The sequence below is a fragment of the Hymenobacter arcticus genome, assembly GCF_054779975.1.
Genome location: NZ_BAAGXF010000005.1, coordinates 115,343 through 173,013, shown reverse-complemented (window position 1 = coordinate 173,013; position 57,671 = coordinate 115,343). Strand labels below are relative to the sequence as shown.

The 57,671-nt window shown below is 61.1% G+C and carries 43 protein-coding genes (2 of these 43 running past the window's edge); 22 read left to right on the top strand and 21 right to left on the bottom strand.

Annotated elements, in window-relative coordinates; all coding sequences use genetic code 11:
• On the top strand, positions 1-1,354 hold the 3' portion of the coding sequence (locus ACYVGC_RS11070) for a hypothetical protein (protein ID WP_460583892.1). Its footprint begins 152 nt before the window's first position; the window shows 1,354 of its 1,506 coding nt (coding positions 153-1,506); the start codon falls outside the window, past its left edge; its stop codon occupies positions 1,352-1,354.
• Positions 1,355-1,429: 75 nt separating this feature from the next.
• On the opposite strand, the gene ACYVGC_RS11065 is transcribed toward ACYVGC_RS11070, so the two are convergent.
• Positions 1,430-2,425, bottom strand: coding sequence for a hypothetical protein (locus ACYVGC_RS11065; RefSeq protein ID WP_460583891.1), 996 nt, complete (start codon positions 2,423-2,425; stop codon positions 1,430-1,432).
• Between the two features lie 99 nt (positions 2,426-2,524).
• On the opposite strand from ACYVGC_RS11065, the gene ACYVGC_RS11060 reads away from it, so the two are divergent.
• The gene (locus tag ACYVGC_RS11060) at positions 2,525-3,109 is read left to right on the top strand and encodes a DinB family protein (RefSeq protein ID WP_460583890.1); all 585 of its coding nucleotides are present in this window, start codon (positions 2,525-2,527) and stop codon (positions 3,107-3,109) included.
• 157 nt (positions 3,110-3,266) lie between these two features.
• Here ACYVGC_RS11060 and ACYVGC_RS11055 read toward each other — a convergent pair whose 3' ends face one another.
• The 3 genes from ACYVGC_RS11055 to ACYVGC_RS11045 all read right to left on the bottom strand — a co-directional run bounded on the left by ACYVGC_RS11055 (position 3,267) and on the right by ACYVGC_RS11045 (position 7,272).
• Complete coding sequence (locus ACYVGC_RS11055; RefSeq protein ID WP_460583889.1) at positions 3,267-4,292, bottom strand: zinc-binding metallopeptidase family protein; 1,026 nt, start codon at positions 4,290-4,292, stop codon at positions 3,267-3,269.
• Between the two features lie 134 nt (positions 4,293-4,426).
• Entirely contained in the window at positions 4,427-5,932 is a 1,506-nt protein-coding gene (cysS, locus tag ACYVGC_RS11050) for a cysteine--tRNA ligase (RefSeq protein WP_460583888.1), read from the bottom strand.
• A 206-nt stretch (positions 5,933-6,138) separates the two neighbouring features.
• On the bottom strand, positions 6,139-7,272 hold the full coding sequence (locus ACYVGC_RS11045) for an endonuclease/exonuclease/phosphatase family protein (RefSeq protein WP_460583887.1): 1,134 nt from the start codon (positions 7,270-7,272) through the stop codon (positions 6,139-6,141).
• Positions 7,273-7,408: 136 nt separating this feature from the next.
• Here ACYVGC_RS11045 and ACYVGC_RS11040 point away from each other — a divergent pair, with 136 nt between their 5' ends.
• Both ACYVGC_RS11040 and ACYVGC_RS11035 read left to right on the top strand, forming a co-directional pair.
• Positions 7,409-11,086, top strand: a complete 3,678-nt coding sequence (locus ACYVGC_RS11040) for a DUF7948 domain-containing protein (protein ID WP_460583886.1) — start codon at positions 7,409-7,411, stop codon at positions 11,084-11,086.
• A gap of 182 nt (positions 11,087-11,268) precedes the next feature.
• Positions 11,269-11,703, top strand: coding sequence for a nucleoside deaminase (locus ACYVGC_RS11035; protein ID WP_460583885.1), 435 nt, complete (start codon positions 11,269-11,271; stop codon positions 11,701-11,703).
• Between the two features lie 161 nt (positions 11,704-11,864).
• Here the strand turns inward: ACYVGC_RS11035 and ACYVGC_RS11030 are convergent, their stop codons facing one another.
• Positions 11,865-13,337 carry a murein hydrolase activator EnvC family protein gene (locus tag ACYVGC_RS11030; RefSeq protein ID WP_460583884.1) on the bottom strand — a complete coding sequence of 491 codons (1,473 nt, stop codon included), beginning with the start codon at positions 13,335-13,337 and terminating at the stop codon, positions 11,865-11,867.
• A 380-nt stretch (positions 13,338-13,717) separates the two neighbouring features.
• Between ACYVGC_RS11030 and ACYVGC_RS11025 the strand changes: the two genes are divergently transcribed.
• The 4 genes from ACYVGC_RS11025 to ACYVGC_RS11010 all read left to right on the top strand — a co-directional run bounded on the left by ACYVGC_RS11025 (position 13,718) and on the right by ACYVGC_RS11010 (position 18,551).
• Positions 13,718-14,263 carry a Riean_0653 family protein gene (locus tag ACYVGC_RS11025; RefSeq protein WP_460583883.1) on the top strand — a complete coding sequence of 182 codons (546 nt, stop codon included), beginning with the start codon at positions 13,718-13,720 and terminating at the stop codon, positions 14,261-14,263.
• Between the two features lie 19 nt (positions 14,264-14,282).
• Positions 14,283-14,864, top strand: coding sequence for a hypothetical protein (locus ACYVGC_RS11020; protein ID WP_460583882.1), 582 nt, complete (start codon positions 14,283-14,285; stop codon positions 14,862-14,864).
• Between the two features lie 71 nt (positions 14,865-14,935).
• Positions 14,936-15,478 carry a Riean_0653 family protein gene (locus tag ACYVGC_RS11015; protein WP_460583881.1) on the top strand — a complete coding sequence of 181 codons (543 nt, stop codon included), beginning with the start codon at positions 14,936-14,938 and terminating at the stop codon, positions 15,476-15,478.
• A 142-nt stretch (positions 15,479-15,620) separates the two neighbouring features.
• Complete coding sequence (locus ACYVGC_RS11010; RefSeq protein ID WP_460583880.1) at positions 15,621-18,551, top strand: T9SS type A sorting domain-containing protein; 2,931 nt, start codon at positions 15,621-15,623, stop codon at positions 18,549-18,551.
• Positions 18,552-18,635: 84 nt separating this feature from the next.
• On the opposite strand, the gene ACYVGC_RS11005 is transcribed toward ACYVGC_RS11010, so the two are convergent.
• From ACYVGC_RS11005 to ACYVGC_RS10990, 4 genes are all read right to left on the bottom strand, one after another.
• A complete protein-coding gene (locus tag ACYVGC_RS11005; protein WP_460583879.1) occupies positions 18,636-19,427 on the bottom strand; it encodes a DUF4292 domain-containing protein in 792 nt (263 codons plus the stop codon).
• Positions 19,420-21,243: a tetratricopeptide repeat protein gene (locus tag ACYVGC_RS11000; RefSeq protein WP_460583878.1), complete on the bottom strand. Its 1,824-nt coding sequence runs from the start codon at positions 21,241-21,243 to the stop codon at positions 19,420-19,422. The genes ACYVGC_RS11005 and ACYVGC_RS11000 overlap by 8 nt, the downstream gene beginning before the upstream one ends.
• A gap of 114 nt (positions 21,244-21,357) precedes the next feature.
• On the bottom strand, positions 21,358-22,368 hold the full coding sequence (locus tag ACYVGC_RS10995) for a sugar phosphate nucleotidyltransferase (protein WP_460583877.1): 1,011 nt from the start codon (positions 22,366-22,368) through the stop codon (positions 21,358-21,360).
• Between the two features lie 142 nt (positions 22,369-22,510).
• Positions 22,511-23,485: a threonine ammonia-lyase gene (locus ACYVGC_RS10990; RefSeq protein WP_460583876.1), complete on the bottom strand. Its 975-nt coding sequence runs from the start codon at positions 23,483-23,485 to the stop codon at positions 22,511-22,513.
• A gap of 205 nt (positions 23,486-23,690) precedes the next feature.
• On the opposite strand from ACYVGC_RS10990, the gene ACYVGC_RS10985 reads away from it, so the two are divergent.
• Positions 23,691-24,074 (top strand): hypothetical protein, encoded by a 384-nt coding sequence (locus ACYVGC_RS10985; protein ID WP_460583875.1) that lies wholly within the window; start codon positions 23,691-23,693, stop codon positions 24,072-24,074.
• Between the two features lie 165 nt (positions 24,075-24,239).
• On the opposite strand, the gene dut is transcribed toward ACYVGC_RS10985, so the two are convergent.
• The 3 genes from dut to ACYVGC_RS10970 form a co-directional block, all read right to left on the bottom strand.
• Positions 24,240-24,677: a dUTP diphosphatase gene (gene dut, locus ACYVGC_RS10980; protein WP_460583874.1), complete on the bottom strand. Its 438-nt coding sequence runs from the start codon at positions 24,675-24,677 to the stop codon at positions 24,240-24,242.
• 139 nt (positions 24,678-24,816) lie between these two features.
• On the bottom strand, positions 24,817-26,565 hold the full coding sequence (locus tag ACYVGC_RS10975; protein ID WP_460583873.1) for a M3 family oligoendopeptidase: 1,749 nt from the start codon (positions 26,563-26,565) through the stop codon (positions 24,817-24,819).
• Positions 26,566-26,660: 95 nt separating this feature from the next.
• Complete coding sequence (locus ACYVGC_RS10970) at positions 26,661-27,758, bottom strand: 2Fe-2S iron-sulfur cluster-binding protein (protein ID WP_460583872.1); 1,098 nt, start codon at positions 27,756-27,758, stop codon at positions 26,661-26,663.
• Positions 27,759-27,873: 115 nt separating this feature from the next.
• Here ACYVGC_RS10970 and ACYVGC_RS10965 point away from each other — a divergent pair, with 115 nt between their 5' ends.
• Positions 27,874-28,554, top strand: coding sequence for an aminotransferase class III-fold pyridoxal phosphate-dependent enzyme (locus ACYVGC_RS10965; protein ID WP_460583871.1), 681 nt, complete (start codon positions 27,874-27,876; stop codon positions 28,552-28,554).
• A 97-nt stretch (positions 28,555-28,651) separates the two neighbouring features.
• On the opposite strand, the gene ACYVGC_RS10960 is transcribed toward ACYVGC_RS10965, so the two are convergent.
• Positions 28,652-29,641, bottom strand: coding sequence for a polyprenyl synthetase family protein (locus tag ACYVGC_RS10960; RefSeq protein ID WP_460583870.1), 990 nt, complete (start codon positions 29,639-29,641; stop codon positions 28,652-28,654).
• A 48-nt stretch (positions 29,642-29,689) separates the two neighbouring features.
• Here ACYVGC_RS10960 and ACYVGC_RS10955 point away from each other — a divergent pair, with 48 nt between their 5' ends.
• A complete protein-coding gene (locus ACYVGC_RS10955) occupies positions 29,690-30,544 on the top strand; it encodes an alpha/beta hydrolase family protein (protein ID WP_460583869.1) in 855 nt (284 codons plus the stop codon).
• Complete coding sequence (folK, locus tag ACYVGC_RS10950) at positions 30,545-31,039, top strand: 2-amino-4-hydroxy-6-hydroxymethyldihydropteridine diphosphokinase (RefSeq protein WP_460583868.1); 495 nt, start codon at positions 30,545-30,547, stop codon at positions 31,037-31,039.
• A gap of 37 nt (positions 31,040-31,076) precedes the next feature.
• On the opposite strand, the gene ACYVGC_RS10945 is transcribed toward folK, so the two are convergent.
• From ACYVGC_RS10945 to ACYVGC_RS10935, 3 genes are all read right to left on the bottom strand, one after another.
• Positions 31,077-32,273 (bottom strand): hypothetical protein, encoded by a 1,197-nt coding sequence (locus ACYVGC_RS10945; protein ID WP_460583867.1) that lies wholly within the window; start codon positions 32,271-32,273, stop codon positions 31,077-31,079.
• A 53-nt stretch (positions 32,274-32,326) separates the two neighbouring features.
• Positions 32,327-33,241 (bottom strand): ACP S-malonyltransferase, encoded by a 915-nt coding sequence (gene fabD, locus ACYVGC_RS10940; protein WP_460583866.1) that lies wholly within the window; start codon positions 33,239-33,241, stop codon positions 32,327-32,329.
• A gap of 117 nt (positions 33,242-33,358) precedes the next feature.
• Positions 33,359-35,500 (bottom strand): T9SS type B sorting domain-containing protein, encoded by a 2,142-nt coding sequence (locus ACYVGC_RS10935; RefSeq protein ID WP_460583865.1) that lies wholly within the window; start codon positions 35,498-35,500, stop codon positions 33,359-33,361.
• A gap of 998 nt (positions 35,501-36,498) precedes the next feature.
• Between ACYVGC_RS10935 and ACYVGC_RS10930 the strand changes: the two genes are divergently transcribed.
• From ACYVGC_RS10930 to ACYVGC_RS10915, 4 genes are all read left to right on the top strand, one after another.
• Positions 36,499-37,236, top strand: coding sequence for a succinate dehydrogenase cytochrome b subunit (locus ACYVGC_RS10930; RefSeq protein WP_460583864.1), 738 nt, complete (start codon positions 36,499-36,501; stop codon positions 37,234-37,236).
• 102 nt (positions 37,237-37,338) lie between these two features.
• On the top strand, positions 37,339-39,273 hold the full coding sequence (locus tag ACYVGC_RS10925; RefSeq protein ID WP_460583863.1) for a fumarate reductase/succinate dehydrogenase flavoprotein subunit: 1,935 nt from the start codon (positions 37,339-37,341) through the stop codon (positions 39,271-39,273).
• Positions 39,274-39,392: 119 nt separating this feature from the next.
• On the top strand, positions 39,393-40,148 hold the full coding sequence (locus tag ACYVGC_RS10920; protein ID WP_460584064.1) for a succinate dehydrogenase/fumarate reductase iron-sulfur subunit: 756 nt from the start codon (positions 39,393-39,395) through the stop codon (positions 40,146-40,148).
• A 106-nt stretch (positions 40,149-40,254) separates the two neighbouring features.
• Positions 40,255-41,013, top strand: a complete 759-nt coding sequence (locus ACYVGC_RS10915; protein ID WP_460583862.1) for a hypothetical protein — start codon at positions 40,255-40,257, stop codon at positions 41,011-41,013.
• A gap of 163 nt (positions 41,014-41,176) precedes the next feature.
• Here the strand turns inward: ACYVGC_RS10915 and ACYVGC_RS10910 are convergent, their stop codons facing one another.
• A complete protein-coding gene (locus ACYVGC_RS10910; RefSeq protein WP_460583861.1) occupies positions 41,177-42,106 on the bottom strand; it encodes a cation diffusion facilitator family transporter in 930 nt (309 codons plus the stop codon).
• 160 nt (positions 42,107-42,266) lie between these two features.
• A complete protein-coding gene (locus ACYVGC_RS10905) occupies positions 42,267-44,762 on the bottom strand; it encodes a glycoside hydrolase family 31 protein (RefSeq protein WP_460583860.1) in 2,496 nt (831 codons plus the stop codon).
• Between the two features lie 233 nt (positions 44,763-44,995).
• Between ACYVGC_RS10905 and ACYVGC_RS10900 the strand changes: the two genes are divergently transcribed.
• Both ACYVGC_RS10900 and ACYVGC_RS10895 read left to right on the top strand, forming a co-directional pair.
• Positions 44,996-46,378 carry a glycosyltransferase gene (locus tag ACYVGC_RS10900; RefSeq protein WP_460583859.1) on the top strand — a complete coding sequence of 461 codons (1,383 nt, stop codon included), beginning with the start codon at positions 44,996-44,998 and terminating at the stop codon, positions 46,376-46,378.
• Positions 46,379-46,649: 271 nt separating this feature from the next.
• Positions 46,650-47,123: a DUF1905 domain-containing protein gene (locus tag ACYVGC_RS10895; protein WP_460583858.1), complete on the top strand. Its 474-nt coding sequence runs from the start codon at positions 46,650-46,652 to the stop codon at positions 47,121-47,123.
• 154 nt (positions 47,124-47,277) lie between these two features.
• Here ACYVGC_RS10895 and ACYVGC_RS10890 read toward each other — a convergent pair whose 3' ends face one another.
• Entirely contained in the window at positions 47,278-49,347 is a 2,070-nt protein-coding gene (locus ACYVGC_RS10890) for a 1,4-alpha-glucan-branching protein (protein ID WP_460583857.1), read from the bottom strand.
• Between the two features lie 72 nt (positions 49,348-49,419).
• Between ACYVGC_RS10890 and ggt the strand changes: the two genes are divergently transcribed.
• The 4 genes from ggt to infB all read left to right on the top strand — a co-directional run bounded on the left by ggt (position 49,420) and on the right by infB (position 56,623).
• Positions 49,420-51,174, top strand: a complete 1,755-nt coding sequence (gene ggt, locus ACYVGC_RS10885) for a gamma-glutamyltransferase (RefSeq protein WP_460583856.1) — start codon at positions 49,420-49,422, stop codon at positions 51,172-51,174.
• Positions 51,175-51,308: 134 nt separating this feature from the next.
• Positions 51,309-51,782 carry a ribosome maturation factor RimP gene (locus ACYVGC_RS10880; protein ID WP_460583855.1) on the top strand — a complete coding sequence of 158 codons (474 nt, stop codon included), beginning with the start codon at positions 51,309-51,311 and terminating at the stop codon, positions 51,780-51,782.
• Between the two features lie 151 nt (positions 51,783-51,933).
• The gene (gene nusA, locus ACYVGC_RS10875) at positions 51,934-53,349 is read left to right on the top strand and encodes a transcription termination factor NusA (protein WP_460584063.1); all 1,416 of its coding nucleotides are present in this window, start codon (positions 51,934-51,936) and stop codon (positions 53,347-53,349) included.
• Between the two features lie 124 nt (positions 53,350-53,473).
• Entirely contained in the window at positions 53,474-56,623 is a 3,150-nt protein-coding gene (gene infB / locus ACYVGC_RS10870) for a translation initiation factor IF-2 (protein ID WP_460583854.1), read from the top strand.
• Between the two features lie 173 nt (positions 56,624-56,796).
• Here the strand turns inward: infB and ACYVGC_RS10865 are convergent, their stop codons facing one another.
• Together ACYVGC_RS10865 and mscL are read right to left on the bottom strand one after the other, a co-directional pair.
• Positions 56,797-57,180, bottom strand: a complete 384-nt coding sequence (locus tag ACYVGC_RS10865; RefSeq protein WP_460583853.1) for a hypothetical protein — start codon at positions 57,178-57,180, stop codon at positions 56,797-56,799.
• 155 nt (positions 57,181-57,335) lie between these two features.
• Positions 57,336-57,671 carry the 3' portion of an MscL family protein gene (gene mscL / locus ACYVGC_RS10860; protein WP_460583852.1) on the bottom strand. The gene runs 96 nt beyond the window's last position, so the window shows 336 of its 432 coding nt (coding positions 97-432); the start codon falls outside the window, past its right edge — the gene reads right to left on this strand; its stop codon occupies positions 57,336-57,338.

The following is a 57,671-nucleotide window of genomic DNA, read 5'->3' as shown; positions in this document are numbered from 1 at the left end:
GCCACCAACCAGCAAAGACCTAGCTAACAGTGAAATGGCCGCCGGGCAAGGCGCCGTAGAAGAAGGCGGCCACCAGGAAAACCGCGAAGCCAACCCCGCCGATGTGCAGCCCCAGCCCACCGGCGACGCTCAAAACCTGCACCAATTGGCCGACAAAACCAACCCTCCTGCCCCCAGCGCCAGCACCGACAGCACTACCCCGCCCTCCACTAAGGAGCTGGTTGATAGTGAGATGGCAGCCGGCCAGGGTGCCGTGGAGGAAGGTGGCGAGCAGGAAAACCGCGAGGCCAGCCCCGCCGACGTGTCAGCCCCAGCCAACAATACAGCGCAGCCCAACACCTACGGCGGCAACTTCGGCAACGACGTGCAGGGCAGCTTCCAAGACCTTACGCGCGCCGACAACCAGCGCGCCGATGCCAACCGGGGCGAGTTTGGCGAGCAGGGCACGCTGGGCGCCACCCACGGTGGCTACGGCAACCAGTTTCGCGAGGTTAACCCCGCCGCCGAGCACCCCGCCGCCGAGGCCACCGAAGAGAAGTACTACGGCGAGGGCGCGGCCCGGCCCGGCCTCCAGCACAACGCCTACCGCGACTACGATGGCCAGGACCGCAACCCCGCCGAACAGGGCCACGCCGTGCGTGATACGCCCACTGCGCCCACCACATCGTTTGATGATAACGTAGCTGACCGCCAGACCGATGGCCGCGGCAATGTGCAGGACAATCGTAACCTCCCTGATAAAGAGGGCGCAACGGCCGCATTTCAGAACGACAACGGCTCGCCCACTGTCGGCGATGCCTACGCGGCCGACTATGGCCAGACCTCGGGGGTGAGCCTGCCGGCCGGGGCCACTGCCAACCACCTCGCTATGGGCCCCAACGGCCACGGCGAGGTAGCCGATGAGCGCTCATCGCGCGGGGGTTATGATAACCAAGGCGCCCAGGGCGGCCGCAGCCACGACCAGCAGCCGGGCGGCAACGCCCCCGCTGGCCAAACTGCGCCGGCCCCCGTCGACTCGCCCGACACCAACCAAACTTCCGGCTATGGCTATGGCCACGCGCGCAGCGAAGAGGCCCAGCCAGGCAACCCCAATACCGGCGACTCACGCAATGGCTTTGGTCAGGCGGGCTCTAAGGAGGGCAACGTCAGCCAGGGCCACGGCTCGCAAGGTGGCTCTTACGATGATGAGAACCCCGGTGCCCGCGGCCCGGAATACGACAACTTTACCAGCCAAGACAAAGCACAGAACTACGGCCAGGACAAGCGCGACAATTTCCGCCCCGCCGATGGCGATAAGCCCCAGGATGCCGACGACACCGCCCCGCGCCGCAACGCTGGCCGCGATGATAAATAATTGCGGTAAGTAGCCGAAAGAAAAGGGGCCAGGAATTATCACGTGATAATTCCTGGCCCCTTTTCTTTCGGCTACTTACCGGTGTACTTTCATGTCGATATCGTACTTGTAGCGCGGCGGGCCGCCCAGAGGCACGGCAAAGAAGGGGAGCGCCGTGTCGTACTGGTCAGTCACGTAGAACACCACGTCGTTGAAGACGGGCGCGGTGCTCACCAGCTGGAAGTCCAGCGACAAGCCGTATTCTCTGGTATCGATGGGCAGGATGCTGCTCGTCCACTGGCCATCGCCGCTCACGGGCGCGGTGTGGCCGTTTTTCGCCACGCTGAACACGGTGAGCTTGGCCGAGTTATCCATATCGAAGTTACTTTGCTTGATGCTGACCACGTGCTCGTTAGCAAATGGGTAGAGGTGCAGCGTGACGGCCCGGCCGGGGGCCGCCGCCGGAATGCGAAAGCAATACTCGTAGGTGAAGGCATTGCCCCCCGAAATTGGTACGTTTTGGGTGGGGCTACTGCTGAGAAAGAACCGGTAGAGGTTGCCGTCGTTGCCGCTCAGCCCGCGCACCACTACTTTATATACGTAGCCCTGAAACTGGTCTACCAGCTCGCCCTCCAGCGGGTTGAGTGGGCCAAAGTTGAAGTACTTGCCATCGTAGGCCGGGTCTTCGCCAAAAACCTGCTGCTTGAGCAACCGGCCAGCGGGCGGCGCGGCGGGGCTCACCGGCCGCGGGTCGGTAGCGCCTTTGGCCGAATGCGTACCCGGCCCGCCGTAGAGGCTGAACTCGGTGCGGGTATTAAACTGGCCCACCTTGGCATCGAGCTGCCCCCCGCAATCGGGGTCAAACACCCGGATGTAGATGGGCCGCCGCTCGATAGCGGGCACCAGGAAAAAGAAGGTTTGGGTGAAATCGTCGTCGCCGCTGGTAATGGGTGCCTGTGAGCCGAAGGTAACCAGGCTCTCGATTTTCTCGCCGGGGTTAGGCACAGCCTGGGCCGCCGCGCCGGCCACCACCCCCAACAGCAGACCAAACAGACAGCAGACATGAAGTAGAACAGAAGCGGGTTTATGCATAAAGCAACAAGGAAAGGCGTTGGGCCAGCTAGTACTAATCCGGCTTACGCCGTAATATTACAACTTAAACGCAGCGCCTTGCCCGGCATTCCTCCGCATATGAGTGCTTCCGCACGCGATACAACCGAGTTTTTCGACCAACTCACCAATAAGGTGCTGGCCCTGCGCGTGCTCTCGCATCAGCGCCTACGCCCGCTCACTTCGGAGCAGCTCAACCGCCGCCCCGGCTACGACAAGTGGAGCGCCGCCCAGTGCCTGGAGCACCTCAACCTGGTGGGCGGTTACTACCTGCCCAACCTCAAAGCCCGCCTGCGGCTGGCCCAAGCCAGCGGCTCCACGGCCGGCAGCCAGGTGCGCAGCGGCTGGCTGGGTCGCTACTTCACCGCCACCACCAAAGACCGCAATGGCCTGGGCGACAATCTTTTACGTCGCCCTAAGCAATATGCGCCCACCGGCACCCGCCTCACCGGCACGGTAGTCGAGTCGTTCAACCGCCAGCTCGATGAGCTGCTGCGCCTGCTGCTACTGGCCCGCCAGGTCGATGCCGGTGCCGTGCGAGTACCCAACCCCCTGTACCCGTGGCTACGCCTACGCCTTACCGACGTGTTTGAAGCGCTAGTGCTGCATATTCAGCGCTACGTGAAGCAGGCTGAGCAAGTAGCGGTAGCCACAGCTAACAAATAGATAGTCTTAGGATTGCGCTAACGAACAAAGGATTAAGCGCAAAAGAAACGTCATGCTGAACGCAGTGAAGCATCTCTACCGCGTCATCCAACGATGCGGTAGAGATGCTTCACTGCGTTCAGCATGACGTTCTCTTTTCTCCCGCTATTAGCCGCCTTTACTCTTGGCAGAGCACTTGCAACACCGTCTGGCCCACTGCTTTCAGCGTTTTCCGGTCGATGATGCTCATGTTGTCGGCCGTGGTGTGGTGATAGGCCGGGAAGTACTCGCCGCCGTAAGCGGGGTGGTCGTAGATATCGATGGTGGGCACGCCGGCATCGTTGGCGTACTTGTGGTCGTCGAGAATCTCGCTGGTATCGCTAAATAGAAAATAGTCGGAATATCCAATTTTAGCGGCCGTATTCCACACCTTGTCTACTGCCGAGCGGGCGTTTTTCAGCGAGAGCGCCTCGCGGGTAAAGTGGCCGCCTTTGGCCCCTACCATATCGAGCAAGATGCCGTACTCGGCTTTGTAGCCGGCGGGCACGATGTTTTTGGCCCAGTACTGCGAGCCCAGGCACCACGAGTCGGTGCCGGCGGGCAGCTTGTTGGGCACGTCGGCCTGGCTGGTTTCGTCGTGGCCCCAGTCCTCGGCGTCAAACAGGATGATGTCCACGCCCACATTAGGCGCTTGGCTGCCGGTCTGCTGACTGAGATTGCGCGCTATTTCGAGGGCCGTGGCCACGGCGCTGGCGCCGTCGCTGGCCCCGTCCATGGGCTTATTTTTGTTGGCGCCCGTGTCGGCGTCGGCAAAGGGGCGGGTGTCCCAGTGCGCAAAAATGGCCACGCGCCGCGCCGCCTGGGGCTGGTACTGGGCAATAATGTTGCGGGCATTAATGCGCGTGCCATCAAACGTAGTAGCCTGGAAGGGCTGCTCGCGCACGCTCAGGCCCAATTGCTTTAGCTTGGCTGCCAGGTAGTTGCCGCAGGCCACATGGGCCTTGGAGTTGGGCACGCGCGGGCCAAAGGCCACTTGCTTGGCCGTGTAAGCGTAGGCCGAGTCGGCGTTGAAAGCCGGGACTTTAACGGCCGCGGCGGCCGCGGGCGGCGCGGCCGTTTCGGCGGGCTTTTCGGCGGGGCAGGCCGTAAGCAGGGCTAAGCCGGCCACGGCCAGCGAAGAGAGATAGAAACGTTGAAAACGCATAGAAAACGGTTGTCATCCTGAGCTTGCGAAGGACCTTATCACGCCCGCGCCGCTTGAATTAGTAGTGCTGACGAAGGCAGCCGTGATAAGATGCTTCCTCCGGGACGTAAGATAGGCCTGACAATCTCCTTGATTTAATCTTCGCTGTACGCCCACTCGACGCCGGTTTTGGTGTCTTTGATGACGATGCCCTGGGTTTTGAGGGCCGTGCGAATCTGGTCTACCTTGTCGTAGGCTTTCTCCAGCTTGGCTTCCTGGTAAAAGCCCAAGGCCAGCGCCAGCAGGTCTTCGGCGCTGGCACGAGGCTCATCGCGCAAACCTAGAATGTCGGTGACCAGGGTGCGGTAGGCGGCGCTAGCTTCGGCCACGGCTTCGGCACTTACCTCGGCCAGGGCCACGGGACTGGTAGCCAGCGTATTGAAGCGCTTGAGCAGGTCGAATACGGCGGCCACGGCGCGGGGCGTGTTCAGGTCGTCGTTGAGAAACTCGAAGGGCTTTTTGCTTAAAGCTATCAACTGCTGGCTGTTAGCCGCTAGCTTTTCGGCCTCCATTTCAACCTCCGCCCGCGTTTCCAGTTTGCCGCTGTCCAGCAGGCGCAGGCCGTTCATGAGCTTGCGGTAGCCTTTGCGGGCGGCTTGCAGGGCGTCGTCGCTGAGGTCGATGGGCGAGCGGTACTGGGCTTGCAGGAAGAAGAAGCGCAGCGTCATGGGCGAGTAGGCCTGCGACAGTGCCGCGCTCTGGCCCTGAAACATCTCGGTGAGGGTCACGAAGTTGCCGAGCGACTTGCTCATCTTCTGGCCGTTCACGGTCAGCATATTGTTGTGCAGCCAGAAGCGCGCGCCGGTGCCCGGCGTGTTGGACGCCTCATTCTGGGCAATTTCGCACTCGTGGTGCGGAAACATGAGGTCGAGGCCGCCGCCGTGAATGTCGAACTCGGCCCCGAGGTACTTGCGGCTCATGGCCGAGCATTCGAGGTGCCAGCCGGGAAAGCCTTCGCCCCAGGGCGAGGGCCAGCGCATGAGGTGGTCGGGCGCGGCATTTTTCCAGAGGGCAAAGTCGGCGGGCGAGCGCTTTTCGTCCTGCCCGGCCAGTTCGGTGCGGGTGCCGGCCAGCAGTTCTTCTACCACGCGGCCCGACAGGCGGCCGTAGTTCAGCCCCTCCGCATTGTACTTGGGCACGTCGAAATACACTGAGCCGTTGGCCTCGTAGGCCAGGCCGCGCGCCATAATCTCCTCAATGAGCGCGAGCTGCTCGGTGATGTGGCCGCTGGCCTGGGGCTCGATATCGGGCGGCAGGCAGCCGAGGGCAGCCATGGCCTGCCGGTAGCGAACGGTGTAGTGCTGAGCTACTTGCATGGGCTCCAGCTTTTGGGCTCGGGCAGTTTTGGCCATTTTGTCCTCGCCCTCATCGGCGTCGCCCACAAGGTGGCCTACATCGGTGATGTTGCGCACGTAGCGCACTTGGTAGCCCAGGTGGCGCAGGTAGCGCGTAAGCACGTCGAACACGATGGGGCCGCGCGCGTTGCCTAGGTGAGCATCGTTGTACACGGTGGGGCCGCAGAGGTAGAGGCCCACCAGCGGCGGGTGCACGGGCGCGAAAGATTCCTTTTTGCGGGTGAGCGTATTATAAAGCGTCAACATTTTTTTCAGTCATCAAGTAGCAGTCATCAGGTAGCAGCCGGGCTGCTTGTTGATGCGTGGGCGTTAGCCAACGGCAAAGGTCCGGCAAAGTTTGGCAAGTAGCGCGAAGTAGCGTGGACGCTGCGAGTCCGCGCGTGGGAACGTTGTTGTGGCGACCCTATGCGCGTTGTTCGGACGAACCCACGCGCGGACTCGCAGCGTCCACGCTACCTCAGCTCGTACAGCGCTTCCACCGGGAAGTGGTCAGAATATAGAATTTCGGTGTGAATGCGGCAGGCCAGCACGCGCCACTGGGGGCCGGCAAACTGCTGGTCGATGCGCAGCAGCGGGGGCAGGTGGCCGTGGTAGGTGTTGCCCGGCCCAAAACCCACGGTGGCCCAGGCGTTTTGGAGGGAGCCGGCCAGGCGGTTGTAGGCGTAGGAATAGGGCAGGTCGTTGAGGTCGCCGGCCAGCAGCACCGGATAGGGCGAGCGCTGAATGTGGGCCAGCAGCGTATCGGCCTGCCAGGCGCGGGCCGCCGCGCCGCGCACAAAGCGCCCGAGCAGGCCCCGGCCCTTGCGCTGCAAACCGGCCTTGCTGGAGCCAGCGGCCACAATGTCACCCTCGTCCATGCTCATGCTTTGGAGGTGCACGTTGAAGATGCGCACCGTGTCGTGGCGGCCGGGGCCGGCCACATCCACCCACATGGCGTGGTTCTGGCTGAGGCGGCCAAAGGCGATTTCGCCCCGCCCCACAATGGGCAGCCGCGAAAAAATGGCCAGCCCAAACTCGGCCCCGGCGCGGTTGGTGAGGCTTTTAGACACGAATACCTGCCGCCCGCTCTGCGGCCCCAGCTTGTCGGCCACCCGAAACAGGTCGCCATCGGCCGAATGCGTACCGGCCGGCTCCTGGTAAAACTCTTGCAGGCACAGCACATCGGCGGGGCTGGCGGCCAGCCAGGCCATGGCGCGGGCCGGCGCAGTAGGGTCGGGCTGGCGCAGGTGCGCGTACACGTTGAAAATCCGCACGTTAGCCGATAATAGACGTAACGTTTTATTTTTCTGACGATTAGCTACCGGCTCCTTAGTATCTGTTAATTGTTGATTGTTAACTGATAAATGCAGCGGTAGCCCGCGCTGCACCTGGTGCCAGGCCAGCGCCAGCGCGGCCAGCGGCAGCAGCGCAATGGCCCGCTTGCGTAGCCCCCACCCCACCGCCAGCAGCCCCGTGAGCGCCAGCCACAGCGGCACCGTGAGGGCCAGCAGCGGGGCCAGGGCCAATTGCCCGGCCGGTACCCGCTCGGCAGCCACGCTCAGCAGCAGGCCCACTAACACGAGCAGGGTAAAACGATAGGAAAGCAACTGACGCACAACAGGCCGGGCGCGCGTAAGCTGGCTCCCGACCCAGCAAAAATACGGCCTTTTGCAGCCACCGCTAAGCTTGTAGCATGCGGGTGGCAAGCTTAGCTTTACTAGCCACTTGCACCGACTATTTTATATGCGGAAGAATTTTTACACTGGTCTTCTTTGTCTGCTCACGCTTGGGGGGCCCAGCTGGGCGCAGTCGAGCGCCGGGCACGCCCCCACGGCAGTAGCCCTGCCGGCCGACGAGGCCCCAAGCCTGGACTTTGTGGCCAACAAAGGCCAGTGGCCGGCGGCGGTGCGCTACGCAGCGGCCGTGCCAGGCGGCCACCTATGCCTGGAGCCGGGCGGCCTGCGCTACAGCTTGTTGCAGCCCATCGAGCACCCGCATATGGGGCCGGGCCACGGCGCGGCTAAGCCGGCCACGGCGCGCACTGCGGCGGTAGCGCCGCCCAGCGGCGCGGCCCCCATTAAGGGCCACCTGTTGCGGGTGCGCTTTGTGGGCGCCGACACCACGACCGCGCTGCAACCCAGCCAAGCCACCGGCGAAACGCGCAACTACCTGCATGGCAACGACCCCGCCCACTGGGCCAGCGCCGTGCCCGGCTACCGGCAGGTGCGCTACGACGCGCCGTGGCCGGGCGTGGCCGCCCGCTTTTACGAGAATGCCACCCAGCACCTGGAATACGACTTTGAGGTGGCGGCCGGGGCCGATGCGCGCCGCGTGCAGCTGCGCTACGAGGGTGCTACCAGCCTCACGCTCAGCGCCGATGGCCAGCTGCACGTGGGCACCTCGGTGGGCGAGCTTACCGAGCTGATGCCCCACGCCTACCAGCTCGACCCGGCCACCGGCCAGCGCCAGCCGGTGGCCTGCCGCTACCGCCTGCGCCCGGCCCCGGCAAACCTGGTGTCGTTTGAGTTGGGAGCGTATGACCACGCCCGGCCGCTGGTGATTGACCCCACGGTGGTGTTTTCGACCTACTCGGGGGCGCGGGGCAACAACTGGGGCTTCACGGCGGCTTATGACGCGGCAGGAAATATGTATTCGGGCGGTATTGTGCTCGATGACCTGTATGCCCTGCCGAGCTTTCCGACCACGGTGGGCGCTTACCAAACTACGTTTGCGGCCGTTATCGACATGGCGCTTATCAAGTACAACCCGGCCGCCAACGGTGCGGCGGCGCGGGTATGGGCCACCTACCTGGGCGGCAACCGGGCCGATTTTCCGAGCAGCCTGGTTGTCAATGCCCAAGGCGAGCTGCTGGTGCTGGGCAGCACCTCCTCTACCGACTACCCCACCACGGCGGGGGCAGTGCAAAGCCGCTTCCAGGGCGGCAGCACGGTAGACCCCTTCGGCGACGATGGGCCGGGCGTGTACCGGGTAAGCAACGGCACCGACATTGTGGTGACGCGCCTCAGCGCCAGCGGCGGCGGGCTGGCCGCCTCCACCTACCTGGGCGGCACCGCCAACGACGGCATTGCGGCCTACGTAACCAGCTCGGCCGCGCGCCAACTCCCTCAAAATTACGGCGATGCGTTGCGCGGCGACATCCTCACCGATGCGCAGGGCAATGTGTACATCGCGTCGGTAACGGGCTCCGGCAACTTCCCCACCACGGCCGGCAGCTTTGCCAGCCGCTACCAGGGCGGCACCTGCGATGCCGTGGTGTGCAAGCTCACGCCGGGCCTCAACAGCCTGGTTTGGAGCGGTTTCCTGGGCGGCAGCGGGGCTGATGCGGCCTACTCCATTCAGCTCGATGCCAGCGGCAATGCCTACGTGGCGGGCGGCACGCTCAGCCCCAGCTTTCCGGGCACCGCGAGCGGCTACCAGCCGCGGGCGCAGGGTAATGTGGATGGCTACGTGGCCCGCATTGCGGCCGATGGCAGCGCCGTGCAGCGCGCTACGTACCTGGGCACCAACGCCTACGACCAGGCTTTCTTTGTGCAGCTGGGGGCCGATGCCGGTGTGTACGTGCTGGGCCAAACGCTGGGCACTTGGCCCGTGTCGGCGGGCGCGTACCGCAACGCTGGCAGCCGGCAATTTATCCAAAAACTAAGTCCTGACTTAGATAAAACGCTGATAAGCACTGTAATAGGTAGCGGACGCAGCACCATCGACATCTCGCCCACCGCCTTTCTGGTAGACCAGTGCGACCGGGTGTACGTGTGCGGCTGGGGCGGCGAGATAAACCAGGGCGTGTATAACTACAGTGGCTTCAGCACCGCCAATGGCTACACCCACGGCATGCCCACCACCGCCAACGCCGTGCGCCCGGCACCCGATACGCCGGGCGCGGGCTCCGATTTTTACCTGGCGCAGTTCGCGCCCGGCCTCACGGCCCTCACCTACGGCACGTTTTTCGGCGACCCCACCCCCAACTCGGAGGGCGACCACGTGGACGGCGGCACCTCGCGCTTCGACCCGCGCGGCGTGGTGTACGCCGCGGCCTGCTCGTGCCGCAATCGCACTGGCTTCCCGGTGCCGCCGGGCGCTTTTTCGTATTCAACCGTCAATGGCTCAGTGTCCACGCCGGCCCAGGGCAGCTCACCGCTGTGCAATAACGCCGCCTTCAAGCTCAACTTTGAGCCCACCGTGGCGGCCGTGGGCCAGAACCAGGCGCTATGCGTGAGTTCGCCGCCGCTGGCGCTGGGCGGCCTGCCTAGCGGCGGCTTCTGGGCGGGGCCGGGCGTGTCGGGGTCGGTAGCGACGGGCTACCTATTCACCCCCAGCCTGGCGCTGGTGGGCACCCAAACCCTCACCTACACCGTGCCGGGGGCCACGGCGGCCTGCACCGCCTCGGCGCAGCTGCTCATTACGGTGAGCAACCCGGTGCGGGCGGTGGTGGCGGGGCTGCCGGCGGTGTGCGCCAGCGCCGGGCCGCTGGCCCTCACGGGCGGCAGCCCCGCCGGCGGCACCTGGAGCGGGCCCGGCGTAAGCCTTTCATCAACTGGTATTTATGTATTCACTCCCAGCCAGGCGCTGGTGGGCACCCAAACTCTCACGTACTCGGTGGCAGCCGTGGCGGCCTGTGGCAGCAGCGGCAGCCAGGCTACGGTTACCGTTCAGGTGCTAGTGGCCCCCGTGGTAACGGTGCCCGCCGACACGGTGCTGTGCCCCGGCAGCGGGCAGGCGTTCCGGCTGCGCGGCTCGCCAGCGGGCGGCGTATGGAGCGGGCCGGGCGTGACGTCAGCCGGCGTATTTACGCCCCCCGCCACGGCCGGCACCGTGGCGCTCACCTACACCGTGGCTCCAGCGGCGGGCTGTGCGGCGTCGGCCACGCGGCGCGTAACGCTGCTGGCTGTGCCGGTGCTGGCCCCGGTGCTGGTGCCGGGTATCTGCGTGCCCAGCACGGTAGCGCCGTTGCTGGTGCACTTCAGCCAGCCGGCGGGCGGGCTGCCCGCCGGGGCGGTAATAACCTGGAATTTTGGCGATAGCACGGCGGTAGTCACGGGCCTCGACGTGACGCATACCTACCTCAAGGCTGGCACTTTCCGGCCCCGCGTCACGCTCAGCTTCAACCAGGGCCGTTGCGACCAGGCACTGAGCTTACCGTCCATCACGGTGCAGGAGATACTGATTCCCAACATCTTCACCCCCAATGCCGACGGCCAGAACGACCTCTTCACGCCGCGCCTGGGTGGCTGCCCGCCCCGCCTGCAAGTGTTTTCGCGCTGGGGCCAGCAAGTGTACGAAAACGCCGCCTACCAAAACACCTGGGACGGCACGGGCTTGGCCCCCGGCGTGTATTACTACCTGCTCACCCCCCCCGATGGCACCGCCGCCATCAAGGGCTGGGTGGAGCTGGTGCGGTAGAGAGCGGTAAATTTGTACACATCTGTCCTTGCGAGCGCAACGCAGTGGAGCGCGGCAATCTTTCCTCCACGTCAGGGTTACCAATCAGATGCCGCGCACGAACAGGAAAGATTGCCGCGCTCCACTGCGTTGCTGCGTTGCGCTCGCAAGGACAATTGCCTAATAATTAAATAATTACCAGAATGGACATTTTCATGCAAGCCGCCATCGACGAGGCGCGGCTGGGCCGCCGGGAAGGCGGCATCCCCATCGGCTCGGTGCTGGTGCGCGGCCAGGAGATAGTGGGCCGCGGCCACAACAAGCGGGTGCAGGACCTCGACCCCATCGCCCACGGCGAAATGGACGCCCTGCGCAACGCCGGCCGCCAGCGCACCTACCGCGACACCGTGCTCTATACCACGCTGATGCCCTGCTACATGTGCGCCGGCACCATCGTGCAGTTCAAAATTCCCAAGGTGGTAGTGGGCGAGGCCCAGACCTTCGGCGAGTCGCTCGACTTCCTGAAATCGCACGGCGTGGAGGTCGAAATTCTCGACTCGCCCGAGTGCGTGGAAATGATGCGCGAGTTTATCGAGGCCGAGCCCACCCTCTGGAACGAGGATATTATGGAACTGTAGAATCAGTAACTAGCTCTAGCTCTGCAAGCAGAACGTCATGCTGAGCTTGCCGAAGCATCTCTACCACGCCGCTGGATTTACTAACCCTGGTGGCGTGGCAGAGATGCTTCGGCAAGCTCAGCATGACGTTCTGCTTGCAACCATCTGTATTACAGACTATTCTACTTCCTACCCAGCCAACTCTCCGGGTTCAGATTAGCCGAGTTGCGCCACACCTGAAACTGCACTTGCGCCGTGCCGTCGGCATCGGTGGCAGCGGTGCCGATGGCCTCGCGGGCGTCTACCTGCTCGCCCTCGTGCACGTTCACCGAGCGCAGCTTGGCATACACCGTGAAGTATTCGCCGTGCTGAATCATGACGATGGTATTCATACCCGGCACTTGCGCCACCGTAAGCACCCGGCCTGCAAACACCGACCTAACCGGCTCACCCTCATTCGTTTGAATATCCACGCCACGGTTGTCCACCGTCACATGCCGAAGCACTGGGTGCGGGTGCCGGCCAAAGTGCTGGGCCAGGAAGCCGTGCGCCACCGGCCAGGGCAGCCGCCCCCGGTTGCCGGCAAAGTTGGACGAGAGCGTGGCGGTTTGGGGCGTGAGGGCCACGCGGCTGGCGTGGCGGTCGGCGTTGGTTTCTTCGGGCGCGTCGCTTTCGGGACTAGCGCTGGCGTCGGCGTTATCGTCGGCCGCATCGGGCTCGTCGGCGCGGGCGGTGGCGCTGGCCGGGCGGCGGCGGGTGCTGGCCGTGGCGGCGCGGGCGGCGCGGCGGCGGGCGGCCACGGCAGCCAGGCGGGCGGCGTGGGCGGCGCGGGCAATTTCTTCGCGCACGCGCTGGGCAATGAGGTCGTCGAGGCGGGCCACGGCCTGCTGGCGCTGGGCTAGCTCCTGGCGCAGGCCCTGCTCCTGCTGGCTGAGCTGCTGCACCACTTCGTCCTGCTCGGTCTTGAGGCCCAGTAAGTTGCGGTTTTCCACCAACTGGTTGGTTAGCAAGCTTTTCTGGCGCTGGCGCTGCTGCGTGAGGCCGTCGAGCTCGTGGCTGAGCTGCTGCTGCGCGCCCACTATGCGCAGGGCCTGCTTCTGGCGCTCCTCGGTGTACTGGCGCACGTAGCGCAGCCGCAGCACAAACTGGTTGAACGACTCGGCGGCAAACAAAAACATGAGCTGGTTGAAGCCGCTGCTCGTTTTGGAGGCCGCGTACATCAGCCGGGCGTATTCGGCCTTGAGGCGGGCCAGCTGCTCCTGGGTGCTCAGCACCTGCCGCACCGTTTGGTGTACGTTGGTTTCGATGCCCTGCAGCTGGGTTGAGATGTGCGCAATTTGCCCCTGCTTCACCGTCAGCTTTTCCTTGATAACGTTGAGCTGGCCCAGCGATGCCTGTTTCTTCTCGGTGGTCTGAGTCAGCACTTTACCCGCCTCCGCAATGCGGCTGAGGTTGGCCTCGCGCTCGCGCTCCAGCTGGCCCTTGCTCTTGGCACGCGGGCGGCGGGTGGTGGGGCGGCGCGCCTTGGCCGCCGGCCGGGCAGTTGCCTGGCGCGCCTTGGCCGGGCGGTGGCGCTGGGCGGCCGCCGGGCCGGCCAGCAGCACCAGCAGGCTGGCCGCCAGCCAATACTTAAAAACGGGTGAGGAAAATGTCACGAAGCAAACCGGGCGCGGCAGGCAGAATACCGCCCCACAAAATAACGCACGAATGGCGGGCCGGGCGGCGACCGTGGCTTTGGCCGGGCCGCGCCCTGGCCGGGCGGCTTGGGGCTGGCGCTATGCGCTACTCGCTACGTGGTGGCCGAGCAGCCAGCGCTTCCTCTTTACTCACTTCGCTAAAGTCCTTTACGCCGGCCTTGTTTTACGGGGTTATAGGTGGCTTAACACCCCTTTTGCCGCTTGAGAGAGTGCTGAAACCCCGGTTTCAAAAGTCTGCCTGAACTGCATGTAGCCTTGTGCTAGCGGGAGTGCCTACCCACCTTCGTTGCGACATAGAATTTCCCGACTACTACTCCCCCTGCTTTGCCCTTTCTTCCATGAGAACCAACCACTTCCTCCTACTGGCCGCCCTGCTGGGTCTGAGCCAGTGCCACCATGCCGACCCCGGCCCCGCCAAGCCCGAGGACCAGTTGCCGCCCGCTACCCAGACCGGGGCCGGCACCTTCGGCTGCCTGCTCAATGGGCAGCCCTGGACCCCGAGCGGCTATAGTGGCCATCCTGACTTCATTACTACATATGACGCTGGTTATCACAACGGAACTCTACAGATTAAATGCTATCGCTATACAACTAGCGGTACCCTCCAAGGTCTGACGTTCGGTGCTACAAATGTTAAGCAGGCTGGCACCTATTTGTTCGCCTCCACCGGAGACAATGGGTTAAACTATATTGATACTGAGTTAAAATCTCCTTGTAGCATAGTAGATAACGCTAATTCTGGTGCTTACCAGACCGGTAACTTAACGCTCACTCGCTTCGACTTGAAAGCTGGTGTCATTTCGGGCACCTTCAACTTCAAGCTTTATCAATCCGGCTGCGACACCTTGAAAATCACACAAGGTCGTTTTGATTATACCCTTTAATCCTCCTTTCCCTTTTCCCATGAAGAAGCTTTACGCATTGCTGCTACTCGCTTTATTACGAGTTTATGGCCTGCAGGCCCAGCAGGTTGATTCACTGGGCCTGAAGCTCGATGCCGTTTTTGCCAACGTCGACAAAAGCCAGGTGCCCACCCGCCTGCTGGCTGAGTATGGCCTGCCGCTGCTGCCCCTTACCTCCTTCAACGGCACGCTGGCCGACAGCACCCGCACCAACCCGACCCTGTTTCGGGCCCTTTACGCTTCGGCCTACACAGCCTGCATCTGGGGGGCTAACCCGTTGGCATCGTTGCCGGCCTACAATGCCCAGGTAGAAGCCGTGGAGGCTAGCAGCCCCACCCTCATCCCGATTATGGTGCAGCGTATCGACTACGCTACGCTGCGCCCCGAGGCCCGCAGCCAAAACCTGCTGACGGTGCAAAACCAGCAGCTCTACGACGTGCCCGGCCGCTCCGGCGACCCGTATGGCCTCTGCACGCTGTTTGCTGCGGCGCCGGCGCATACCTACTGCCCTTCCGGCAACGTGTCGCTCGTGTTTCCCAGCACCCGGCACCCGCATGCATGGCGCGAGAAAATAGGTAGTTAACAAGTATTTCAATGCGACAGCGTACTATTGCGTTAAAAGATGTATGTTTGGTAAACCTTTTCCCTTTTCCCATGAGACCCAACCACTTCCTGCTACTGGCCGCCCTGCTGGGTCTGAGCCAATGTAAGAAACATGACTCAAGCCCCGCCAAGCCCGAGGACCAGTTGCCGCCCGCTACCCAGACCGGGGCCGGCACCTTCGGCTGCCTGCTCAATGAGCAGCCTTGGACTCCACAAGGCTATGATGGCCGCCCCAATTTTGTTCTGACCTATGACACCGGTTATCGAGGTGGAGCTTTGCAGATAAAGTGTTACCGATATACTAGCAGCAGCACATTTCAGAGCATAATTTTTGGTGCAGTAAATATTGCTCAAGCTGGAACCTACCTTTTCTCTGCTCCTGACAATGGAATTTCTTACTTCGATACTAGTCTAACCGCCCCCTGTAGTTTGCAAAGTTATTCTAATTCTGGCACTTATCGAACAGGAAGTTTAACCATCACCCGGCTGGATTTAAAAGCAGGAATCGTGGCGGGTACGTTCAATTTCAAGTTCGCCCAGCCCGGTTGTGATACTATAAAAGTCACACAAGGGCGCTTTGATTATACGCTTTAACCTTCCTTTCCCTTTTCCCATGAAGAAGCTCTACGCATTGCTGCTACTCGCTTTACTGCGAGTTTATGGCCTGCAGGCCCAGTAGGTTGATTCACTAGGCCTGAAGCTGGATGCCGTTTTTGCCAACGTCGACAAAAGCCAGGTGCCCACCCGCCTGCTGGCTGAGTATGGCCTGCCGCTGCTGCCCCTTACCTCCTTCAACGGCACGCTGGCCGACAGCACCCGCACCAACCCGACCCTGTTTCGGGCCCTTTACGCTTCGGCCTACACAGCCTGCATCTGGGGGGCCAACCCGTTGGCATCGTTGCCAGCCTACAATGCCCAGGTAGAAGCCGTGGAGGCCAGCAGCCCCACCCTCATCCCGATTATGGTGCAGCGTATCGACTACGCTACGCTGCGCCCCGAGGCCCGCAGCCAAAACCTACTGAGCGTTCAGGATAACCAGCTCTACGACGTGGCCGGCCGCTCCCAAAGCCCTTACCAGTCGCGCACGCTATTTGCTGCCGCGCCCAGCCGCGAATATGCCAGCAGTAGTACGGTAACGCTGATATTACCGCGCTCGCTTTATATCGAATACCTGGCCGCTAATCCCAACGTTAGCCTGCGCTCACTGGAGCTAGATTTAGCTGACGGCAACGGGTACCAACCTGTAAGCTGGGACCAGCGCCTGACTACTAGCTACACCTCGGCGGGGGCAAAACGCATTAAAATACGCTTTACCTACCAACAGACAGTACGGCGGGGCAACATAGGATTCTTCTTACCAGTCACCTACGAAAGCCAATTTGATTTAATAGTGCCACCGCCTGCCGCTAGTCAAGCTAGCTCTAATGCTACCGCACGGACCAACAACCTAGCCAGCCTCGCCGACGACTCGGTGCTGTTTGCCGCCGCCCCAGGGCGGGCCGCCGGGAAAGCCTACATCTACTACTCGGCCAGCCGCAAAGGCAGCAAAAAGCTCGTCAAGCCACTTATCGTGCTGGAAGGGTTTGACAAGCATCACATCGCGCCGCATATCTCACCAGTTAATTATTCTCTTGACCAGTTTCTGAGAGAAATAGAAACTACTAATGGTTTCAATTTTAGAAACGCCCTTGAAAACACTGGGGACTACGACATTGTGTTTGTAGACTACGCCAACGGCACGGATGATATCCTGCTCAATGCTGGGCTGTTCGAGCAAGTGCTTAGCTACGTTAATACGAACAAAGACCCGGCTTCGACCGAACAAAACGTGGTGATGGGCATGAGCATGGGCGGGGTTATTGGCCGCTATAAGCTAGCGCAGCTTGAAAAAGCCAATCCCGGTAGCACGCACGTGCGCCTACTCATTTTGCAGGACAGCCCCCAGCGCGGGGCCAATTTGCCCTTGGGTTACGCCGCCGCCGTCCGGCAGGCCAACAACTGTTTTTTGCGCAACATCTCGCTTAAAGACGTAAATGCCTACATAAAAGAAAGTGTTGCGCTACTCGACCAAGCCGGTACCCGCCAGCTTCTCAAGTACCAGGCGCTAGGGCCAAACGACAGCGATTTTTTCGCTAATACTTTTCTCGACGGCCCCTACCGGCAAATGATAACCTACGCAGCCCCTTACCGCATTGTGGCCGTCAGCCAGGGTTCGCAATGCGGTGTTGGGTTATTCCCCCCCTACACCGAGCTGCTTCGGGGGTCGGCCAGCTCTTTCAATGGGATACTGGGGTACATCATTCAATCCTACCTGCCATCCGTCCCTGGCTTTGGCGGCGAAGTTGTCCTCAATGCCCTGCCCGGTGGCAGTCAATCGGCCCGCGTATCAGGGCTCTACCTCTACACCCAAATCAGAATCCTACGCTTTATACCCATTCGAATAACGTTAACGCGCCAGAATTTCTCGTGCCCTGGTGGCTTGTTGCCACTTGATGGAGCAGCGGGTAGCACCGAGCCGTTTGTGGGAGGGCCCAACGTTATAGCTAAAGATTCCCCGGGTTGGTTAGGCCCTTTGTTTTCTTATCAGTATGCCTTGCGCAGTCGGTTCAGCTTTATATCGCCAGCCAGTGCCCTCGACATCGCCGACTTTACCCTACCTGCCTTATCTGCGAAGTATATTAATAGCTCTACTTCTATCAGCACTACCAGCACGAACGATTTTGTGGCGCAAGAGCAGACAAATCTATTTGGTAGCACTGATTTTAACGTACCGCATCTCACCTTCACGGCCCGCAACGGAGAGTGGATATTTAACCAGATGCAAAATGACCTCTCAAATGCAGCTACGGTAGCTTGCTCTACTGAGTGTAGCGCTGTGTTAGCTATCGCCGGTCCCACCCAAGTATGCACCTCGCCCACGTCCGTCTTTTCGGTCAACACCTCGCAGGTAACCTGGAGCGCCGAGCCCAGCAGTTATTTTACCACCATCACTGGCTCGGGCAGCCAGTTTGTTACTTCGGCGGCTCCCGGTGCCTATGGCTCGGCCACTATCACGGCTACGTTTCCGTGCGGGCCGCCCGTGACTAAAACCGTATCGGTGGGGGCTACCTCTCCTACCGGCCGGTACCGCTATAACGGGGCGAATTACACGTTGTCGAGTACGAACTTCGTCATGGGCTACAATAGCCCGATTACTATCACCCTCGACCAGCCTTATAGCTTCACCTTTAGCTCCAACACCCCGGCGGTAGTGCTTTATAATACCAGCACTAACTCCACGACGTTCTCCATTCCTTCCTCCGTCACGAGCACCGTCAAAATTGCCGCAGTTGCCGCCGGCACTAGCAGCGACTGCGGCCTGGTGGGAGACTTCATTTTTGTGCCAACCGGGCCCAGATTTGCAGCTGCCCCCAACCCGGCTACTTCGGAGCTAACCGTCTCAGATGGCGCGGACGAACCCACTTCCTCCGCTGCCAAAACCGACGCCGGAACCACCAAATCGTTTCAGGCTGACCTGTACGACACCTACGGCAAGAAGGTCAAGACCAAGCAGAGCGAGGGCGGTAAAGCCGTATTTGATGTGCGTGATGTACCCGATGGCCTCTACAATCTACGCGTGGGCCAGGGCAAAGACGCCTATTCCGAGCACATTCAGATTACACATTAAGCGGCAAATCAGGACCTTACGCAAAAAATCGGCCGTCCTGACAGGACGGCCGATTTTTTGCGTAAGGTCCTGATTTTAAATATTTTACTTCTTCACCTTCGTTTGCTTGGCGTAGCCCTTTGGAATGCTGAACGGGAAGTCCAGGTGCCCGGCGCCAACCTCTACTTTCTGGTAGTTGAGGGTGGCCGAGGTGCTTTCGGTGCCGCCCTGCTGGCCCAGCACGTTGGTGGTGAAGGCAAACGGCAACTCGGTGCCGGTGGGCTTCTGGAAGTCGGCGTAGCCCACGGTGAGGCTGCGCTGGGCGGCGCTCTCGCTCACCTTCAGTTGCTGGAGGCGGCCGGTGGCGGTGCTCACCAGCTGCTCCAGTATCAGGGGAGCCTGGGGGTAGGTCACGGCCTGGTTGTCGCCCTCCGTTTTTACCACGGGCAGGGCCCCTTTGGGGGCGGCCTGGTAGTCGCCGAGCAGAATGTCCTGCATCTGGCGGTAGGTCACGGGCACGTTCAGCAGCTGGCTCAGGTAGGCGTAGTCGCCAGCGAAGTAGGTCTTTTCCAAGCGATTAACCACCCGCACCGAATCAGGCGTGAGCAGCGCGCGTACGCCCTCAATACCCAGCAGCGAGCCCGACAGCCAGATGGCCGAGTCGCGCCGGATGCGCAGGTTGAAATTGGCCGACATGTCGCTGTCCTTGCGCTTGAAGTGCACTTTGCCGCGGCCGTTCAGGTACTGAAAGTTGGTGTTGGCCGTCTTCACGCCGGCCGGTGTTTCCACGGGCGTTACGGCCGTGGACGTGCCCGGCCCGAGCTTGCCCGACGTCGAGGGAACGCGGTGGCAGCTGGCCAGCGCCAGGGCGGCGAGTACGAGAGCAGATTTATTCATACAGTTTTTGTTCTTTGATTTTACGGTCGAGCAGCGGCGAGGTGCCGGGCCCGGCTTTGCGGGCGCGCTGCCAGGCGGCTACGGCCCCGGTGTGCTCCCCGAGTTGCCACAGTACGTCGCCGTAGTGTTCGAGGATGCTCGCATCCTTGGTTGTTTTCAGGGCGCGCTCCAGGTTGAGCTTGGCGCTGGCGTAGTCCTTTTGCTTGTAAAGCACCCAGGCGTAGGTATCGAGGTAGGTATCGTTGTCGGGGAATTGCTTCACCGTGCGGCCCGCCATTTCCTTGGCTTTGTCCAGCTTCTCGCCCCGCAAGCTGAGGTAGTAGCTGTAGTTGTTGAGCACGCCGTAGTTATTGGGGTCGGCGGCCAGCACGGCATCATAGGCCGCGTCCGACTTGGCGTAGTCCTTCATTTCCTGGTAGGCATCGCCGAGTTGCGAGTCGAACTGCGTTTGCTGCTCGGCATTGCCCACGGCCAGCCGGCGGCCGTGCTCCAGGGCCTGCACGGCCTCGCGGGGCTGCTTTTTTAATAGGTGCCCAATGCCATTGTAAAACCACAGCGGGGCTTGGTTGGGAAACAATTCCAGGGCCGCGTCGCTGTGCACTAGCAGCGAGTCGGTTTGGCTCAATTCGGCATCGAGCAGCACCACCTGCTGCCAGAGCTGAAACTTCGACTTGTCGTACTTCAGCGCTTTCAGATAGGTGTTGCGGGCCTCCTTTTTGCGGCCGGTTTGCATCTCCACGTCACCGGCCACGCTGTAGGCCTTGGCCTCGCGGGGGTGGTTACGCACAGTGGCATTGGCCAGGTCGAGGGCCAGCGGGGCCACCTTGGGGTCGGGCAGCTGCTTGATGTAGCCCGCCAGAATGCGTACTTCCTGGTCAATGTCGAGCGCGGGACTGTCGAAGGCCAGGCGCAGCTGCTTCTCCACCTCGGCGGGCTGGTTTTGCTGGCGGTACACGTCGGCCAGTATCAGGCGGGCCTGGGGGTTGTTGGGCTCTAGGCGCAGGGCCTGTTCAGCCACCCGAATGGCGTCGGGCAGGCGGTTGTTGGCGGCGTACATCTCGGCCTGGGCCACCACGAAGCGCGGCTCGGTGGGGTTGGCGGCAATCAGGTTTTCGCCCTCCTTCAGGGCCATCGGCAAGTTGTTCTGGCGCAGGTATATCTGCTGCTTTTTGAAGGCAATCTCGTCGAGGCTACCGAACTGCGCCTGAGCTTTTTCGAGGGTCGCTAGGGCTTCGGGCAGCTTGTTCTGGGCCAGGTAGAGGTCGGCGAGCTGAAACAGGTAGCTGCCCGAGTTGGGCACTTCCTTCACCAGGCTGGCGTAGGTAGCGGTGGCGGCCTCGTACTGCTTCTGGCTGGCCTGCGACTGGGCCAACAGCAGGTAGTAATAGGGGTTTTTGGCGTCGAGCTTCACGGCGGCTTCGGCATAGCCGGTGGCGTCGCGTAGGTTGCCACTCAGCAGGTTAGCCTCCGCCAGCTTGTAATTGACGGCCGCATTTTCAGGCATCAGCGTGTAGGCTTTAAGCAGCCGCTCCAGCGCCTTTGGGTAGTCTTCGAGAATAACGTATTTCACGCCATCGGTGTAGAGCGACTCGCTCATTTCGCGCTCCTTGGCCGACAGCGGCGGGTGGGCCGCCACCTTTTTAGCCTCAATCTCGACGCGCTGCGCCAGCTCGCGCCGCTCTTTGCGGCTCAGCTTCACGGGCTTGCGCAGGGCCGCCGAGTCGGGCGGGCTGCTGGCCCCGGGACTTAGCCCCTGCGCCTGGCTACCGCCAGCCAACAAGCTTAAAATAAGAATATTAACCGCAAACGAACGCATATGCATAACAAACAAACCAACTAGTTTTTGGGGCGAATGTACGGGGCATAACCACGAACGGCGCGGCCCCACTGGGAGCCACGCCGCTCGGTAACGCACTACGCGGTTAAATCATCACACGCGCAGCACATTAAAATCGCCCACGCTCAGGTCGGCCGGCTTACCGGTAACGCTGGCGTTGTTGCCAATCATGGAATTGGCCACGTTGGCGTGGCGCACGGTGGCGGCGGTTTGCACAATGGAGTTCGACAGGCGCGAGTCTTCCACCACGGCGTCGGCGCTCAGCGACACGTGCGGGCCCACTACCGAGTTGGTAATCACGGCGTTCTCGCCAATATACACGGGCTCGATGAGTACCGAGTTGGTGATTTTAGCAGAGGTAGCCACCAGCTTTTCGCCACGCTCCTTGAGGTATTCGAGGTAGCGCTGGTTGGTGTGCACGGTAGCGTCCTTGTTGCCGCAGTCGAGCCACTCGGTTACCTGGCCGGGCACGAACACGGTGCCCTTGTTCTTCATGTTCTCCAGAGCATTAGTGAGCTGGTACTCACCCTTATCCTTGATGTCATTGTCGAGTAGGTATTGCAGCTCGTTGCGCAGGTACTCGCCATCCTGGAAGTAGTAGATGCCAATAATGGCCAGGTCGGAGACGAACTCCTGCGGCTTCTCCACAAACTCCGTAATCTGCCCTTGCTCGTTCAATTTCACTACGCCAAACGGCTTGGGGTCAGCCACTTTCTGCACCCAGATGGTACCAGGTACCGAGCTATCGAGCGTAAAGTCAGCCTTGAACAACGTGTCGGCAAAGGCTACCACCAGCGGGCCGCTCAGCGACTCCTTGGCGCACAAAATGGCGTGGGCGGTGCCTAGCGGCTCATCCTGATAGCAAATGGTGCCCTTGGCCCCTACCGACTCGGCAATGGCAATCAGGCTTTTCTCCACCGTGGCCCCAAAGCGGCCAATGATGAAGGCAACTTCCGTGACGGGCTCGCCGCACACGCGGGCAATGTCTTCCACGAGGCGCTGCACAATGGGCTTGCCGGCAATGGGAATGAGGGGCTTGGGAACGGTGAGCGTGTGGGGGCGCATGCGCTTGCCCATGCCGGCCATCGGGACGATAATTTTCATCAGGGAAGGTGGGTGGAAAGTGTTTTCAGCAGTGTTTAGAAGGCATACTGATTTTAGCCCGTCGCGGTTGGCTGCCTTACTAAATGCAAAGCGAAGCAAAGATGGCAGGCGAACCCCGGCCCACCTATACGCCGCCCGAATTTTACCCCCTTAGCAGCTCGATTAGCGTGGCCGGGTCGGCGTTGCCGCCCGTGAGCACCAGCACCGTGTGCTGGCTGGGCGGCAGGCTGGCGCGGTGGCGCAGCAGCGCGGCCAGCGGCAGGGCGGCGGTGGGCTCCACCACCAGCCGGGCTTCGAGCAGCAGGCGGCGGGCGGCGGCGCGCAGCTCTGCCTCGCTCACAGTCACGATATCATCGGCGTATTGCCGCAGGTGGGCAAAGGTCAACTCGCTCACGGCCAGCGTACGCACACCGTCGGCCAGGGTGCGGTTGGTGTCGGCGGCGGGCCACTCCACCACCCGCCCGGCCCGAAACGACGCCTGGGCATCGGCGGCCAGCTCGGGCTCCACACCAATTACTTTGATGCTGGGCTTCAGCAATTTGAGGGCCGCCGCCATGCCGCCGAGCAGGCCGCCGCCACCCACGGGGGCTATTACCAAGTCCACGGCGGGCAGGTCAGCCAGTATTTCCAGGCCCACGGTGCCCTGGCCGGCTATTACGTAGGGGTCGTCGAAAGGCGGCACCAGCACGGGCGGCTCGGTGGCGCCGGCCAGTAGGCGGGCAGCCACGGCCTCGCGTTTTTCGAAGGCCGGGTCGTAGAGAATGACTTCGGCCCCCAGCGCCCGCGTGGCAGCCACCTTCACCTGCGGCGCGTTGGTGGGCATAATAATGGTTGCTTTGAGGCCCAGCTGCCGCGCCGCGTAGGCCACGCCCTGCGCGTGGTTGCCGCTGCTGTAGGCCAGCACGCCCCGCGCCCGCTCCGCGGCGCTCAGCGCCATGATGCGGTTGCCGGCCCCCCTGATTTTAAAGGAGCCAATGGGTTGCAGGCTTTCGGGCTTGAGGTACACCTGCTCGGTACCCAACTCGGGCAACACCAGCGGCAGCAGGGGCGTGTGCCGCGCCATGCCGCGCAGCCGTTGCTGCGCCTGCTCCAGGTCGGCAAGGGTGATTAAATTCATAAGACTCAATTAATCAATATTTTACAGAAACACCAGCCGCGGCAGCTTTTGAATGACGTCGTTGTCTTGCCCTCACCACGATAGACTACCGAGAAGCAAGGCCGCGCAAAGATGCGCTTTGGCGGCCGCCAGCTTTGCTCCTGCTCAGCTACATAACCAGCCGGCGCGCTTCGGCGTTAGGGCCATAGGTCCTTACTTTTGCCTTATGAACTTCATCTCCGAAATTGAATCCAGCATTCAGGTGCTTTTTGCGGCCATCGACGCCGGCTTTGTGCAAGACACCAGCGTGGGCCAGCAGCACGTAACTAACTGGTATCAAACCCTCAGCAGCAGCGACAACCCCGCCGTGCGCCTCGTAGCCCAGGAACTGGACGTGCTCAACGGCCACATCCAGCGCAACGACGTGGGTGCCATGGGCGCCTCGTTCCAGCGGCTGGCCGACCTATCGTCGCGCGCGGCGCTGCCTATCCACAGCTTCGAAGGATTAGGCGATAAAATCCGCGAGTTGAGCCAGAAGCTCAACGCCGCCGGCGGCAACCTGCAAATTATTGCCCGGCAGCGTGCTGCCGGCACGGCTCCTACCCGCTAGTAACGGGTAGCAGAACAAGTAAAAAAGAACGTCATGCTCATCTGGCGTCCGCTTGCCGAAGCATCTCGCTCGCTCCATTGGGTTACTAACCTAATTGGCGCGAGCGAGATGCTTCGGCAAGCGGACGCCAGATGAGCATGACGTTCTTTTTTACTTCATTACCAATTACTTACCCGTGCTACCGTAGCCACCAGCCCCGCGGGCAGTTTCGGTCAACACTTCGGTCGGCTGCCACTCAATGGTTTCGTGGCGAGCCACTACTAGCTGGGCAATGCGCTCGCCGTCCTGCACGGTAAACACTTCATTGGAAAGGTTGACCAGCAGCACTTTAATCTGGCCACGATAGTCGGCATCGATAGTGCCGGGGCTGTTAACGATGCCAATGCCGTGCTTGAACGCGAGGCCGCTCCGGGGCCGCACCTGCGCTTCGTAGCCCACGGGCAGCGCCAGGCTGAGGCCGGTGGGCACGAGCGCTCTTTCCAGCGAACCTAGTGTGAGCGGGCCGTCGGGCAGGTCGGCCCGCAGGTCGAGGCCGGCGGCGTGGGCGGTTTGGTATTCGGGCAGCGGATGCCGCGAATTATTGATAACGGGAATGGTAAGCATAGAAAGCGATTAAACTATTTGTCCTTGCGAGCGCAACGAAGTGGAGCGCGGCAATCGCACCTGAACGATACCTGTACTGGTCGTTTGGGTGCGATTGCCGCGCTCCACTTCGTTGCGCTCGCAAGGACAAATCTCGTGACTACAGCGCTGCCATTTCCTCCCGCACAAAGTCGGCCAGCTGGCGCAGGTACTCGGTGCTGAAATCGAAGCGGATGCCGGCCGCTGCGTACACCTCGCCAATGGGCACGGTGTAGCCCAGCGCCAGCGCCCGCTGGTAGCCCGCGAGCGCAGCGGCGGGGTCTTGCCGGAAGTTGCGCCATACGGCAATGGCCCCGAGCTGCGCCATGGCGTACTCGATGTAGTAGAACGGCACTTCGTAGAGGTGCAGCTGCTTCTGCCATAGGTAGGGCCGAAACTGCTCCAAGCCGCTCCAGCTCACGGTGCGCTGGTTGAAGTGCTGGAAAATCTCGGTCCAGCGCTGGTGGCGCTGGGTTTCGGTGTGGTCGGGGTTTTCGTACACCCAGTGCTGAAACTTGTCGATGGTGGCCACCCAGGGAAAGGTTTCGAGCACGCCTTCGAGGTGCGATTTCTTGGCGCGGCGCAGCTCGGCGGGGTCCTGAAAAAACACGTCCCAGTGGTCCATGCTCATCAGCTCCATGCTCATGGAGGCCAACTCGGCCACTTCGGATGGCGGGTGCTTATCGGCCGAGAGCGGCAGGCGGCGCGTGAGAAACGAATGAACGGCGTGGCCACCCTCATGCAGCATGGTCACCACATCGCGCAACGACGAGGTGGCGTTCATGAAAATGAACGGCACGCCCGTTTCGTCCAGCGGGTAATTGTAGCCGCCGGGGGCCTTGCCCTTGCGGCTTTCGAGGTCGAGGTGGCCCATCTGGCGCATGGTGCGCAGGCAGTCGCCCAGGAAAGGGTTAAGCTGCTCAAACACGGTGATGGTCTTGTCGAGCAGTTCGGCCCCGGTGGTGAAGGGGTGCAGCGGCGGCTGACCGCTGGGGTCCACGTCGAGGTCCCAGGGGCGCAGGGCGGGCAGCTTGAGGGCCTGGCGGCGCGCCTCATCAAACTCGTTGATGAGTGGCACCACCGTGGCCCCAATGGCCGCGTGGAAGTCGAAGCAATCCTCGGCCGTGTAATCGAAGCGGCCTAGCGCGGCAAACATGTAGTCGCGGAAATTGACGAAGCCCGCATTCAGCGCTACCTGGTGGCGCAGCTGCACCAGCTCAGTAAAAAGCTGGTCGAGCGGCTGGCTGTCCTGCATGCGGCGGGCCTGCACGGCGCGCCAGGCCTGCTCGCGCACGGGGCGGCTCAGGCTTTTGAGACGGTCGGCGGCGCGGGGCAACGTAATCTCTTCACCATCAAGGATTACCGTCATGGCGCCCACGGTGGCAGCATACTGCTGCTGCTTGGTCGAAATGTCGGTTTTGAGGGCAATATTTTCCTCCCGATAAATCTCCGACGCCCGGCGTACCGAGCGCAGAAACACGCCGTAGCGGCCGCCATCCAGCTCCGATAGGTAGGGGCTGGTGAGCAGCTTTTCATTGAGGGCGTGGTCGTAGGGCGCGGTGAGGGGCTCCACTTCCTGCACAAAGAACTGGAAGGCCTCGGCGCGGCCGCCGTCCTGGGTATCGCAGGTCATGCGGATGTAGCGCCAAGCCAGGTCCTCGCTCAGCACCGATTCGAGCTCGGAGCGGTCAAGCAGCCAGCGCTCCAGCGCCCCGGCGTCGGCCAGGTCGCGGTGGGCTAGCTCCTGAAAAAACGGTTCTAGCGCGGCCCAATCGGTCACGTAAAAGTCCTCGGGCAGGTAGTGGCGGGGTGGGCGGGTAGTATCGGTGGCCAGCGAAGCGGCTGGGGTATCAAACTCAGAAAACACCATAGCTAACAAGTTACGCAAATAATTTTCAGTGGCCCGAATAGCTTTGCCGCCGAATACCGAAACCCCATCTAAATCAGATTTTTATACGTTGGCTATCAATCTATTTCAATTACCACATCGGCCGTGAGCGGGTGCGCTACGCAGGTGAGAATGTAGCCTTTGGCCAGTTCGGCATCGGATAATCCCTCGCGCTCGTCGAGGTGCACCTTGCCGCTGAGGCACTTGCCCCGGCAGGCGGTGCACACGCCCGCCTGGCACGAGTAGGGCAGGTCGATGTCGGCATCCAGGGCCGCGTCGAGGATGGTTTGCTTGGCGGACACCACTAGCTTATACTCACTGCCTTCGTACTGAATAGTCACGGTGCGGTCGGTCACTTTGCCATCGTCGGCCCCGGCCAGGGAGTCGCCGTGGGCATCACCGGTTTCGGCGGCATCGGCAGCGGCCAGGAAGCTCTCGCGGCGCACGCGGCTGGCAGGCACGCTCAGTAGCTCCAGGGCAGCCTGGGCCTCGGCCATCAGGCCCTCGGGGCCGCAGATGTAGTACTCGGCCTGCGGGGCCGGAAACTGGTGGCGCTGCTCCAGCACCCGCAAGATGGTGGTGCGGTTGAGGCGGCCGGTATGCTGGTGCGCGCCCGCGGCGCGCAGCGGCTGGCTATATACGTGCTCTACTTGCAGGCGGCCCCGGCTGCTGGCTTCCAAGTCAGCCAGCTGCTTTTGGAAGATAACCGTTTCCTCGTTGCGGTTGCCGTAGATGAGCAGCACGTGGCTCTGGGGCTCCTCAGCTACCACGGCCTTCAGCATGCTCATGAGCGGCGTAATACCCGAGCCGGCCCCAATGAGCACCAGCGAGCGGGCGGCCTTGGCGGCGGGCTGCACCACGAAGTTGCCCAGCGGCGGCATTACCTCGTACTGCTGACCAACTTTCACATTATCAAGCAGATAATTACTTACCAAGCCACCCACCACGCGCTTTACGGTAACGGACAGGCGCGGGGCCTCGGCGGGGGTGCTACTGAGCGAATAGGCGCGGCGCTCGGGCTTGCTGCCGGCCGGGCCACAGGGCACCAGCAGGGTCAAAAACTGGCCGGGTTTGCTGGGCACTTTCTGGCCATCGGGCCGCTGCAAGTGAATGGTAACGGTGTCAGGGGTTTCCTGGGTGAGGGCAACGACGGTGAGCGTCAGGTACGACGACATAAGGCAAAGTTGGATAAGGCCCCAAATTTACGGCAGACGCGGCGCGTGACGCCTGAGTTGCCCGCATTTGGAGTGGGTAATCGTTTAACCGGCCGGCGCTAGCTTCGTTTCACCTATGACCGATTTACCCACTTTACTGGCCCAACACCGGGCCACGTTTGCGCCCGTGCTCCCCGCCTACCCACTGGCCGCCCCCGGCGTAGCCCAGCTCGATTTCACGGCCGCCAACTCCCGCCTCGCCCACCCCGAGCGCCTGCGCGATACGGCGGCCTTTGCCGAGCTGGTGCACGCGATGCTAGCTGAGCAGCACGCCACCGTGGGCATCGGTGGGTACCTCGAAAACCGGGTTATCTACCGCCGTAGCGCGCATTTTGAAGCCGCCACCGAGCCCCGCTCCCTGCACCTGGGCGTAGATGTGTGGGTGCCGGCCGGCGCAGCCGTAGCCGCGCCGCTGCCCGCCGTAGTGCACAGCCTCGCCGACAACGACAACTTCGGCGACTATGGCCCTACCGTTATCTTACAGCATGATGTAGAAGGCGTTATCTTTTATAGCCTCTACGGCCACCTCACCCGCACCGACCTCGCCGGGCTACGCGCCGGGCAGGCGCTGGCCGCCGGCCAGGTATTCGCCCACGTGGGCCCCTACCCCGAAAATGGCGACTGGCCGCCGCACCTGCACTTCCAGCTTATGGCCGATATGCAAGGGCGCGTGGGCGATTTTCCGGGCGTAGCCGCGCCGAGCGAGCGGGCTTATTGGGCGGCGCTGTGCCCCGACCCGATGCTGGTGTTAAAGTAGCGCGAAGCTTCTGCTTCGTGCACGAGCGCAGCGAGTGAGCTTAACCGCGCCAATGACCATGCTCGCTACGCTCGCGCACGAAGGCGGAAGCTTCGCACTACTTTTCGCGCTCTATGGTATAGTTAATCAGCGTTTCCAACGAGTCGCGGGCTTCGGAGGCGGGGAACTCGCGCAGTATGGCCAGGGCTTCGTCGCGGTAGCGCTCCATGGTGCGGATGGCGTAGTCGAGGCCACCCGACTGCTTCACGAAGTCAATTACCTGCTGCACGCGGTCGCGGTGGCCGGCGTTGTTTTTCACGTTGAAGATAACGCGGCGCTTGTCCAGCCAGCTGGCTTGTTGCAGGGCGTAGATGAGCGGCAACGTCATCTTTTTTTCTTTGATATCGATGCCCACCGGCTTGCCAATTTCGGCCGTACCGTAGTCAAACAGGTCGTCTTTTATTTGAAAGGCCATGCCCACTTTCTCGCCAAAAAGTCGGGCTTTTTCGATAGTGGCTTTGTCGGCCCCCGTGGCGGCGGCGCCCACGGCCGTGCAGGAGGCAATGAGTGAGGCCGTTTTCTGGCGAATAATGTCGAAGTACACATCCTCCGTGATGTCGAGGCGGCGCGCTTTCTCAATTTGCAGTAGCTCGCCTTCGCTCAGCTCCTTCACAGCGTTGCTCACGATTTTGAGCAGGTCGAAGTCGTCGTTTTCCAGCGACAGCAGCAGGCCCCGGCTCAGCAGGTAATCACCCACCAGCACGGCTATCTTATTCTTCCACAGGGCATTGATGGAGAAGAAACCGCGGCGGTAGTTGCTTTCGTCCACCACATCGTCGTGCACCAGCGTGGCAGTGTGCAGCAGTTCGATGAGGGCCGCACCCCGAAACACGGCTTCGGGCAGCGGAGCGGTGGGGTCGGCGGCGCTGGCGCGGGCCGTGAGAAACACGAACATCGGCCGCACCTGCTTGCCCTTACGGCGCACGATGTAGCCCATTATCTTGTCGAGCAGCAGCACCTTGGTCTGCATCGACTGCCGAAACTTGACTTCGAACTCGGCCATCTCGGCCGCAATAGGAGCCTGAATCTGGTCGAGGGGGTTTGCCATGCGGGCGCAATAATACGGCAGCCGGGCCGCACTGCCTACCTTAGCCCCATGCTGACCACCGTCGATTTTACGCTCACCGGCCCCGCGCACGGCCGGCAATTTGCCGCCGATGCCACCTACGAGCCCACCGGCCAGCCCCAGCCCGTGGTAGTGTTCGTGCACGGTTTCAAGGGGTTCAAGGACTGGGGCCACTTCAACTTGCTGGGCCGTTTCTTCGCCGAAAAGGGGTTTGTGTTTGTCAAGCTCAACCTTTCGCACAACGGCGTGGTGGTAGGCGGCTCCGGCGATTTGGAAGACCTGGAGGCGTTTGGCAATAATAATTTCAGCCTGGAGCTCGATGACCTGGGTCAGCTCATCGACGCGCTGCATACGCCGAGGGCTACGCCGCTGCCGGCCGCCGCCCTCGACCTGCGCCGTCTCTACCTGGTAGGCCACAGCCGGGGCGGGGCCCTGGTGCTGCTTAAGGCCGCCGAAGACCCGCGCGTGACCGCCGTAGCTACCTGGGCCGCCGTGGCCGACTTGCACCCGCGCTGGCCCGCCGCCGTGCTAACCCAGTGGCAACGCGACGGCGTGCTGCAAGTACCCAACGCCCGCACCGGTCAACAACTGCCTATGTACTACCAGATTGTAGAAAATTTCTACCAAAACCCCGCCCGCCTCGACCTGCCCGCGCTGCTGCCCGGCCTGCGCCAACCACTACTGCTCATCCACGGCGACCAGGACGAAACTGTGCCCGTGACGGCCGTGCACCAACTGCACGCCGGCCAGCCTACCGCCGAGGTACTAGTAGTGCCCGGGGCCAACCACGTTTTTGGCGGCACGCACCCGTGGGTGGAGTCGAAATTACCCCCGCAGGTTCAGCTTATTGCGGAGCGCACGGCGGCGTTTTTTACTGCTCACTAAATGGCTAACACGCTAGCTTACTTACTATTGGGCAGCAACCTGGGCAACCGGGCGGCCCGCCTGGTGCAGGCGCGCTGCGACCTGGCCGCCACCGCGGGGCACCTAGTGGCCGCCTCGGCGCTCTACGAAACGGCCGCCTGGGGAGTGGAGGAACAGCCGGCCTTTCTCAACCAGGTGCTGGCCGTTGAAACCGAGCTAAGCGCCCCGGCCCTGCTGGCCGCTTGCCTGGCCGCCGAGCAGCTCCAGCAGCGCGAGCGCCTCGTGCGCTGGGCCGCCCGCACCCTTGACGTTGACATGCTGCTATTTGGGCAGGAAGTTATTGATATCCCATACCTTACGGTGCCGCACCCAGCACTGCCGGGCCGGCGCTTTGCGTTAGTTCCGCTGGCCGAGCTAGCCCCGCAGCTGGTGCACCCAGTGCTGCACCGGACCATCGCCGAACTATTAGATGCCTGCCCAGATAGGCTGGCGGTGCACACCTGGCGGCCGGTCTAGCGCCGCCGCTGCTCATCTCCTACCGCCGGGCGGGTCATCAGGGAGCGTCGGTAGTAGTTATTTTCTCCCACCAGGCTGTTGGGTGCGGATAGGTCAGTTCTATAGGGGCTATTTGGTGAAGCTGGCGGCTATTGTGCCCTGCCCGCACGCCCTGGTACAGGAGCCAAAACCCCAGTAAAGCCGGCCCCAACCTAGTAGCCCAGCGCCATTGGCTGGGCCAGGCCAGCAGCACCAGCAACACCGTGGGCGGATAAAGCGCCGTGATGTAGCGCTCGGCCTCCTGAATGCCGTGGCCAGCGCGGGCCCGCATCGCACTCACTATCAGGGCTAGTAGCACTACCAAGAGAGCGGCATACAGCAGGCGGGCACCGAGCAAGGTCCACTCACTGGGCCACTTGCCGCTAGTCTGGTGAGAAGCGGTAGATAAAGGCCATAGTAGCAATAAGATAACTACCAAGGCCGCCACCCAGCCACTAGCCGGCACCAGCGCCAGGCTGCTCATGGGCAGTGGCACCAACCAGCGCCCGAGTACAAAGCCATAATCGGCCGCCGCCTGGGCTAGCGTCACGGTGGGGCCTAAAGTGGCCGCCGCCGCCACCGAGCTGTGCAACTGCCACATTACCAGCCCACTAATTGCGCCCAACAAGTGCCCCGCCTGCATCAGGCGACTGGGCCTGACGCTGGGCCGTGCACTAAACCAGAACAGGCCGGCCCCAACCCCAGCTACCAAAAACACGCCGGCAATACGCTGCAAAGGCAGCAAGCAGCCCAGCACGGTAGCCAGCAAGCCCAATCGCCAGCCGCCCCGGCGCAACCAGACTAGCAACACCAGAAAGTAGCTGGCCCACAACCAGTTAAACAGTGGCTCTGACCACACAAACTTACTTACTACCAGCGCGGGGCTACCCAGGGCCAGCAGCAGCGGCAGGGCCCAGGCGCGCCGGGCGGGTAGCAGCCAGTACCCCACCGCGCTCCAGGTAGCGAGCGAGCCCAGCAGGGACAGGCCATTGAGCCACTGCACGCCGCCCGAAGACCCAATGATGCTCAGCACAACGGCAAACAGGGGTGGCCACCAGCGCAGGGCGCTGCCATCGGCCAGCACCAGCCGGCCCGTGGCCTGCAAGTTGTAAGCAGCTGACAGGTAGTGGTAGGAATCGGCAGTGCCGGCCAGCCCGGGGCTCACCACGTAGAGGTAGAGCCCCAAGGCCAGCAGGCCGGCCAGCAGCGTAACCAAACAGGGTTTACTAAAAATATTTTTTAGCAACTCCTTTACCAACAGCATCTTGCTTATGCCACCGAGCCAGCCGTAGCGGTGGGCTCGATTTTCTTTACCAAGCCTTGCAGCACTTTGCCGGGGCCGCACTCTACGAAGTGGGTGGCCCCGTCGCGGACCATGGCCTGCACGCTCTGCGTCCAGCGCACGGGGGCGGTGAGCTGAGCCAGCAGGTTGGCTTTAATTTCGGCGGGGTCGCGGTGGGGGGCGCCGTCCACGTTCTGGTACACGGGGCAGCGGGCGGGGTGGAAGGTGGTGCGCTCAATAGCCTCGGCCAGCGCGGCCTGGGCCGACTGCATCAGGGGCGAGTGGAACGCGCCGCCCACCGGCAGCGGCAGGGCGCGCTTGGCCCCGGCGGCTTTCAGCACCTCGCAGGCCTTGGCAATGCCGGCCGTGGAGCCCGAAATAACGAGCTGGCCGGGGCAATTATAATTGGCGGCCACCACAATGTCGCCCCCAGCGGCTACCTCTTGGCAGCCGCGCTCCACGGCTTCGTCGGCCAGGCCCAGGATGGCGGCCATGGTGCCGGGCTGCTCCTCGCAGGCGGCTTGCATGGCCTGGGCGCGGCGCGCCACCAGCGGCAGGGCATCGGCGAAGGTGAGCACGCCAGCCGCCACCAGCGCCGAAAACTCGCCCAGCGAGTGGCCCGCTACCATGGCGGGCTGCAGGCCGGGCTGGGCCACAAATTGCGCCACCGAATGCACAAACACGGCCGGCTGCGTTACGTCGGTGCGGCGCAGGTCCTCGTCGCTACCCTCAAACATGAGTTTGGTAAGGTTGAAGCCCAGAATGTCATTGGCCTGGGTGAGCAGGGCGCGGGCGGCCTCGCTTTGCTCAAACAGCTCGCGGGCCATGCCCGGAAACTGCGAGCCCTGGCCCGGAAAAATTACGGCCGTCGCGGCGGCCGCCGAAGGGTGGGAAGGAGTCAAAATAACGAAGAGTTAAAGCCTGAAAAACCACCCGCGCTACCGGCGGGTCCGGCAAAATAAAGCCAAAAAAGCCGCCCCAGGTGGGGCGGCTTTCTCCATGGGCAGGTTGGCCAGCGCTTAGCGCACCAACTCGACCCAGCCTTTAAAGGTGCGCTTGGTCTGCGCCGCGTCGTCAAATTCGACTTCGGCCAGGTAGTAGTAGATACCGCCCGAAGTCAGACCGCTGGTGGCGCTTTCACCCGTGGCACCGCCGCCCGTCCAGTTGATGTAGGGGTCCTGGTCACCTTCGTACACCTTACGGCCCCAGCGGTTGAAAATCTGGATGTGGGTGCGCTTAAGTGGGCTGGATACTTTTGGCCGGAATACCTGGTTCGCAACAACTGTGCTGTTGGGAATAAAGATGTTGGGCAGGATGAAGAACACGCAGTCGCTCTGGCAAGCCGAGTTACTTAACGCACTCAGCTGGCCGTTGGCCGCCACAGCCTGCACCTTATAGCAGTATGTGGGCCGGGGCTGGTTGCGGTCGAGGTAGGTAAGCGTCGGCGTAGTGCCGATGAGCACGTACGCACCACCCTCCGTATCGGCGCGGAACACGTTGTAGCTCACGGCATTAGTGGCGCAGCCCGTGGGCAGCGAGCCCACTGTCCAGCGCAGGCGGTTCTGATACGTTTGGTTGATTGGCAGGTACGAGGGCAGTGCGGCCAGGCTGTCGCAGTTCGTCACTTGCAGGCTCAGTACCGGCGTGCAGGGCACGTCGAGCAGCGTGGTGCAGATTTGCTGGCTCTTGTTGAGCAGGTTCGTGAAAATCAGCTGGTTGGCCGAATTTAAAAGACCCGGGTATTGCCCATTGGTTTGCACGTAGTAGCAGTACTGCTGCCCGGTCACCAGGTTGCGGTCTACATACGTGCCGCTAGTGGCACCCGGCGTCACGGTGGCTACCTGGTTGAAGGTGGTGCTGCCGGGGTCCTGCCGGTAGATGCGGCTAGGCTGCGTGCTGTTGGTCCAGGGCACGTTGTAAGCCCAGTTTACGGTGATGGTGCGGTTGATGCCGTCGGGCACGAGGGTGGTGCGCACGCTGGTGGCGGTGGGCGCAGGCTCCTCCACCGGGGCCGCGCCGGCCGTGGGCGTGTTGATAAATACCAGCGAATAGGTATACTGGTTGTCGGTGGTATTCAGGCCGCGGTCTACGTAGGTGGTATCGGCAATATTGGTGATGGTGGCCACCAGCGCCGGGGCGCCCGCGCCCACGCTGCGGCTCAGGCGGTAGCTCGGCGACAGGAAAGCGCCCACGCTGGTGCGGGGCTGCGTCCACTTCACGGTTATCTGCCCGGTGGTAGGGTTGGTAACATCCACGTCCACGTTGGTGAGCATGGCCGAGCGACCGCTCGACGTTACGCACGTCTCGGCCGAGGCAATGCTGGCCCCGCCCGAAGGCAGCGGGAACGTAGCGTAAATGCGGTAGCAATAGGTCTTGCCTCGCACCAAGCCCTGGTTATCTGCGTACGTGGTGGCCGTAACCGGCACCGAGCCCACCTGTGTGTAGCCCGCCGAGGGCGGAATGCCCGTTTCGCACGGCCCGGGGTTGAAGCCCGAGGGATTTTCCTTGCGGTAAATCAGTATCTGGCTGGCGTTCTGGCAGGTATAGCTGTTCCAGGAAAGCACGTTCGTGATTCCGCCGGCCGTCGTTTGCACCGCCCGCAGGTTCAGGGGCGGCGGCCCAACTACGGTGATAAGGACTGGCTTGATATCCACCAACGGGGCCGTAGCTACGTTGGGCGGCGTGTCCTGCGCCCGGAAAACCACCACGTAGGGCTGGTTGGATACGTTGCTACACTCGGTGTTCCAGCTAAACGTGCCCGTTACGGCCGTGCCCGTCGAGGTCTGCCGGAAGGTAGCGGGCGGCAAAATGCCGCTGAAGGCCGTCAGGACTACGTTGGTGGGCGTAGCGTTGGTGCCCACGCCATCGCGAGCCGACACGTTCAACGTCACATTCTGGCCCGCTATCACGCACAGGTCAGGCGGCACAGTAAGGGTCGGCGGCAGGTTATTGGTAGCTTGAATAATAATCTGCATGTCCCGGATAACCGAGCCAATTACCCGGAAGCCGTTGGCTGTGCGCCGAATCTCATCTACTCGAAAAGCAATGTTATAGAAGCCGGCACGGGCAGGTGCGTTCCAGGTTATTTGTCCGGTACGGACATCCTGCACAATGATGGCATTGTTAGCCGGAATACCAGCGGGAATACCCGAGAAGGGCACTTGCTTAGCTCCAGGCGCTATTGCTTGATTATCAGGACTTACGTAGTTAGTACAAACTACTGGGATAGGGCGAGTAGTATCAATGGTAAAATTAGGTACTTGCTGACAATCAATTAGATGATAGGCTAAAGAATCACCATCAGCATCATAACCAGCCGGATTGTGCAAAAACACCTGGCCTACTGCGCCTTGGTCAACGGCCGGAGCTCGCAAAATAGGAGAACGATTGCGGCCGTTAAGTGGGGTTACATTAATAGTTGTATTTATATAAAAACTTTGGTCCCTAGAAAGGGACATATTGAGAACCCCATCGTTTCTATTCTCTCCCACAAAACTCACTACATAGCTTCCCGTCCCAGAGTAAGTATGCTCAAAGTAGTAAGAAAAAATATCGGTTGCTCCAACTCTCAGAGTACTGGCTTTAGGAATTCCATTTTGCCGGATGCCATCCCCAAAAATAATATCAACAGTTGGCTGGTCTACTGGAGTAGGTCCAGGTTCCCCTATCCCATTATCCCTATAGAGGGTCAGCTTGAAGAATATCCGGTTGGGGTTTCCATTGATGGTGTCCACCTTGGCCTGAATATCACCCGCCCGGATGTGTGACGCCTGCGCCGCCTGGGGCCGCAGCCAGCCCAGCGCTACCAGCAACAGCGTGGCCAGCAGCCAAGCGCCGCGCCCCCCATTCTTCCCAAAGGATAAAAGAACTCGCATAATCTACCTGTGTTGTAAAGACAGTTTTCAACCGCAAAAATCGGACCTCGCCCCGTGGGCACTTCTTGCCAACCTTTTTCTGAGCCAGTTGGTTGTCCTAAAGTACGCCGCGACACAGCTAACTGCATTGCGGCCCGATTGATTCACGTAGCACGCCTGCTTGGTTAGGCACTGGGTTTAACCATTCTAAATAACGCCAATGTTACGCCCGCGCCTTGGGCCAAGGCCCGTGCGGGCCCTACCTTTGGGCAGTACAAACGGTCTTTTTTTCGACTGAAAATTATATGAACTGGGTTACAAAAACCTTTACCAGCAGCATCGGGCGCAAGATTATTATGTCCCTTACGGGGCTGTTTCTCTGCACGTTCCTGGTAGTGCATCTGATTGGCAACTTCCAGCTTTTCAAGAACGACGACGGCCTGGCCTTCAACGTTTACTCGCATTTCATGGGGCACAACCCCGTTATCCGCACCATTGAGTGGGGATTGGTACTGGGTTTTGGCTTTCACATTTACGAAGCCCTGATGCTGACGATGCGCAACAAAAGCGCCCGCTCGCTCGGTTACGACCAGTGGCAAGCCAAGAAAAACTCGGAGTGGACCTCGCGCAACATGGGCATCCTGGGTTCCATTATCCTGGTGTTTCTCATCGTGCATTTGTACAATTTCTTCTGGCGCGCCCGCTTCGGCACTCTCGACCCAGACATCAACAAGAACGACGACCTATACAAGTTGGTGGTGTCTTCGTTTCACCAGTGGTGGTACGTGGCCCTGTACGTGGCCGCGCAGGCTAGCCTGGGCTACCACCTGTGGCACGGCTTCCGCTCGGGCTTCCAGACGCTGGGCCTCAACCACCGCAAGTACATGCCGCTGATTACCAATTTCGGCTACGCATTTGCCGTGCTGGTGTCGGCCAGCTTTGCCTCTATGCCGCTGTACTTCTACTTTTTCACCAACGACGAAGGCGCTATTATCACTAGCGCGCCGGCTGTGTTGCATCACTTGCTGGTGGCCTTCAACTAAGTCAGTTGTTTAGTGGTTATGAGGTTGGGTAGCGATGGCGCTCCGATACCTGCTTCCCACTTCAGCCCCTCCCCCACTCAACTAACCTAACTACCCAATAGAATGGCTCTGATTTCCAAAGCGCCCGAAGGCCCCCTGGCCGAGAAATGGGACAAGCATAAGTTCAACGTCAAGCTCGTGAACCCCGCCAACAAGCGGAAGTACGACGTGATTGTGGTGGGCACCGGCCTGGCCGGCGCTTCAGCCGCCGCCTCGCTGGCCGAGTTGGGCTATAATGTAAAAGCATTTACTTACCACGATTCGCCCCGCCGCGCGCACTCCATTGCTGCGCAGGGCGGCGTGAACGCCGCCAAAAACTACCAGAACGACGGCGACTCCGTGTTCCGCTTGTTCTACGACACCATTAAGGGCGGTGACTATCGCTCGCGTGAAGCCAACGTGTACCGCCTGGCGCAGGTATCGGTCAATATTATTGACCAGTGCGTAGCCCAAGGCGTGCCTTTTGCCCGCGAGTACGGCGGCTTGCTGGCCAACCGCTCGTTTGGCGGGGCCCAGGTAAGCCGGACTTTCTACGCCCGTGGCCAGACAGGACAGCAGCTGCTGCTGGGTGCCTACTCGGCCCTGAGCCGCCAGATTGCCTACGGCAAGGTAAAAATGTACACCCGCTCGGAGCTGCTTGACGTGGTGGTAGTGGATGGCCAGGCCCGCGGCATTGTAACGCGTAACCTCATCACCGGCGAAACCCAGACCCACGCGGCCCACGCCGTAGTACTGGCCACCGGCGGCTACGGCAACGTGTTCTACCTGAGCACCAACGCCATGTATTGCAACGCTACCGCCGCCTGGCGGGCGCACAAGAAGGGCGCGTACTTTGCTAACCCTTGCTTCACCCAGATTCACCCCACTTGTATTCCCGTATCGGGCGACTACCAGTCGAAGCTAACGCTGATGTCAGAGTCGCTGCGTAACGACGGTCGCGTGTGGGTGCCCGCTACCAAGGAAATAGCCGAGCGCCTGCGCAAGGGCGAAATCACGGCTACGGACATCAAAGAAGAGGACCGCGACTACTTCCTGGAGCGCAAGTACCCCGCCTTTGGTAACCTGGTGCCGCGCGACGTAGCCTCGCGCAATGCCAAGCAGATGTGCGACGAAGGCCGTGGCGTAGGCTCGACGGGCCTGGCCGTCTACCTCGACTTTGCCGATATCATCAAGCGTACTAGCGCTGAAGCAGTTAGCCAGAAATATGGCAACCTCTTCGCCATGTATGAGAAGATTACCGACGAGAATCCGTACCAGCTGCCGATGCGCATTTACCCGGCAGTGCACTACACCATGGGCGGCCTGTGGGTTGACTACAACCTGCAAACCACCATCCCTGGCCTCTACGCCACGGGCGAGTGCAACTTCTCCGACCACGGTGCCAACCGCCTCGGTGCCTCGGCCCTGATGCAGGGCCTGGCCGATGGCTATTTCGTAATCCCTTATACCATTGGTGATTACCTGGCCGCCACGCCCCCCAAGCCGGTTACTACGGACCACCCCGCTTTTGCTGAAGCCAAAGCTGGTGTGCAGGCCCGCGTGGAGCAGCTGCTCAGCATCAAGGGCAACCGCACGCCGGATGAGTTCCACAAGAAGCTGGGCCACCTCATGTGGGAGTATTGCGGCATGGCCCGTAATGCCGAAGGCTTGAAGTATGCCAAAGCCGAAATTGCCAAACTGCGCAAGGAGTTCTGGCAAGACGTAAAAGTAGTGGGCTCGGGCGAAGAGATGAACCAAGCGCTGGAGAAAGCCGGCCGCGTGGCTGACTTCTTGGAGCTCGGCGAACTGATGGTGGACGACGCCCTTGACCGTAACGAAAGCTGCGGCGGCCACTTCCGCGAGGAGTATGCCACCGAGGAAGGCGAAGCCAAGCGCGACGACGACCATTACGCCTACGTGGCGGCCTGGGAGTACACGGGCGACAACCAGCCCGAGCGTCTCAACAAAGAAGAACTGGTGTTTGAGAATGTGAAGCTCACCCAGCGTAGCTACAAATAATAATATCAATGAACAATTAACAATGAGCAGTTTACTATCTTCTTGATAGTCTGCTCATTGTTAACTGCTCACTGTTAACTGCAAAAAAAATGGCTGGTTCTAACCCCAACGCGAAACCCATGAACCTGACGCTGCGCGTGTGGCGGCAGCCTAACAACCAGGCATCAGGTCAGATTGTAGAATACAAAGTGAACGAGATATCGCCCGATATGTCGTTTCTGGAAATGCTCGACGTGCTTAACGAGGACCTTTTGCACAAGGGTCAGGACCCGGTGGCTTTCGACCACGACTGCCGCGAGGGCATTTGTGGCTCGTGTGCCCTATTCATCAACGGCCGCTCGCACGGCCCGGAGAAGGGTACCACTACCTGCCAGTTGCACATGCGCAAGTTTTCGGACGGTGAGACCATCACCATCGAGCCTTGGCGTGCCAACGCGTTCCCGGTTAACAAGGACCTGAGCGTGGACCGGTCGGCGTTTGACCGCATCATTCAGGCGGGCGGTTACGTGAGCGTGAACACCGGTGGCACCCCCGATGGCAACGAGATTCCGATTCCGAAGGACATTGCTGACCGCGCATTTGAGGCGGCTACCTGCATTGGCTGTGGCGCGTGCGTGGCAGCTTGCAAAAACGCCTCGGCCATGCTGTTTGTGTCGGCTAAGGTTAGCCAGTTGGCGTTGCTGCCGCAGGGCCAAGTAGAAGCGCAAACCCGCGTGGAAAACATGGTAGCCCGTATGGACATCGAAGGTTTTGGGGCGTGCTCCAACATCGGCTCGTGCGCTGCCGAGTGCCCGGTAGGCATTTCACTGGAAAATATTGCCATCCTGAACCGCGAGTTTCTGACCGCTAAAGTGGCTTCGAACAACATGGCCTAGGACCTAGTAATTGGTTTCAGCGTGAAAGGCGCGGCAGAGCTTCTGCCGCGCCTTTTTCTTTTGCTAGCGAGCCATTTATCTAGCAAATTTTATTATGAACACTAACTTGCAAGCTATTATCAGCGAGGCTTATACACTATTTTTACCCTATACTATCGGTAGTACGCTGGCGGTGTGCAAGGTTTGCTGCATCACCGACGCGGAAGAGCAGGAACTGGTTGCTATGCCGTTGCGCACTATTTCCAGCGACCTTTTTTCCCGGGCTTACTACGGGTCGGCGCATGCCCACACGCCGCGGGAGTTGTGGGAGATGAAGCATTTTCTGCCGCGGATTCTGGAATTGGTAAGCGACTACGACTTCCCCACTTTCGCCGTCGAAATCACCCTTACGCCGCTCTACCTCGACCAGTCTGCAGCGTGGACCGGGTCCGAGCTAAAGCCCGAATTGGAGCTATTAGCAGCGTTTGCCCTCGCCTACTTTCAGCAGAGCCTGGCGCAGCACCCGCTGCCAAGTGGCGATTCGCTGGAAAGCATCCTGGTTATGTTTGGCATTGCGCACTTTGACATAGCCCCGCTGCTGCGCGTCTGGGTGGCCAGTGGTACCACCGAAAGCCTGCTGCACCTAAAAGATTTACTGTTTTACTGGGTTGAGCCGGAGCCGGGCGGGTCGGCACAATTTACCAATCCTTTCGCTACTCCAGCAGTTAGCAAATTAGTAGGCAGCTGGTTACAAGAAATTAGTGTGCATCGCACATTCAGCCAAGGCCTGGAAAGCTTGCTGCTGGAAGGGCCGCCACTAAGGGAAAGCGACGCGCAGGAACTGAGCCAGGCCTACGAAGTACTGCTGCACATCAGGCCGGTCTGAAAGCTTTTGGGCTTAAAGCCGAATCCAGCAAGCGCATGGGAACGGGCTGCTGGCTGTTCGCTCGCAGTGGGCTCCTTCTGCCGAAGTGCGCACAGCCGGCGAAAACCGGCAGCTTGCCCATGTAGTGACCTAGAAACCGCGCATTGGGCTCCAGATTGCGCTGCTAGTCGGCAGTAGTGATGGAAGTGGGTTGAATGAAAATGTGCTGCACATCGGGGTGGGCAGCCTGAATGGCGGTCCCAAGCCGCTCAATTACCCGCGTGAGTTGGGCGGCGGGCAGCGTGGGGGCAAACTCGACGGGCAGTACCACGAGTATTTCGTGCGGGCTAAGGTAGGACGAGAGCGGTGGGTTAGCACGCAGGATATCCGTTTCGGCATTGGCTAGCTCGGTGATGTGGGCCAGCAGGGAGGTTTCGGCGGGCTCGCCGAGCAGCAGGCTTTTGGTTTCGCGTAGTAGAAAGCCGGCCACTACCAAAAGCAGCACGCCGATAAGCAGCGAGGCCACGCCATCGAGGGCGGGCATGTCCAATATGTGGCTGAGAAACACCCCCAGGAAGGCAATGAGTAGCCCCAGCAGGTCGGACGCGTCCTCAAACAGCACCACGAACACTGACGGGTCTTTGCTTTTGCGAAACGCGGCCCAGAAAGGCTGCTGGCCACGCTGGGCGTTGAAGGTGCGCAGGGCCACCCGGAACGAAAGCCCGTCGAATAAAAAGGCGAGGCCCAGCACCACGTAGTTCCAAGTGGGGTCGCCGAGGGGCGCGGGGTGGCGCAGGTGCTCGTAGCCCTCGTACAGCGACAGCCCACCGCCGATGCTGAAGATGAACACCGCCACCATGAAGGCCCAGAAGTACAGCTCGCGGCCGTAACCGAATGGGCGCCGTTCGCTGGCCGGCTGTTGGCTGCTGCGCAAGCCTAGCAGCAGTAGCCACTCATTGGCTGTATCTACCAGCGAGTGAATGCCTTCGGAAAGCATAGCCGAGCTACCCGTAAACCACGCCGCCACAAACTTGATGATGGCAATAGCCAGGTTGGCCACTAGCGCGGCGATAATGGCGGTTTTCGATTCGGGAGCTTTGGTATCGGTAGGCACGCGTTCGTATAGCTAATTGTTTCAAATCTGGATGCTGGCTATCCTGACGAAATGGCAAGTACGTGCCCGGCCAGGCTGAAGGTGCTTCAGCAGTGCGGCCAACATCAAAAAAGCGCCCTGACATAGGCCAGGACGCTTTTTTAGCTTCGTTCCAAACTACCTATGCTTTCGCCGGCAACCCCGTTTCTGGCGCGGTCAGCTCCATTTTCAGCTCGCCAAAGCGCACATCGACCACCACGGCCGGCGCGGCCACGGTGGTTTCGGTGGCAGCGTACTCCCCTAATGCCAAAGCCTGCGCGTCGGCAGTAACTACCTGAATATTAGTGGGCAAGCCGTGCAGCACTACGCGGTACGTGGTGTAGGGCGTTTGGTAAGCGCCCTCGATTTGTTGGGTGAGCGTGAGGGTGGCGGCGTCGCCGGCCACGGTAAAGCGGCGGGTGGTTTGCTGGCCTTCTTCCTGGTAGGCGTAGCCTTCGCCGCCGTCGTCGTAGAGGACGCTTTCGGCGGTGCCGTTTTTGTAGTACACGTGCAGGGTGAGCTGCTCCACCACTTTCTCACCCACGTACTGCATAATGGGCTGCATGGGCACCACGGCCCCGGCCTTTACGAAGAGCGGAATGCGGGTGAGGTCGGCCGAAGCCCATACTTCTTGGCCACCGGCGCGGGGCTCGTCGGTCCAGTAGTAGAACCAGTCGCCCTTTGGCAGGTACATCCAGCGGCCATCAGCGCCGGCCTGCGTGATGGGGCAGACCAGCAGGTGGTCACCGAGCGAAAACTCGGCCATGCGCAGGTAGGTTTCGGGGTCGTTCTGGTCCAGGAACGTGAGCGGGCGCAGCATGGGCGTGCCCTTGGTGGTGTACTGCCAGAAGGCGGTGTACACGTAGGGCAGCAGCATGTAGCGCAGCTCAATGAAGTGGCGCGCCAGGCTGGTGTAGGGCTCGCCGAAGCTCCAGGGCTCCTGGTCGCCGTGGTCGCCGGAACTGTGCGTGCGGAAAAACGGGTGGAACGCGCCCAACGCAATCCAGCGGCTATACAGCTCGCCGTCGGGCGTGTCGATAAAGCCGCCGATGTCGGAGCCGATGAAGCTAAAGCCACTGATACTCAGGCGCTGACACTGGATATTGGCCAGCCAGAGGTGGTCCCAACTGGCGATATTGTCGCCGGTCCAGCCCGAAGAGTAGCGCTGGCCGCCCGCGTAGGTGCTGCGCGTGATGGTAAACGGCCGGTCGGGGTAGCTGAACTGCTTGACGCCGGCCGCCGTGGCGCGGGCCATCTGCATGCCATAGATGTTGTGCGCTTTTTTGTGCGAGCCCGACTGGCCGTCGAAGTCGAAGCGCACGTCGTCGGGGAAGGTACCGCGCTCAAATACAGCGGGTTCGTTCATGTCATTCCACACGCCCTTCACGCCCACATCTTTTATCAGGCCCTCAAACAGGCCGGCCCACCACGCGCGCACCTGGGGCTTCGTGTAGTCGGGGAAATTGCAGAGGCCGGGCCACACCGAGCCGCGCATCAGCGGGCCATCGGCGCGGCGGCAGAAGTAGTCGTTGGCCAGCCCTTCGGTATACACCGAATACTCGGGGTCGATTTTAATGCCGGGGTCGATGATGACCACCGTTTTGAAGCCGTCGACAGCCAGCTCCTGCACCATGCGCTTGGGCTCGGGGAAGTGCTGTGGGTGCCAGGTAAAGCACCGGTAGCCATCCATATAGTCGATGTCGAGGTAAATGGCATCGCACGGAATGCGGCGCTCGCGCAGGCCCTTGGTAATGTCCTTCACGTTGCGCTCGGGAAAGTAGCTCCACTTGCACTGGTGGTAGCCCAGCGTCCAGAGCGGCGGCAGCTCGGGCGGGCAGGTCAGGCGCGTGTATTCCTCAGTTACTTCGAGTAGCGTGGGGCCGTAGATAAAGTAGTAGTTCATCTCGCCGCCTTCGGCCCAAAAGCTGGTGACGTCGGCGCGCTCGGCGGCAAAGTCGAAAAACGCCTTGAAGGTGTTATCGAAGAAAATGCCGTGCGCAATGCGCTGTTGCAGCACATGGAAAAACGGGATGTTCTTATACAGCGGGTCGGAGCCCTTCACGTAGCCGTAAGTATCGGAACCCCAGTTGCAGAAGCGCTGGCCACGCAGATTCATATTGGCGGGCTTGTCGCCGAGGCCGTAGTAGCACACGCCGCTGGGCACCTGCTGGCTCATCTTCACCACGTCGTTGCCGGTGTCGTCGTCGTGGTGCCAGTGAAAGCCTTTCTCATTGTCAGACAGCACGTTGCCCGAGCGGTCGAGCACCCGCGTGCGCAGGCTTTCCTTCCACACAATGCAGATGAGGCGGGCCGTGGTGAGGCGGTAGTGGTCGCTTTTCTCCTTAAACTCCAGAAAGGTGGGTACGCCGGAGTGCATGGTGCGCTCGGCGGCGGGGTCGGGCACGGCGTAGCTGAAATCGGGCTCGGCCGGGCTGCCCGGCGTGAGATAGCGGAAGCGTAAAATCTTGTCACTCAGCGCGTGCAGCAGCAGGCGTGTACCGTTTTCGGTGGTGAAGGTGAAGAGGTGGTCGTGGGTTTGCTCTACGCGCTGCACCGTACCGGGCAGGTGTTCCTGGCGCGCTTGGGCGGCCAGGTCATTGAGCATGTAATTAGTTGACTGGGCAGACTCGGCAGGCATATAAAAAAGAATAGAATAGGCAGGGCGCGGGAGGCAGCGGAGCGGCGGCCCCATCAATTAAGGCCGGCAGTCGCCCCGCTTTGTGCCTGCAAGTTACCTTTTAAGGAGAGAAGCTGACCGCAAGAAAAGCGCCGAAATCCAGCTCCGCCACCTGGGGCCACAATTATTTATTTTAAGCCCAACGGTTAACCTGGCTGCCACGGTGCCGTTATTCGCAGGGTAATCTTTTGCCAATGTCCGTGCCCGCTGCCGTTCCCAACGCCCCTACCCTCGCCGTGCTCGTACTGGCCTGGAACGAGGCCACCCCAGCCGTGCGGGCGCTCATCGAAGCCACTCAGGCCGGTTCGCCCAGCGTCGATTCCATCCTGGTGATGGTGCCCCAGGTCGATGCCCCCGCTCACCCAAGCGCCAAAGAGTACCTGCCCGTGCTGCCGCTGGCTCCGGGGCCACACCCGGTAGCCGCCGCTACCGCTACGGAGCCGGAGCTTCCACCGCCGCCAGTTGCCGAAGCCGCGCTGCCAGCAACCAAGCCAACCGGCCAAGCATCTGTTTTACAAAACATTGGTAAAGAGCCTGTTTTACCTGCACCAGCGTCTCCGGTCCCTCCCGCGCCATTGACCTGGGCGGCGGTGCGCGTGCTGCGGCTCGGTAGCCTTAGCTTACCCCAGCTGGCGCAGCGGGCCGGCCAGCCGCTGCCGGCCCCAACCTGGGTAGGGCTAGCCGCCACCCCGGCTGCCCCTTACCTTGGGGCAACGGCCCCCGCCAACCAATCAGTATTAGCTGCAAAAGTAAGTGAGCCAATTACTTATCCTGAATTATTAAAAACACTGGACTCACTACCAAAACCCGTGGGTTCTTTAGCGCCAGCCACCTTACTACCCTCCGACAAGGCTGGCTTGGCTAAGGAGGAGGTACTCCTGTACGACTCCATTGCCCAAGGCCCTGACCCTGAGGCTGACCTACCGGCCATGGAGGCCGAGGAGCCAGCCGGCGCCGAAGCGCTCACCAGCGACCAAGCCGAAACCGACCCGCTGGCCACCGCTGCTCCTCGCCCCGCCGTTCAGGCAGATTGGTTTGATGCGCTGGCCGCCCTGCGCCAGCCAGCCAGCCTGCCCGAGCCGCCCGCGGCGGCGCCAACTGCCAGGGCTATGGCCTCATTGCTGCCCGCGCACCCGGCGCTGTGGCCAGCCGCCGCGCACTACCCGGCCCCCAATTTAAATTTTCAAATCATTCAGTACGCCCGCTTTGCGGTGCCGGTGGCGCTGGCCGAGCCGCCTTTTGCCGTGGTGTATGCGCCGGCTTGGCCCACTTGGCTGGCGGCCCAGGAGCTGCGCCAGCGCACCGGCCGGCCGCTGGTACTGCACGTGAGTACGCTGGCCGCGGCCGACGATGAATCGGTGGATACGGCTACCGGCTGGATTGCCGAGCTACAACGCCAGGCCCTGCGCCGCGCCGACCTCATCCTGGCCGAAACGTCCACCCTGGCCCAGCGCCTGCGCCACGACCTAGGGCTGCCCGCTAGCGCCGTGCAAGTTGTGCCCGCCGCTGCTGCGGCAGCCATTGCCCAAGCACTGCACGGGGCCCACTTGCGCCCGGCAATAACCCCCGTGAGTTAAGGCGGCAGGTCTGGTTTACCGCTGCTTCGGAGGCCTGTGCTACGGCTTGATTGACGCGTATTGGCATAGTTTCATTTTTTGCTTAATTACTTACTAATCAATTAGTTAATTAAGACAAGAAAAGTATTGTCAGCTTGATTTATAATCAATTGATAGTCATTACTTTACGAGTCAATGTCACCTGTTTACGCTACCTTGTGCTGCACCCTGAGCGCGGCATCTGCCCACCGCTTTATTCTTCCTGCCCAAAGCAAGATTACTTTTGTAGGCAATGACGGAATTTGAACAAGAATTTAACGCGGTGCTCGAAGCAGACCCGCACACGGGTGATTTGATGGTAGTAGCCCCATTCTCAGTAGAGGAGCTGTACGGTACCAAGGACGAGCTGCTAGTGCACACGGCCATCGAAGGCTTCCCATACCGGGGCGAGCTGCTGCCCCTCGGCGACGGCTACCACGGCCTGGTAATTCCGCGCGAAGTGCGCCGCGCCGTAGGTAAAACCGTGGGCGACATCCTGCATGTGCGCCTCAGCCAAGACCTGGCCGACCGCGTCATCAAGATGCCCGAAGACCTGGCCACCGCGTTAGCCGCCGACGAGGCCGCCAACAAGTTTTTCAAAACCCTCACCAAACTGGAGCAGCGCTCCTACGTGCGCTACCTAAAGGGCTCAAAAACCCCCGAAATCCGCGCCAAGCGCCTCACCGAAACGGTGTACCGCCTGAGTATCGGCCGCAAGCGCGAGTAGGGTTCGATTACCGATATTATAAAAAAGAACGTCATGCTGAGCTTGTCGAAGCATCTCTACCGCGCCAGTTGGTTTACTAACTAAACGGTGCGGTAGAGATGCTTCGACAAACTCAGCATGACGTTCTTTTTTAGCTTTATTGACTCCCGACCAATTACACTTTTGCCAGCACCAGCGCCGTGCGGCTGGGCACGTAGAGGCGCAGGCGCGGCGCTTCGGCCGTACCGCCGCCACCAAAGGTGTCGTAAATCACCGCTTCATCCAGCCGGCTGAAACCGCCAAACTCCGACCGGTCGGAACTGAGTACCAGACGGTAGCGACCCGCCGCCGGCACCGGGATACCGTAGTCGAAGAAGCTTTCGCTCACGTGGAAGCTGAACACGAATACCAGCCCAGCCCGTTCGAAGGCGATGACCTTGTTGCCAAAGTCGATATTGAGCAGCGTGGCGGGACCTTTAACCAGTAGCTGCCGCTCGCGGGCCAGCTTGAGCATGGCCTGGTCGAAGGCCAAAAGTTGACTGTAGCGCAGGCCGGCGTTATCGGCTAAGCTCCACTGGCGGCGGGCGTAGTGGTAGCTCCAGTCGTTACCAGCCCGCGGGAAGTCAATCCACTCGGGGTGGCCAAACTCGTTGCCCATAAAGTTGAGGTACGCCTCGCCACCCGCGCTCAGCGTAATCAGCCGGATGAGCTTGTGCAGGGCCGTGGCCCGCGCCGCGCCGGGGTCGCCATCAAGCACCCCCATGTTGTAGTAGATGGCATCACCGTAGAGCCACTGAGCCAGCGTTTTATCGCCTACCAGGGCTTGGTCGTGGCTTTCGGCGTAGGCCACGGTTTTTTCGGTGGCGCGGCGGTTGGTCAGTTGGTGCCACAGCTGGCCGAGGTCCCAGTCTTCGTCGCGCTGGTGCTTGAGGGTTTTAATCCAGAAATCGGGTAGGCCCATCGCCAAGCGGTAGTCGAAGCCCACGCCACCGTCGGCTACGGTGCGGCACAGGCCAGGCAGACCGCTCATGTCCTCGGCAATGAGCAGGGCCGATTTTTTGAGTTCGCGCACCAGCGTAGTGGCCAGCATGAGGTACAGAATGGCATCGTCGTCGGCGTCGGGGCCAAAATAGCTGTCGTAGCCCCCAAACGCGTGGCCCTCTCCGTGGTGGTGGTACAGCATCGACGTGACGCCATCGAACCGGAAGCCATCGAAGTGAAACTCCTCCAGCCAGTAGCGTAAGTTACTGAGCAAGAACTGCTGCACCTCGGGCCGGCCATAGTCAAAGAGCTTGCTATCCCAGCCGGGGTGGTTGCCGCGCTCGCCCTTGTGAAAATACAGGTTGCCCGAGCCGTCGAAGTCGGCCAGGCCCTCGGCCTCGTTCTTCACGGCGTGCGAGTGCACCAAATCGAGCAGTACCACAATGCCGCGCTGGTGGGCCGCATTCACCAGGTATTTCAAATCCTCGGGCGTGCCAAAGCGTGAACTGGGCGCGAAGAAATTGGCCACGTGGTAGCCAAACGAGCCGTAGTACGGATGCTCCAGCACGGCCATTAGCTGCACGCAGTTGTAACCCTCGACCTGAATACGCGGCAAAATGTAGTCGGCAAACTCGCGGTAAGTACCTACGCGGCCCTCCTCCTGCCCCATACCCACGTGCGCCTCATAAATGAGCGGCTGGCCCTTGGTGGCGTTGGCAATGCGAAACGTTTGGTCCGTCCACTTAAAGGGGTTTTCGGGTATCCAAAGCTGGGCCGAAAAATCGTTGCTATCGGCATCCTGCACGGCGCGGCGCAGGTAGGCGGGCAGGCGGTCCTTGCCCTGGCCGTGGGCTACTACGCGCAGCTTGTAGCGCGAGCCAGCTGCCAGGCGGCGGCCGTTAGCATCGTCGGGCAGAAAGGCCTCCCACACGCCGGTAGCCTCGTCTTTTTGCAAGTGGTCCGCCTCGGGATTCCAAAAGTTGAAGTCGCCGACCAGGCTCACGGCCTCGGCTCCCGGTGCCCACTCGCGCACGGCGTAGCCCCGGCGGCGGGCATCGTAGTGCAACCCCAGCCGCTGGTGCGCAGTGGCAAATTTGCCCAACGAGCTGTGCTCGGCCGTGATGGCGGCCAGGCGGTCGGCTAGGCGCTGCTGGCGCGCCAGCAGCAGGGGCTCGTAGGGTTGCAGCCACTCGTCCTCCTGGGTGAGCGTGAGCACGGGAGCAGGCGGAGTGGCAACGGCGGGAGCTATGATTTCGGCGGACATAAGCGGGAAAAAGTTAGCTTTTCAAAGGTAGGCACCTGCCCGGCAGGCGCGCGGCGATGACTACTTTGCAACATGCATACGTTTTCCCGTTTTTCTTCGGCCGTGCTGTTAGTGGCTGGGCTAGCTGGGCCGGCTTTGGGCCAGCATGCGGCTTCGCGCACCGCAGCGAAAGCCAGCATGCCCAGCCAACTGCCGCCAGCCACCGCGCCGGTAATAGCTCGCCACGCGTTGGTAGTTTCAGCTCACCCCATCGCCTCTCAAGTGGGCCGCGACATTATGCAGCAGGGCGGCAACGCCTACGATGCGGCCGTGGCCGTGCAGTTTGCGCTGGCCGTGGTGCTGCCGGTGGCCGGCAACGTGGGGGGCGGTGGCTTCCTTGTGTACCGCGATAAAAGTGGCCAGGACGGCACCCTCGACTTCCGCGAAACTGCGCCTGCCGCCGCCCGCCGCGACATGTACCTCGACGCCAGCGGCAACGTGGTGCCCAGCCTCAGCACCGCCGGCCGCCTGGCCGTGGGCACCCCCGGCACCGTGGCCGGCATGGAGGTGCTCCACAAAAAAATGGGTAAGCTGCCCTGGGCCAAACTCGTAGCACCCGCCGTGCGCCTAGCTACCCGCGGCGTAGCCCTCACCGAAAAAGAAGCTGCCGGCCTCAACCGCACGCAGGCCGATTTTACGAAGCATAACCCCGGCTCGCCGCCCGTATTCGTGCGGGCCGCCGCCTGGCAAAAGGGCGATACCCTCAAGCAACCTGAGCTGGCCGCTGTGCTCCAACGCATTCAGGACCAGGGCCGGGCCGGCTTTTACCAGGGCCGCACTGCTGAGTTAGTACTGGCCGAAATGAAAAAGGGCAACGGCCTCCTTACCCAGACGGACCTCGACAGCTACCAACCGAAGTGGCGCGCCGCGCTCCACGGCACCTACCGGGGCTACGACGTGATTACGATGCCGCCGCCCAGCAGCGGCGGCGTGGCCCTGCTCCAGATTCTGCAGATGCTGGAGCCCCGCAATGTCGGACAGCTCGGCTACCACACGCCGGCCGGCGTAGCCCTCGTCACCGAGGCCGAGCGCCGCGCCTACGCCGACCGCGCCACCTACCTCGGCGACCCCGACTTCGGCCAAGTGCCCGTAGCGCAGCTATTAGACAAAGACTATAACAAGCAGCGCGCCAGCACCATCCGCCCCGATGGCCAGGCCACACCCAGCGCCGAGCTCACGGCCGGCCCCGGCCTGCCGCGCTACGAAAGCGACCAAACCACCCACTACAGCATCGTCGATGCCCAGGGCAACGCCGTGAGCTGCACCACCACCCTCAACGGGGCCTACGGCAGCAAAGTAGTGGTAGCCGGCGCAGGCTTTCTACTTAATAATGAGATGGATGACTTCAGCTCCAAAGCCGGCGTTCCCAATATGTACGGCCTCGTGGGCGGCACCGCCAACGCCATTGCCCCCGGCAAGCGGATGCTCAGCAGCATGACGCCCGCCATCCTAGCCAAGGACGGCAAGCTCGCGCTCGTCACGGGCTCGCCGGGCGGTAGCACCATCATTACCAGCACTTTACAAAGCATCTTAGCCGTAGTAGACTATGGGGCCAATGCCGAGCAGGCCGCGGCCGCGCCCCGCCTGCACCACCAGTGGCTGCCTGACCAGCTCGACGTGGAGGCCGGGGCCCTCACGCCCGCTACTGAACAACTCCTTAAGGAAAAAGGCTTTAACCCCAAGCCGCGCAATCCCTGGGGCCGGCTCGAAATCATCCGGGTGCTGCCCGACGGGCAGTTGGAAGGCGGCGCTGACCCGCGCGGCGACGATGCGGCCCTGGGTTATTAGCTCGGCCGAAAGGACGATTGGCAGCCATTTTTTCAACCCGGAAAAAAGCCGTATCTTTGCACCCACAATTGGTATTCAATCTGAAAAGAGGGGACGCGCAGTCCCCTCTTTTTTTGTCCCACACCCCGGCTGTCATGGCTCAATTTGACCAAACCCGCATCCAGCAATTGCTCGCCGAATCCCTCGGCGACAGCGGTTTATACGCGGTCAGCCTCACCGTGTCTGACGCGGTGATGCCCAAGATTACGGTAACACTCGACGGCCCCAACGGCCTCGGCATTCAGGAGTGCGCCCAGGTGACGCGCCGCATTAACCGCGGCATGGAGGAAATTTATGGCGAAGAAGCGGCCTACTCGCTCGAAGTAACCTCGCCGGGGGCCGACCAGCCCCTCACCGACCCACGTCAGTACCCGCGCCACGTCGGCCGCAGCCTGCTGCTGAAGTTGCAGGACGGCACCGAGAAAACCGGCCCGCTCACAGCCGTTACCCCCGAAGGCATTGAGCTCGAAGAAGTTATCAAGGTGCGCACCAAAAAATCAACCTTGCCCGCCGCCTTCTTTCCTTTCGGGGACATTAAGGAAGCCACCGTTGTTATCTCTTTTAAATAACCCGCAGATTCTGACAGATTTTGCAGATATGCTCACTTCGTGGGCTGGCTGTTTGAATTTCAGTTGAGTCTTTAGACGCTTTCATTTATCTCTCATGGCTAAAAAAGCAGCAGGCCCCAGCCCGCAGGAAGTCGCCGCCGTGGCGGCCGACCTGAACGCGCGGATGCTCATCGAGAACTTCCAAGAGTTCGCCAAGAGCCGCAACATCGACCGGCCCACGATGATGTCCATCCTCGACGACGTGTTTCGGACGATGATTCGCAAAAAGTTTGAGGACGACTCTAACTTTGACGTCATCATTAACCCCGACAACGGCGACCTCGAAATCTGGCGCAACCGCGAGATTGTGGACGATGACTCAGAGGATATCTGGGACCTGGACAAGATTCCGCTGGCCGAGGCGCAGGCAATTGAGCCCGACTTCGAGATTGGCGAATCGGTAGCCGAGCCCATTAAGATTGAGGACTTTGGCCGCCGGGCCGTGTTGCTGGCCCGCCAGACGCTCATTCAGCGCGTCAAGGACATGGAGCGCGACAACCTGTACCAGAAGTACAAGGACTTGGTGGGCGAAATCATCACCGGCGAAGTGTACCAGGTATGGAGTCGCGAGGCCCTCATCCTGGACAAGGATGAGAACGAGTTGGTGCTGCCCAAAAGCGAGCAAATCCCCAAGGACCGCTACCGCAAGGGTGACACCGTGCGCGCCGTAGTGCACCGCGTAGACGTAGTAAACGGCTCGCCCAAAGTAATTCTGAGCCGCGCTGCGCCCGCTTTCCTGGAGCGTTTGTTTGAGCAGGAAGTGCCCGAGATTTTTGACGGCCTCATCAGCATCAAAAACGTGGTGCGCGAGCCCGGCGAGCGCGCCAAAGTGGCTGTTGAAAGCTACGACGAGCGTATCGACCCAGTGGGTGCCTGCGTAGGTATGAAGGGCAGCCGCATTCACCCCGTGGTGCGCGAGCTGATGAACGAGAATATCGACATCATCAACTACACCGACAACCTGGAGCTGTTCATTTCGCGGGCGCTGAGCCCGGCCAAAGTGGGCTCCATGAAAATCAGTGAACAAACGGGCCGGGTTTCCGTGTTTATGAAGCCTGACCAAGTCAGTCTGGCCATCGGTCGGGGTGGTGCCAACATCAAACTAGCCTCGCGCTTAGTGGGTATGGAAATCGACGTCTTCCGCGAAGCTACTGACTACGAAGAAGATATCGCCCTCGACGAGTTTACCGACGAAATTGAAGGCTGGGTAATTGCCGAGCTGAAGAAAATCGGCCTCGACACCGGCCGCGCCGTACTGGCCGTCAAGAAGGACGACATTGTGCGCCGTACCGAGTTGGAAGAAGAAACAGTGGACGACGTGTACCGCGTTATCCGTCAGGAATTTGCCGACGACGACGACCTGCCGACCGATGGTGCAGCCCCCGCTGCTACCGCCGCGCCAGCCACCGGTGATGCCGAAACCACCCCCGAAGAAGCAGCCCCGGCTACTGAGGACGCCCCTGCGGCTACCGAAGAAACCGCGCCAGCCGCCGCCACCGACAACCACAGCGCCCCGGCCGCCCAATGAGGGCGGGGGCCAACCGCCAGCGGGTAAGTTATTAAATCAGGCCAGTGGGCTTGACTTATAGCCTGCTGGCCAGATTTAATCTTTACCTTTGCACCCTGAACGTATTCGTTCGCGACTTATTAGAATGGCGGAAGCAACCCCGAAACGGCTACTACAGGCAGCCAAAGACCTGAACATTGGCATCGACCGGGCCGTCGAGGCCCTTTCCCGCAAAGGGATTGCGGTAGAGAACAAGCCCACCACCAAGCTCACGGGTGAGCAGGTGAGCCTGTTGGAAAAAGAATTTGCCGCGTCGGCGCAAGACAAGCAGGAGGCCCAGCGCCACACCCAAGCCCGCCGCCAAAGCGAGCTGAATGCGCAGGCGCAAGCTGCCATAGCGAAGCCTGCCTCGGCTCCAGTGGCCAAGCCAGCGCCAGCATCAGTAGCAGCCCCGGCTCCGGTGGCTGTTACCCCGGTTTCTGCTCCTGCCCCGGTGGCAACCCCGGCTCCGGTGGCCGCGCCGCAGCCGGTAGCTGCTGCCCCAGCGCCTGTAGTAGCCGCGCCAGAGCCCACGCCCGTCCAAGCTGCCGAAGCTCCAAAGACCCCCGGCTTGAAGGTGCTGGGCAAAATTGAGCTGGATAGCAAAGGCCGCGTTATCCCGGCCCGTGCCGCTGCCCTAACTCCTGCTGCTGCTCCTGCAACAGTCGCGGTGCCCACTGCGGAGGCTAAGCCTACTGCGGCTCCCGCCCCAGTGGCCGCGCCAGCGCCGGTGGTAGCCCCCGTGGCGGCAGTTGCGCCCGTGGCCGCCGCGCCAGTTCCGGCAGCAGCTACGCCAGTTGCTCCCAAACCTGCTGCGCCTACCTACACGCCAGCGCCAAAGCCGACCCCGGCTCCTGCTCCCGTGGCCACCGCACCCGTTGCGGTAGCTGCGCCAGCAGCTTCGGCTACGCCAGTAGAGGCCACTCCGGCTGCACCCGCTGCCGCACCGGAGGCTCCAGCCGCCGAAGAAGGAACTATTACCGCAAAGGCCGACCAGCTAAAAGGCTTGACGGTGCTGGGCAAAATCCAGCTGCCGGTTGATTCGAGCCGCCGTGGCCCGGGTGGCCGCGGAGCCCGCCCCGTTGCGTCGTCCGACGTGCGTAAGAGCGGCGTGGGTGCCAACAACCAGAAGAAGCGCCAGCGTCTGCCAGCCCCCGGCCAGCCCGGTGGTGGCACCGGCACGGGCACGGGTACCGGCCAAGGTACTGGTTACCAGGGCAACCGCCCCGCCGGTGCCCCCGGCCAAAACCGCCCGGCTGGCCCCGGCAACCGTCCTGGCCCCGGCAATCGCCCCGGCCAAAGCAACAATCGCCCGGTTACGCCGCAGGTTCCGCTCACCGCTGAGCAGAATGACAAGCAAATTCAGGAGCAAATCAAGGCTACGCTGGCTAAGCTGAGCGGCGGCAAAACTAACGCTGCCGCCAACCGTGCCAAGTACCGCCGCGACAAGCGAGGCATGGCTGCTGAAGAGCGCGAAGCCCTTCGTGCCCAGAACGAGCTAGATGCTAAAACCCTCAAACTCACCGAGTTTATTTCGGCCAACGACCTTGCGTCGCTGATGGATGTGAACGTGAACGAGGTTATCAAGGTGTGCTTGGGCATGGGGATGTTCGTCTCCATCAACCAGCGCCTCGATGCCGAAGCTATCACGGTGATTGCCGATGAGTTTGGTTACGACGTGGAATTCCTCTCGGCGGAGGAAGACGAAGAGGCCATCGACATGAGCGATGCCCCCGAGGATTTGAAGCCGCGTGCCCCCATCGTTACCATCATGGGTCACGTTGACCACGGCAAAACGTCGCTGCTTGACTACATCCGCGAAGCGAGTGTGGCCAAGGGGGAAGCCGGTGGTATTACCCAGCACATTGGTGCTTATGAGGTTAAGACCAAATCAGGCAACCCAATTACGTTCCTTGACACGCCTGGTCACGAGGCCTTTACGGCCATGCGTGCCCGCGGTGCCAAGGTGACGGATATTGCCATTATCGTAATTGCGGCCGATGACTCGGTGATGCCCCAGACCAAGGAGGCCATCAACCACGCCCAGGCCGCTGGCGTGCCGATTATCATCGCCCTCAATAAGGTAGATAAATCCTCAGCCAACCCCGAGAAAATCCGCGAAGAGCTTTCGCAGATGAACATTCTAGTGGAAGAATGGGGTGGGAAGTACCAGAGCCAAGAAGTATCGGCCAAGTCGGGTATCGGCGTGGAAGACTTGCTGGAAAAAGTACTGCTCGAAGCCGAACTGCTTGACCTCAAAGCCAACCCCGACCGCAACGCGGTAGGTACGGTTATCGAAGCCGAGCTTGACAAAGGCCGCGGTTACGTAACTACCGTGCTGGTGCAAACCGGCACGCTCAACGTAGGTGACATTGTATTGGCTGGCCCGCACTACGGCCGCGTGAAAGCCATGACCGATTACCGCGGTAAGAAGAAGAAAGTAGCTGGCCCCGCCACCCCAGTGCAGGTACTGGGTCTAACGGGTGCCCCGCAGGCCGGCGACCGCATCCAGGTAATGGAAACGGAGCGCGAAGCCCGCGAATTGGCTACTCAGCGTCAGCAACTGGCTCGTGAGCAAACCATCCGGACCAAGAAGCACATCACCCTCGACGAGATTGGTCGCCGCTTGGCTATCGGCTCGTTTAAGGAGCTGAACATCTTGGTGAAAGGTGACGTGGACGGCTCAGTAGAAGCGCTCTCCGACTCTTTGCTGAAACTGAGCACGCCCGAAGTGAAGGTAAACATCCTGAGCAAAGGCGTGGGTGCCATCTCCGAAAGCGACGTGCTGCTAGCTTCGGCCTCCGACGCCATCATCATCGGCTTCCAGGTACGGCCTTCGCAAAGCGCCCGCAAACTGGCTGAGCAAGAGCAAATTGACGTACGCCTCTACTCCATCATCTATAACGCCATCAATGAGGTGAAGGACGCCATGGAAGGGATGCTGGCCCCAACGGTTCACGAAATCGTGGTGGCCAACGCCGAAGTTCGCCAGGTGTTCAACATTACCAAGGTTGGTACCATTGCCGGCTGTATGGTAACGGAGGGCAGCTTCACCCGCAAAACCCGCGTGCGGGTGGTGCGCAATGGAATCGTGCAGTATACTGGCGAAATCCAGGACCTCAAGCGCTTTAAAGACGATGTGTCGGAAGTACGCCAAGGTTACGAGTGCGGTATCTCGGTTAAGAACTTCAACGACCTGCAAGAAGGTGACAACATCGAAGGCTTCGAAGAACAGGAAACCAAGCGTAAGCTTTAATCACAGATTTGGACAGATTTCGCTGATTCAGACGGATGCAACGACCATTAAAAAAGGCCACTCGTAAGAGTGGCCTTTTTTAGTTTCTGCTACTTTTTCTACAAGCCTGCTAATAGCGCAGGAGAGTGCCGTTCAAATCAGCGCAATCAGCGCGATTTGTCTAAATATACGATTTAGAAGAAGAGGAATTTCTTGCGGTTATGCTTGTGTACTAAGGGCTTACCAGTAGTGCGGCCACCCATTACTACCTGGCGCGACTCGCCCTTCTTGTGCTCTTGGCCGGGCAGTGCTTTGAACTTGCGCACCGTGAAGCCACCGCCGGACTTATCGAGTTGGCGGGAAGGACCACCCCGCTCAGCGGCGAAGCTGGTGTTGCCGGTACGGGCCTCCAGTATCTGGAGTTGCTGGTCGCGGGCAGCATCTTCGGGGCTCATTTGTTGCTGGCGGCGGCTACGCGCGCCATCTAGCGAGGTAGTGGGCGCGGTAGACCGGGCGGGGCTACCAGGAGCCGGAAAATCGGGGGCAACTGCCTGCGCTTGTGCGCTGGCAGCGCTCAAGAGCAACGCAGTGAGGAGCAACGGGGCGGCAACAACTATTTTTTTCACTGAACGGAAGAATATTGATTAGCGAGGCAGGCGAAGCTTGCATGCAAACGGCGGAGCCGGAATGGGAAGTTCCGGCCCCGCCGCTTTGGGTGCTGCCTGGGTATGGCTTAGAAGCGGGCGCGCATGGCCGTCAGGATTTCAGCGAGCAGTTCCTGGTCGCGGGTGATGACGGGAGCAGCGGGCGTTACGACTTCTACCACAGCGGGCTTTTTGAAGCGGTTAGCCATCTTCACCACCCAGAAAATGATGAACGCGATAATGAGGAAGTAGATGACGGCATTGATGAAGTTACCGTAGCTTATCACGGCCGCTTTGGCATCCTGGGCGGCTTTGAGGGTGTCGTAATGCTGGCCGTTGAGCGCAAAAAACTTCTCCTTGAAGTCGATGCCACTAGTGAATACGCTCAGCACGGGCATGATAATGTCGTCGGTGAGCGAGGTGAC

What these genes read in the sequence shown, in the direction of transcription:
- ACYVGC_RS11065 (WP_460583891.1), bottom strand. Translation starts at nt 2,425, where the DNA reads ATGCATAAACCCGCTTCTGTTCTACTTCATGTCTGCTGTCTGTTTGGT.
- ACYVGC_RS11060 (WP_460583890.1), top strand. Translation starts at nt 2,525, where the DNA reads ATGAGTGCTTCCGCACGCGATACAACCGAGTTTTTCGACCAACTCACC.
- ACYVGC_RS11055 (WP_460583889.1), bottom strand. Translation starts at nt 4,292, where the DNA reads ATGCGTTTTCAACGTTTCTATCTCTCTTCGCTGGCCGTGGCCGGCTTA.
- cysS (WP_460583888.1), bottom strand. Translation starts at nt 5,932, where the DNA reads ATGTTGACGCTTTATAATACGCTCACCCGCAAAAAGGAATCTTTCGCG.
- ACYVGC_RS11040 (WP_460583886.1), top strand. Translation starts at nt 7,409, where the DNA reads ATGCGGAAGAATTTTTACACTGGTCTTCTTTGTCTGCTCACGCTTGGG.
- ACYVGC_RS11035 (WP_460583885.1), top strand. Translation starts at nt 11,269, where the DNA reads ATGGACATTTTCATGCAAGCCGCCATCGACGAGGCGCGGCTGGGCCGC.
- ACYVGC_RS11025 (WP_460583883.1), top strand. Translation starts at nt 13,718, where the DNA reads ATGAGAACCAACCACTTCCTCCTACTGGCCGCCCTGCTGGGTCTGAGC.
- ACYVGC_RS11020 (WP_460583882.1), top strand. Translation starts at nt 14,283, where the DNA reads ATGAAGAAGCTTTACGCATTGCTGCTACTCGCTTTATTACGAGTTTAT.
- ACYVGC_RS11015 (WP_460583881.1), top strand. Translation starts at nt 14,936, where the DNA reads ATGAGACCCAACCACTTCCTGCTACTGGCCGCCCTGCTGGGTCTGAGC.
- ACYVGC_RS11005 (WP_460583879.1), bottom strand. Translation starts at nt 19,427, where the DNA reads ATGAATAAATCTGCTCTCGTACTCGCCGCCCTGGCGCTGGCCAGCTGC.
- ACYVGC_RS11000 (WP_460583878.1), bottom strand. Translation starts at nt 21,243, where the DNA reads ATGCGTTCGTTTGCGGTTAATATTCTTATTTTAAGCTTGTTGGCTGGC.
- ACYVGC_RS10995 (WP_460583877.1), bottom strand. Translation starts at nt 22,368, where the DNA reads ATGAAAATTATCGTCCCGATGGCCGGCATGGGCAAGCGCATGCGCCCC.
- ACYVGC_RS10990 (WP_460583876.1), bottom strand. Translation starts at nt 23,485, where the DNA reads ATGAATTTAATCACCCTTGCCGACCTGGAGCAGGCGCAGCAACGGCTG.
- ACYVGC_RS10985 (WP_460583875.1), top strand. Translation starts at nt 23,691, where the DNA reads ATGAACTTCATCTCCGAAATTGAATCCAGCATTCAGGTGCTTTTTGCG.
- dut (WP_460583874.1), bottom strand. Translation starts at nt 24,677, where the DNA reads ATGCTTACCATTCCCGTTATCAATAATTCGCGGCATCCGCTGCCCGAA.
- ACYVGC_RS10975 (WP_460583873.1), bottom strand. Translation starts at nt 26,565, where the DNA reads ATGGTGTTTTCTGAGTTTGATACCCCAGCCGCTTCGCTGGCCACCGAT.
- ACYVGC_RS10970 (WP_460583872.1), bottom strand. Translation starts at nt 27,758, where the DNA reads ATGTCGTCGTACCTGACGCTCACCGTCGTTGCCCTCACCCAGGAAACC.
- ACYVGC_RS10965 (WP_460583871.1), top strand. Translation starts at nt 27,874, where the DNA reads ATGACCGATTTACCCACTTTACTGGCCCAACACCGGGCCACGTTTGCG.
- ACYVGC_RS10960 (WP_460583870.1), bottom strand. Translation starts at nt 29,641, where the DNA reads ATGGCAAACCCCCTCGACCAGATTCAGGCTCCTATTGCGGCCGAGATG.
- ACYVGC_RS10955 (WP_460583869.1), top strand. Translation starts at nt 29,690, where the DNA reads ATGCTGACCACCGTCGATTTTACGCTCACCGGCCCCGCGCACGGCCGG.
- folK (WP_460583868.1), top strand. Translation starts at nt 30,545, where the DNA reads ATGGCTAACACGCTAGCTTACTTACTATTGGGCAGCAACCTGGGCAAC.
- ACYVGC_RS10930 (WP_460583864.1), top strand. Translation starts at nt 36,499, where the DNA reads ATGAACTGGGTTACAAAAACCTTTACCAGCAGCATCGGGCGCAAGATT.
- ACYVGC_RS10925 (WP_460583863.1), top strand. Translation starts at nt 37,339, where the DNA reads ATGGCTCTGATTTCCAAAGCGCCCGAAGGCCCCCTGGCCGAGAAATGG.
- ACYVGC_RS10920 (WP_460584064.1), top strand. Translation starts at nt 39,393, where the DNA reads ATGAACCTGACGCTGCGCGTGTGGCGGCAGCCTAACAACCAGGCATCA.
- ACYVGC_RS10905 (WP_460583860.1), bottom strand. Translation starts at nt 44,762, where the DNA reads ATGCCTGCCGAGTCTGCCCAGTCAACTAATTACATGCTCAATGACCTG.
- ACYVGC_RS10900 (WP_460583859.1), top strand. Translation starts at nt 44,996, where the DNA reads ATGTCCGTGCCCGCTGCCGTTCCCAACGCCCCTACCCTCGCCGTGCTC.
- ACYVGC_RS10895 (WP_460583858.1), top strand. Translation starts at nt 46,650, where the DNA reads ATGACGGAATTTGAACAAGAATTTAACGCGGTGCTCGAAGCAGACCCG.
- ACYVGC_RS10890 (WP_460583857.1), bottom strand. Translation starts at nt 49,347, where the DNA reads ATGTCCGCCGAAATCATAGCTCCCGCCGTTGCCACTCCGCCTGCTCCC.
- ggt (WP_460583856.1), top strand. Translation starts at nt 49,420, where the DNA reads ATGCATACGTTTTCCCGTTTTTCTTCGGCCGTGCTGTTAGTGGCTGGG.
- ACYVGC_RS10880 (WP_460583855.1), top strand. Translation starts at nt 51,309, where the DNA reads ATGGCTCAATTTGACCAAACCCGCATCCAGCAATTGCTCGCCGAATCC.
- infB (WP_460583854.1), top strand. Translation starts at nt 53,474, where the DNA reads ATGGCGGAAGCAACCCCGAAACGGCTACTACAGGCAGCCAAAGACCTG.